Origin of the sequence: Corallococcus sp. BB11-1, from assembly GCF_026626625.1 — a bacterium.
Lineage (GTDB): Bacteria > Myxococcota > Myxococcia > Myxococcales > Myxococcaceae > Corallococcus > Corallococcus soli.
Genome location: NZ_JAPNJY010000007.1, coordinates 346,030 through 403,700, shown reverse-complemented (window position 1 = coordinate 403,700; position 57,671 = coordinate 346,030). Strand labels below are relative to the sequence as shown.

Below are 57,671 nucleotides of genomic sequence, written 5' to 3'. Positions count from 1 at the left end.
TGGGCCTGCACCTCGGGGGGTACCGACATTGAGCGCGTCGTCCGCGACCACGGGGACAGGCTCCCGGGACTCGTGCAGGGCTTTCTCGCCAGCGGTGCGGTCGCGGTGCTCGACTTGGCCTGGCCTGTGCACGACGTGGTCAAGGCGCTGGTGTGCGAACAGTATGGGTGGCGCAGCCGCCGCACGGGCCATGGTCCCGAGATCCTCGCCGAGTCCATCGAGCACGTCGCCCTGCTGCTGCGCGAACTGCCGGCGCTGCCGGCCTCCACCCCTCGGAGGGAGGTGCTCGCGGCCATTGATGAGATGCGCCGGATTCAAGCCGAGCACGTCCTGGGCAGGTCTCCGGCCCTGGCCCGATTCGAAGCCCATGCGAACTCACCTGCGATGGCGAACCTGTCCGGCACAGAATTGATTGATGAGCTGTGCCAGCCGGTGCACCTGGGAGCCTTCCGCTGGTGGGGAGAGTGAAGATGCAGCCGCGCTACCCGGAGATTGACGACTTGTCCAAGGAAGGACGGGCCCGGCTCGTCATGGCTCACCGCCCCGTGCTCGCAGAGATGCTCCGGCACTCGCTTGAGCTGGTGGCCGAGCCGTATGGCATTGAAACCCTCTTGGACTCCTTCGGCTTTTCGACGGTGGAGGAAGCCGTGGACTGGATCCTGGACGCCTTCATCGAGCGGGAGTTCGACTGGGCGCGGCTCCCGGCGAATTGGAGGCTGTTCACCCGCCCGAGGTTTTGGCTGGCGCAGCGCGCTGGGGTGTTGGGCTTCCGGCGCAAGATGGCGGAGATGGAGGCGCTGCGCAGAAGGGGACAGCAGCTTCCCGAGAATCCACCAGCCCTTTCTGAAGGCGCTGCCGAGGAACCTTCCGTCGAGGACGAACTCGAGCAGCGACGAATGCGGGAGCGCCTCATTGCCACGCTCCGGCAGCTGCGCGACCGCACCTGTGCATCGCTGGTCCTCTGGTGGCTGCGTGCGACGGATGGCCTGCGGGCCGGGTGGTTCGATCCGCCTGTGCCCCCGGTGGGAGCGGAGAACTTATCGAAGAAGTCCCGGAGCCTTTTTGCTCACGATGCGCTCTTCCGATTCCAATGCATCCACCAGCAGCTCATTCAGGAGGCGCCGGCAAGGGATATGGCGCAGCAGCTCGTGCGGGAGTGGCTCTTCCGGCCTTGTGCTGACGTTCCCCCCTACCGCCAAAGCGACGCGGAGCTTGCCCGGGCTTTACCGGAAGGAACCCCAAGGCCCCTACGAACGATCCAGCAACTGCGGCGTGAAGGGGTCGCGGCGTTGATTGATCGACTCATCGAAGCGGCAAGCGTACCGCCAGCAGGGAAGGAGGAGGAGGCGCTGTTCGAGTGGATCCTCCTGAAGCACTCCGTAGCCAGGACGACCTTGACCGTGTTCAAGCTGGATGAGGGGGCCATGCCCCAGCTGACAAAGCGCATTGACAGCATTCCGAAGCACGAACTGGCCTGGAGGAAGTCATGAAGTCCTCTCTGGATGCGGCAACACTGGACGCCATGGTTTCGGGCCAGGACGAGGAGGGGGACATGGAAGCGTGGGATTTGCTCCTCACCTCCTCCGAGGCCGCAGATGCTTGGGGCCAAGCACTGGAACGGCGCCTGCGCATCGACGGTTATTCCCAGGCGCTGATTGCCCATCCCTGGATTGCTCGGTTCCAGGGCACGCTGCGCACACTGGCACGAACGCTGGCAGCCTCTTCCACGGGTGACATTGAAGCCGTGAGGGAGCAGGGATTCCTTCTAGGCGACCTTGGACAGACAGCGGAGGCGCCGACGCGCCTTGCCGCGCCGGCCTGGGGACGGATTGAGACGGTCCTGGTTCCCGTCGGTACCACCGTGGGGCTTCGATGGATGAGGGAGCACGCGGGGACGTTGCACTTCTTCTACAAGACCTCCACGACCGAGGGCGCACTGCCGGAGGGCCTCTGGCGCCTGGAGGCCGGGGAAGCCCCCGTCGTGCTCATGGCCTGTGAGGGAGCCGGAGGAGCCACGGCCTTGGAGGTGGCGCTGGCCTCCTCGAAGCGGGTGACAGGAGTGCTTCTCCTGGAAGATGCCCTTTCCGACGCAGAGGCTTGAAACCAGCCCCGGCGCCCAGCGCGTGGAGCGGCTAGCGCGCTGCACTGAAGCATTTGGGATTGCCCTCGCAGAGCACGAGCAGGGGATCAACCTGGACAGTGGGAGTAGCCCGCCGGAGCAGGCCCCGCCTCCGGCCGGTTAGAAGTGCACGAGCCGGGGATCGAACCCGGACGACCCTTGCGGGTCAGCGGATTTTAAGTCCGCTGCGTCTGCCAGTTCCGCCACTCGTGCAAGCAGGCCATCCCTCTACTGTCCCGCCTTGCCTCCTTCAAGTCCAGAAGGGCACCGTCGGGTCGCTCCTCCCCCAGACGGTCGGAAGGGGCCGGGACCTGTGCAGCGGCATCGCACTCCACCCAGCCCCCTACCGCGGGTCCTTCGTTTCATACACCAGCGCTTCGATCCACGCCGTCTGCCAGTGCTGATGGAAGTGCCTCACCAGGATGTCGTCGCACGTCAGATTGGCTGCCGACACGAGCGCCATGGCCTGCTCGCGCGGCTCCACCTGTCCGGTTCGCGCCACCCGCTGGAGTTCCTCCACCACCCGCTCTGGCTGGAAGCGCAGCGCCAGCACCGAGTGCGGTGGCTCGACTGCGCCCTCCTGCTTCGCGTCCGGCGGGCGCCCCCTCCCCGCCTCCAGTGCCGATTGCGCCGCCTGTGCCAACAGCGTGGCTGGCGGGAACCACACGAACAGTGTCGGCAGCAGGTGTTCGGCCAATTCCTCACAGCCCAGCTCCCTGGCGCCCGCCTGCCTCAACTCCTGATCCGACTTCGTCAGCGCCGACCAGTGCGCCAGTGGAACCTGCCTGCTCGCGAGCGCCACGAATCCGGCCAGCATTGCTCCTGACGTGAGCAGCCCGTGGTGCCCCTGCTCCAGGGCCCGCGCCTCCACGTCGTAGCCGGTGTGCAACAGCTCCGCCTCGCTGTCGTACAACCACCCGAAGTCCATTGCCTCTCGCAGCGCCTGGGCACGCGCTTCCAGAACCACCAGGTGCCCTTCCCCCGTAGCCACTTCGCTCGCGGCGTGCAGCCCGCTCTCCACCACCAGCAGCGCTGCGGCCAGCACGCCGCTCTCCGTCGTGCTGATCCGCCTGCCACCCCGCCCCGTCTGGCTCGCCAGCAGGTGCCCGCGATGGCGCTCCAGCCCCTCGATGACCTCCAGGCTCCTGCCCACCCGGGACACCATCTCATCCAACCCGACGTAGCCCAGGTGGTACGCCCCCAGCGGCGCCACCAACCCCAGCGCCAGGTCCGTCGGAGACAGCTCGCCGGCCCTGGGCTCACCGTCCGGCAGCCCCTCCGGTGCCCGTTGCGCGTACAAGTCCCAGCAGCTCCGCGCCGTGGCTCGAATCTGCTCCACCTGCACCGACACCTCGGAGGAAGGCCGCTCCTGGCGAACGAACCCCAGCGGCATCGGGAGCCACGCGAGCAGCACCGGTGCCGCCCAGGGCAGCGCCCACGGGTTGAACACGGCGAGCAGCCCCCCAATCCCAAGCGACAGCACCAACGCGCCCCAGACCTCCGGGAGCGTGAGCAGGGTGCGAAGGCTGCGGCTCTCCCGGCTGGACTGGGCGTACGTCGTCCAATCCAACATCCGGCTGCGATTGAACGCGAGCCGGTACAGGACGCGGAAGATGGCGTCGAGCGCGACACCGGAGAACAGGAAGACGCAGCCCATCTGGGCCAGGGCACCGACAAGCAGTCGCGGAACCAGGAGCAACACCGAGCGAAGTCCAGACACAAGCGACCCCGAACGCCACGCGCCATGCAACAGGTGTCCCAGCCCACCAAGCAATGCATGGCGGCTGCACCACAGCGTCACCGCGAGCGTCCACACCGGGGCGCTCCGGCTCGGAAGCCAAAGCCAACCACACGCGAGCACACAAAGCGTGGAGGGATAGCGCAGGCTTTCCAGGAGCGCGGACAGCAACCTCCAGCGCTCGAAGAGGGCCAGGGTGTTCGGAGCGCGGCGGCCGTCCTGGGTCGGAACCCACGGCAGGAGCCACGGCAGCAACTGCCAGTCCCCTCGCACCCAGCGGTGCCAGATGCGCGCGGAGACCGAGAAGTCCGTCGGATGGCTCTCGAACAACTGGATGTCGTGAACGAACGCGACGCGCGCGAACATCCCCTCGATCTTGTCGTGACCCAGGACGGCGTTCTCGGGGATGCGTCCCTCCAGGCAGCGCGTGAAGGCAGCCACGTCGTAGATGCCCTTGCCCAGGAAGTCTCCGTTCCCGAAGAGCCGCTGTTGCAGAACCCATGGCGCCTCGCGCTGGGCCCGCTTCTTCTCCCGGATGATGGACAGCGGCCACCCTCCCGTCGCCAACCAGTGGGCCCGCGTCGGCTCCAGGTCCAGCCCTGGCTGGAGCAGCGAATAGCCAGCCACCACCCGCCTGCCGGTCGCGTCGAACCGCGCCCGGTTCAAGGGGTGGTGGAGCGTCGCCACCAGCCGGGCCGCGTCGCCGGGCAGCAGGTGGGCGTCCGCGTCGAGCGTGATGACATAGCGCACCGTGCCCTCAAGCCCGGGCATCGGGCCCCGGAAGCTCGTGTCCCTGGCCCCCAACAGCCAGCGATTGAGCTCGTCCAGCTTGCCCCGCTTGCGCTCCCAGCCCATCCACCGCGCCGCGACCGGGTTCCACCGGCGGTCCCGGTGGAGGACGAAGAAGCGCGGCTGCTCACGGTGGCCGTGCCGCGCGTTGAGTTCCTGGATGCCCCGCTCCAGCCTTTCGAGCAGGTCCTGCTCGCCCGGGAGCTCCGGCTCGGGCGCGTCCTTGAAGTCCGTCAGCAACGCGAAGAACAACTCGGGCTCCACGTTGCCCAGGTAGTTGATCTCCAGCATGCGCAGCTGGGTCTGGATGTCCTCGGCGCTCGTCACCAGCAGCGGCGTGACGAGCAGGGTCCGCGTGTCCGGAGAGAACACCCGCCGTGGCTCCAACCTCGGCAGCGGCGCGACCGGAGCCACCAGACGCGACAACACCCCGTTGAGACATTCCTGGAGGAACTCCAGGAGCAACGGCACCAGGGTGACCTCCAGCAACACGCGATGCGGCACGGGAATCCCTCGCGCCCTGAGCAACCGCTCCACCCCGAGGAGCGCGAGCCCCAGGAGCATGAAGAGGGAGCCCCCATACGCTTGCGTCGCATGCCGCCGCACGAGCCGCGAGGCGCGCTCCGCCCACGGGATGCGACATCCCAGACGCGCCTCCAATGAAGGCCGTCCCTCCGCGACGAGCCAGGCGCCCACGTGCCGCCCGCGCTCGTCATGGGCGTCGTGTTCCAGCGCGAGCTGGAGCGCTTCGTGCGCGACCTCGTGGGGCGCCCTGCGCGACCGGACCGCCAACTCCTGACAGGCGTGCCGGTAGCGTTCGCGGGTGGTCGCGTCCATCGCGGTGAACATGCCCGCGGGATCTCGTTCGAGGATCAAATCGAGCGGATCTTCCAACGGAGCGCGCATTGACTCTCCAAATGCAAGTTGGCATGAGGGTACCCCATGGGACGTTTCTTCCTCACGTCGCGTGGGAGCTGGGGCGACATCAACCCCTTCCTCGGGCTCGGATGCGAGCTCCAGCAACGTGGCCATGAAGTGACTTTGATCTCGAACGAGTTTCATCGCGCCTGCGCGGAGCGACTCGGCTTCGACTTCGTACCGTACGCGACCGTCTCCAAATACATGGAGGAGCAGGAGGCCAACCGCGACCTCGGGAGACCGAAGGCCCCCCCGCAATCCATCTCGCACGCGGAGCGGCTCCACCGCTGGCACTTCCCCGAGCTGCGCGCGACCTACGCGGCGTTGGCGGAGCGGGCCGACCCGCGCGACTCGGTCGTCGTGGCGCGCTCGTGGACGCTGGCCGGGCGGCTGGCCCAGGAGCGGCTCGGGATTCCCCTGGCGACGGTGTACATCAGCCCGCCCGAGTCGACCCGACTGTGGGTCGGGGTCCCTCTCCTGCTCAACCGGCCGCCGCCCTCCCGGTGGATCTACGACAAGCTGTGCGCGCCGAGGATCGATGAGCACTTCGATCAGCTCTATGCCTTCATCAACACCTTCCGCGCGGAGATAGGACTGGGCCCGGTCCAGCACATCCAGAGCAGCTGGTTCGAGTCCCCCCAACTGTCGCTCGGGCTCTGGCCGGACTGGTTCTACCCGCGCATGGCGCACTGGTCGCCGCGAATGCGATTGCCCGGCTTCGTCCTGCACGAGACGCGCGTGGACGATCCGCTGCCTCCCGACGTGGAGTCCTTCCTGGCCGCGGGGGAGCCGCCCGTGGTGTTCGCGGCCGGGACGTTCCGCAGTGGAGGCGCGGAGGCGTACTTCTCGACCAGCATCGAGATCTGCCGGCGACTCGGACGCCGGGGCATCCTCCTGTCCGAGTCCCGCGCGCAGGTGCCCTCCGTCCTGCCCGACTCCATCGCGACGTTCTCCTACGTGCCCATGCACCAGTTGCTGCCCCGCTGCGCCGCGCTCGTGCACCATGGCGGCATCGGCACCGCCGCGCGCGCGCTCCAGGCGGGACTGCCCCAGTTCCTCGTGACGCTGCGCTTCTTCGACCAGCCCATCAACGCCGTGCGGTTGATCAAGCTGGGCGTCGCGGACGCAGTGCATGACGAGGACTACCGCGCCGACACGGTGGCGCCCAGGCTCCAGAAGCTCCTGACCCATCCCCGGGTGCGCAAGGCCTGTGCGGCGCAGGCCCGGCGGATGGCGGGGCCGGACGCGTCCGGAGCCGCCTGTGATGCCCTGGAGGAGCTGCTCGCGGACCGCTCCCGCTCAGGGCCTGTCCCCCTCCAACGGGCGGCGTCCTAGACGGCCGCTCGCTACGGGCCCGCGGATTCTGGCAAGCTCGCCCGCACCGTCTCGTCGGGCTGCCCCGGTGGCCCGAGGCAACGGACCCCCACCATGCTCTCCCTCTTCATGTTGTTGCTCCGCAGGTCGAGTGCCTCGGTCATCGCGATCGCCGTCGTCGGGAGCGTCGCGGGCCTGTGCAACAGCGCCCTGCTCGCGTTGATCAGCGAGGCGCTGGGGGATGGGGCGTCCATCACGACGATGATGATCGCCGCGTACCTGGCCCTGAGCCTGGGCGTGATGGTGAGCAACCTCCTTCCGGAGCTGCTGCTCGCCAGGCTGTCGCGCGCGCTCGCGGCCGACCTGCGGCTGCGGATTGGCCGGCGCATCCTCGCCGCGCCCCTGCGCCGCCTGGAGTCCCTGGGCCATGGCCCCGTGCTCGCCGCGCTCACGCAGGACCTGCAGACGGTGGTCGGCACGGCGTCCGCGCTGCCCTCCATCGTGATCAGCTCCACCATCGTGCTCGGCTGTCTGACGTACATGGCGTGGCTCTCCGTGAAGGGGCTGCTGCTCGTGCTGCCCGCGATGGCCCTGCTCGTCGCCATCTACGCCGTGGCCGCCCGGAAGCTGCACCCGCTCTGGCGCGGGGAGCGCGACGCGCAGGACGACCTGTACCGCCAGCAGCAGCACGTCCTGGAGGGCGTCAAGGAGCTCAAGCTGCATGGGCGCCGCCGGGGGGAGTTCTTCGAGCACGACTTCACACCCGCCGTGGAGGGCGTGCGACGCACGAGCGTGCGGGCCTCGGATGGCGGCGCGGTGCTCGGCAACTTCATGCACTTCTTCACGTGGCTCGTGCTCGGCCTGGCGCTGTTCGGCATGGCCACGCTGACCTCGCACGACACCGCCGCCACGCGCGGCTACGTGATGGCGTTGATGTACATGTGGGGGTCCTTCCGCTCCCTGGTGGAGAACGTCGGGCGCTGGGCCCAGGCAGGGATCGCGCTCGACAAGCTCTCACAGCTCGATGTCTCACTCACCGAGGCGCTGAACGACGACGGCTCCAGCAGCGCACAGCTCGAACCCGTGCTCAGCGAGCGCCACGAGGTGCGCTTCTCCGGCGTGACGTACGCGTTCGGGGCGCAGGACGGACACGCATTCCGGGTGGGGCCGCTCGACCTGGAGCTGCGGCCCGGGGAGCTGGTCTTCGTCGTCGGGGGCAACGGCAGCGGCAAGACGACGTTGGCCAAGCTGTTCACCGGCCTCTATGCGCCCGAGTCCGGACAGCTGCTCTGGAACGGCGTCGCCGTGACGGACCAGAACCGCGAGGCCTATCGCAACACCTTCTCCGCCATCTTCTCCGACTTCCACCTGTTCGAGAATCTGCGCGGGGTGCCCTCCCAGGAGGTCGCGGCCCAGGTGGAGGAGTACCTCCGGCTGTTCTCGCTGGAGAAGAAGCTGCGCATCGTCGACGGGCGCTTCTCCACCACCAGCCTCTCGACGGGCCAGCGCAAGCGGCTCGCGATGCTCGTGGCGCTGCTGGAGGACCGGCCCTTCTACCTGTTCGACGAGTGGGCTGCGGATCAGGACCCCGAGTTCCGGGAGATCTTCTACCGCAAGCTCCTCCCGGAACTGGCGGCGCGCGGCAAGGGCGTCATCGTCATCACCCACGATGATCGCTTCTTCCACCTGGCCCACCGGGTCATCAAGCTCGAGTACGGCAGGCTCGTCGCGGCGGCGTAGGCGGGGAGCCCCTCCCTGCCCCCGGCGCACGGGCCGTTTCAGCCCTGTCGCATCCCCAGTTTTGTTGGATTAAGCTGAATTAAAATGAAAGCCATGCACAGCGACCCGGGGACGACGCAACGCGTCATTCCTGACTCAATGTTCTATTAGCCTGCTTTCAGGGACAAGCCTGAGACTGCTAGGATTCCCGCCCTCATCGAGCAGGCGGGATTGCCTGTACGAGCTCCCTTGTGCCTGCCGCCCCGACGCGCCCCATGAAAAACGCCCTGCCCGTGTCTCCCTCCTCCACGCTGGTGGAGCTGCTCGAGGAGCGCGCCGCGGTTCGCTCCGATGCGCCCCTCTTCCACTTCGTTGAGGACACCGACGGCGAAGACAGCACCCTGGCCTATTCCGGGCTGTTGCAACGGGCGCGGGCCATTGGCGCCAGCCTCCAGCAGTCCACCGCTCCGGGCGAGCGCGCCGTCCTGCTCTACCCGCCGGGGCTTGAGTACGTCAGCGGCTTCTTCGGCTGCCTGGCGGCGGGGGTCGTCGCCGTCCCTGCCTACCCACCGGATCCCGCCCGCCTGGAGCGCACCCTGCCCCGGCTGCGCGCCATCATCCAGGACAGCCAGGCCACGGTGGTGCTCACCACCTCCTTCATCCTCTCCATGGCGGAGTATCTCTTCGAGTCCGCTCCGGAGCTGAAGGCCCTGCGCTGGGTGGCCACCGATGAGCTGCCCGCGGACGCCGCGCACTCCTGGCAGCGGCCCGCCCTGCGGCCCGACTCGCTGGCCTTCCTGCAGTACACGTCGGGCTCCACGGGCACGCCCAAGGGCGTGATGCTCACGCACGCCAACCTGCTGCACAACCTCCAGCTCATCCACGGTGCGTTCGGCATGCACCCTGGCAGCGCCGGCGTCATCTGGCTGCCGCCGTACCATGACATGGGGCTCATCGGCGGCATCCTGGGCACCATTTACGGAGGCTTCTCCACCAGCCTCCTGTCGCCGCTCACCTTCCTGCGCCGTCCCCTGCGCTGGCTGGAGGTGCTCTCCCGCACCCACGGCACCATCAGCGGCGGGCCCAACTTCGCGTTCGACCTGTGCGTGCGCAAGACGACCGAAGCCGACCGTGCGGCGCTCGACCTGAGTCACTGGGACGTGGCCTTCTGCGGCGCCGAGCCCATCCGCCCGGAGACGCTGGAGCGCTTCGCCCAGGCCTTCGCGCCCAGCGGCTTCCGCCGCGAGGCCTTCTATCCCTGCTACGGCCTGGCCGAAGGCACCCTCATCGTCTCCGGCGGCGAGCGCAGCGCGCTCCCCGTGCAGCAGACGCTGGACACCGAGCGGCTGCGCGAGGGCCGGGTGGAGTCCGCGCAGCCCGGGCCCCAGGGGCAGACGCTGGTGGGCTGCGGGCGCTCGCTCCAGGACCAGGACGTGCGCGTGGTGCAGCCGGAGACGTTCGTCCCGTGCGCGCCCGGTGAGGTGGGTGAGGTGTGGGTGAAGGGCCCGAGCGTGGCCCTGGGCTATTGGGGCCGCCCCGAGGACACCACGCGCGACTTCCACGCGCGCACCGCCGACGGCGACGGGCCCTTCCTGCGCACCGGCGACCAGGGCTTTCTCCAGGGCCCGGAGCTCTTCATCACCGGCCGCATCAAGGACCTCATCATCGTCCGCGGTCGAAACCACCACCCCCAGGACATCGAGCTGACCGCGGAGCATGCCAGCGCCGCGGTGAGGCCCGGGTGTGGCGCGGCCTTCTCCGTGGAGGTGGAGGGAGAAGAGCGGCTGGTGCTGGTGTACGAGGCGGACACGCGCCAGCAGTCCGTGGCGGTGGAGGAGGTCGCGCGCGCCATCAGCCAGCAGGTGGCCACGACGCATGAGCTGCGGCTGCACGCGCTCACCCTCATCGCTCCCGGCAGCCTGCCCAAGACGTCCAGCGGCAAGATCCAGCGACGGGCGAGCCGCGCGGCCTTCCTGTCGGGTGAGCTGCAGGAGGTGGCCTCCTGGCGCGAACAGCAGGCCGACGTGAGCGAACCGACTGCCTCCAGCGCGCCGCACGCGACCGGCGCCGAGGCGCGGCCGACGACGCCGGAGGCCGTGGAGGAATGGCTGCGGATCCGGCTGGCCCGCCGACTGAATGTTTCCCCCCGGGAGGTTCAGCGCGATGAGCCGCTCACCCGCTACGGCATGGATTCGCTGGGGGCGGTGGAGCTGACGTACGAGGTGGAGACGGGCCTCGGCGTGGCGCTCCCGCTGCATGTGCTGCTGGGTGGAACCACGCTGGCCGAGCTGGCATCGCGGCTCGCCGCTGCCCCTCGGGATGCCACTGGCCCCATGCCTCTCGCCTCGCGCGAGCAGCCCCTGCCGCTGTCGTTCGCGCAGCAGCGCCTGTGGTTCCTCGACGAACTCGAGCCGGGCAACCCGCTCTACAACATCTCCGCCGCCGTGCGACTGCGCGGCGTGCTGGACCTCTCCGCCCTGGAGCGCACCTTCGCGGAGCTCGTGCGGCGTCACGAATCGCTGCGCACCACCCTGCACTCCGAGCACGGACAGGCCACCCAGCTCATCCACCCCGACGCCTCCGTCCCGCTCGCGCGGGTGGACCTCGCCTCGCTGCCTTCCAATGAGCGAGAGGCCCAGGTGCTGCGCCTCGCCTACGAAGAGGCCCTGCGCCCCTTCGTCCTGACGCAGGGGCCCCTGCTGCGCACCACCCTGCTGCGGCTCTCCGACGACGAGCACGTCCTGGTGCTCTGCATGCACCACATCGTCTCCGACGGCTGGTCCATGGGCGTGCTCGTCCAGGAGGTCGCCGCCCTCTACGCCGCCTTCTGCCAGGGCCTGCCTTCGCCCCTGCCCGCCCTCCCCGTCCAGTACGCCGACTACGCCCTCTGGCAGCGTCAGTGGCTCCAGGGCCAGGAGCTGGAGCGACAGCTCTCCTGGTGGAAGCAGCAGCTGGCCGCGGCACCTGCCCACCTGGAGCTGCCCACGGACAGGCCGCGTCCGGCCGTCCGCCAGCACCACGGCGCCAGCGTCCCCGTGCGCGTGTCCGCCGCCACCTGGGACGCACTCAAGGCCCTGGCCCAGCGCGAAGGTGTCACGCCCTTCATGCTCATGCTGGCTGCCTTCCAGGTCCTCCTCCACCGACACTCCGGCGAGGAGGACATCAGCGTCGGCTCCCCCATCGCCGGCCGCTCCCGCCCTGAAACGCAGGGCCTCATCGGCTTCTTCGTCAACACGCTGGTGCTGCGCACGCGCCTGGAGGGCAATCCCTCCTTCCGCGAGCTGCTGCACCGCGTGGGTGAGAGCACGCTGGGCGCCTTCGCCCACCAGGACGTCCCCTTCGAGAAGCTGGTCGAGCAGCTTCGGCCCGTGCGCGACCTGGGCCGCAGCCCGCTCTTCCAGGTCATGCTCGTGCTCCAGCCGGATCCGCTGCCCGGCCTTGCGCTGCCCGGGTTGAGGCTGGACTCCGTGGAACTGGAGAGCCGCACGTCGCGGTTCGATCTCCACCTCTCGCTCTCCGAATCCGCCCAGGGCCTCGCGGGCTTCCTGGAGTACGCGACCGAGCTGTTCGAGCACGCCACCGCCGCGCGCTTCGTGGGCCACCTGCAGGTGTTGCTGGAGGGCGTCCTCGCCCGACCCGAGCAGCGCATCGCCGAGCTGCCCCTGCTCACCGAGGCCGAGTGCCAGCAGGTGCTGGTGGCATGGAATGACACGCGCGCGCCCCTGCCTTCGGACACCTGCATCCACCACCTCTTCGAGGCTCAAGCCCAGCGCACGCCGGACGCGCCCGCCCTTGGCTTCGAGGGCGCGTGGCTCTCCTACCGGGAGCTGGACGCGCGCTCCAACCAGCTCGCCTGGCACCTGCGCACCCTCGGCGTCGGGCCCGAGGTCCGTGTCGGATTGTGCGCCGAGCGCTCCCTGGAGCTGGTGGTCGGCCTCTTCGCCATCCTCAAGGCCGGTGGCGCCTACGTTCCCCTCGACCCCTCCTACCCGCGTGAGCGCCTGGAGTGGATGCTGGAGGACTCGCGTCCCGCCGTCCTGCTCGCGCAGCCCTCCCTGCTGACGCGCCTCCCGGAATCCGCGAGCGCCGCCGTGGTGCCGCTGGTTCTCAATGACGAAGCCCTGCGTGCCCTGCCCACGCATGCGCCCGTCTCCCTCTCCACGCCGGACACCCTCGCCTACGTCATCTTCACCTCCGGCTCCACCGGCCGCCCCAAGGGCGCCATGAACGCCCACCGCGCCGTCTGCAACCGTCTCCTCTGGATGCAGCAGGCCTATGCCCTGGGCACCCAGGACGTCGTCCTCCAGAAGACGCCCTTCAGCTTCGACGTCTCCGTCTGGGAGTTCTTCTCACCCCTCACGGTGGGCGCGCGTCTCATCCTCGCCCGCCCCGGTGGCCACCAGGAGCCTGACTACCTCGCGCGCCTCATCTCCGAGCAGCGCGTCACCACCGCCCACTTCGTCCCCTCCATGCTCCAGCACTTCCTGGAGCTGACGGGCCTGGAGCAGTGCGCAAGCCTGCGCCGCGTCGTGTGCAGCGGTGAGGCCCTCTCTCCGGAGTTGGCCCAGCGCTGCCTCCAGCGCCTGCCCTCCGCCGAGCTTCACAACCTCTACGGCCCCACCGAAGCGGCCGTCGAAGTCACCGCCTTCCACGTCACGCCCAACCACGGCCTGCGCGCGTTGCCCATCGGCCGCCCCATCGCCAACACCGTCATCCGCATCCTGGATGCGCACCTGCGCCCCGTCCCCACGGGCGTGCCCGGAGAGCTCTTCATCGGTGGCGTCCAGGTCGGCCGTGGCTACCTCGCGCGCCCCCACCTCACCGCCGAGCGCTTCATCCCGGATGCCTTCGCCTCCGAGCCCGGCGCTCGCCTCTACCGCACCGGTGACAAGGCGCGCTGGCTGCCCGACGGCAACATCGAGTACCTCGGCCGCCTCGACTTCCAGGTGAAGGTGCGTGGCCTGCGCATCGAGCTGGGAGAGATTGAAGCCGCCCTGGAGCGCCACCCCCAGGTGCGCCAGGCCGTCGTCGTCGTGCGTGAGGACTCCGCCTCCGGCGACAAGCGCCTCGTGGCCTACCTCGTGCCGCCGGCCGGTGCGCAGTCGCCCGCCACTTCAGACGTGCGCGACTTCCTCAAGCAGCACCTGCCTGAGTACATGGTGCCAGCGGCCTTCATCTCGCTCGACGCGCTGCCGCTCAACGCCAGCGGCAAGCTCGACCGCAAGGCCCTGCCCGCCCCTCAAGGCGCGCTCACGCCCAGCAACGAATACGTCGCGCCTCGCAACGACGTGGAGCAGCGCCTGTGTGACATCTGGGCGCAGGTGCTCGGCCTGAAGCAGGTGGGCATTCACGACAACTTCTTCGAGCTGGGCGGCGACTCCATCATCAGCCTCCAGGTCGTCGCACGCGCACGGCAGGCGGGCCTCGTGCTCGCCACCCGCCAGCTCTTCCAGCACCAGACGGTCGCCCAGCTCGCCCTCGTGGTGAAGGCCTCCTCCGAGGCGCTTCGCGAGCAGGGCCCCGTCACCGGCCCGGTGCCGCTCACGCCCGCCCAGCTCCAACTGCTGGCGCATGATCCGGCCCACGCCTACCACTTCAACCAGTCCGTGCTCCTGGCGGCTCGCGAGCCACTAGAACCCGCTCGCCTGGAGAAGGCCCTCGCGCTCGTGGTGACCCACCACGACGCCCTCCGGCTGCGCCTGCACCAGAACGCAGGCGCCTGGACCCAGGAGAACGCCAGCCCTGACGAGGCCTCCGTCCACCTGCTCCAGGTGGAGCTCGCCTCCACCCCGGCCTCCGAACAATCCGCCGCGCTCGAAGCCGAAGCCGCGCGGGTGCAGGCCAGCTTCGTCCTCGCCCAGGCGCCCCTGCTGCGCGCCGCCCTCTTCCACCTGGGGGACGGCCAGCAGCGCCTGCTCCTCGTCGCGCATCACCTCGTGGTGGACGCCGTCTCCTGGCGCGTGATCCTCGAGGACCTCGAGTCGGCCTATCTCCAGGCGACACTGCCCGCCAAGAGCGCCTCGTTCCAGTCGTGGGCGCGCCGCCTCCAGACCCATGCCCACTCCGAAGCCCTGAGCGCAGAGGCACCGCTCTGGCTGGAAGAGGCCCGCACGCCGGTGGCACCGCTGCCCACCGATGCCTCCGGCCCCAACACCCCCGCTTCCGAGCGCTCCATCTCCGTCTCTCTCGGCGCCGAAGAGACGCAGCTGCTCCTCCAGGAGGTGCCCTCCGCCTGGCGCGCGCACATCAACGACGTGCTGCTCACCGCCCTGGCCCGTGCTCTCTCCGAGTGGACCGGCCAGTCCCAGGTGCTCGTCCACCTGGAGGGCCACGGCCGTGAGGACCTCTTCGACGACGTGGACGTTTCGCGCACCGTCGGTTGGTTCACGTCCTTCACGCCCGTGCTGCTCCCCGTGCCGGTCATCGGTTCGGTCGGTGACGGCCTGCGCTCCGTGCGTGACTCGCTGCGCCGGTTGCCCCACCGGGGCCTCGGCTTTGGCCTGCTCAAGTGGCTCGGCCCCACGGAACTTGCCCAGCAGCTCCAGGCCCTGCCCGTGCCGCAGGTGGCCTTCAACTACCTGGGCCAGCTCGATGCCTCGGCGTCCTCCAACCGCCTCTTCTCCCTGAGCCACGAGCCCACGGGTCCGTCCGTCGCACCGTCGGGCACGCGGATGCATGCGCTGGAGATCAACGGCTCCGTGCTCGGCGGGCAGCTCCAGCTCTCCTTCGGCTACAGCACCCACCTGCACCACGCGACCACCATCGAGTCGCTGGCCCAGCGCTTCCTCCACCACCTGCGCGCCCTCATCGACCTGCGCGCTTCGGAGGACGCCCGCCGCTTCTCTCCGGGCGACTTCCCGCTCGCGGCCCTCTCCCAGACGTCGCTCGACACGCTGCTGCAACAGGCCGGCCCGGACATCGAGGACGTCTACCCACTGTCCCCGACGCAGCAGGGCATGCTCTTCCACGCCCTGCTGTCTCCGGAGTCCACCGTCTATTTCATGCAGCACTCCTGGGCCATCCACTCCGCCCTGGACGGTGCGGCGCTCCACCAGGCCTGGCAGTCCACCACCGAGCGGAGTGCCGTCCTGCGCACCTCGTTCCACTGGCAGGGCCTCAACGCGCCCCTCCAGGTGGTCCACTCGCGCCTGCCATGCGCTTTCGAGCTGTTCGACTGGCGCGCCCTCTCCGCCGCCGAGCAGCACGAGCGCTACCAGCAGTTCCTCGCGGAGGAGCGCCGGCAAGGCTTCCAACTGCACCGCGCACCCCTCATGCGCATGGTGGCCATCCACCTGCGGCAAGACGTCTGGCGCCTCCACTGGAGCCACTCCCACCTGCTGCTGGACGGCTGGAGCCTGGGCCTGGTGCTCCAGGAGTTCTTCTCCCTCTACGACGCCAGCCTCTCCGCACGCGCCGCGCGCCCCGCCGCGCGCCCGCCCTTCCGCGACTACATCGCGTGGCTGCGCCAGCGTGACGACTCCGCCGACACGGCCTTCTGGCGCGACTACCTCGCCGACTTCACCTCGGCCACGCCGCTCCCGGCCGACACGCACGCTTCGCCCACCGCGGGCCAGGCGCCCTCGCATCCCTTCCACGAGCTGTTCCTGTCCGCCCAGGCCGCCGCCTCGCTGCAGGACTTCTCACGCCAGCACCAGCTCACCCTCAACACGCTGGCCCTCGCGTCCTGGGCCCTCGTCCTCTCGCGCTACTCCGGTGAGCACGACGTCGTCTTCGGCTCCACCTCCGCCGGCCGGCCTCCGGAGCTTCCCGGCTCCGACGCCATGGTGGGCATCTTCATCAACTCGCTGCCCACGCGGATCCGTGTCCCCTCGGACAGCTCGCCCCTGGTGCCGTGGCTCCAGTCGCTCCAGGTCCAGCAGTTGGAGCTGCGCCAGTACGAGCACGCGCCGCTGGTCCACGTCCAGTCGCTGAGCCAGGTGCCTCGCGGCGCGTCCCTCTTCGAGTCCCTGCTCGTCGTCGAGAACTACCCCATCGACGCCTCGCTGCGGCAGCGCACCACCTTCCTCGACGTGCGCGATGCGCTCGCCGCCGAGCGCTCCAACTACCCCCTCGCCCTCGCCGTCATCCCCAGCACCTCGACGGTGCGGCTGCTGCTCTCCCACGACGAGCCGCGCTTCCCGGCCGCCGCCATGCAGCGGCTGCTGGAGCACTGGCGCACCGTCCTGGAGGGCCTCGTGGCCCGGCCGGAGGCGCGCCTGGAGGACGTGTCGCTGCTCTCCGCTTCCGAGCGCCGCCTCGTGCTGGAGGAGTGGAGCCGCACGCCGGGCACCCTCCCCGAGCAGCCCGTCCACCGCCTCATCGAGGCCCACGCGCTGCGCACGCCGGAGGCCCCCGCCGTTCGCTTCGGCGCGGAGACCCTCACCTACGACGAGCTCAACGCCCGCGCCAACCAGCTCGCCCGGCACCTGCGCCGGCTCGGCGTTGGCCCCGAGGTGCTCGTCGCGCTCTGCCTCGAGCGCTCCGTGGAGCGCGTCGTCGCCATGCTCGCCACCCTCAAGGTGGGCGGCGCCTGGCTGTCGCTCGACCCATCCCTCCCCGCCGAGCGCCTGGACTTCATCGCCTCCAACGCGCTCGCCCCCGTCCTGCTCACGCACTCGTCCCTGGAGCACCTGCTCGACCGCCGGGGCTACGTCTTCCTCGTCGACGAGCACGCGGAGCGCGTCGAGCGCGAGTCCACCGACAACCTGGACACCCACGCGGACGCCAGCAATCTGGCCTACGTCATCTACACCTCCGGCTCCACCGGCCGCCCCAAGGGGACCCTGCTCACCCACGGCGGCCTGGCCAACACCGCGCGCGAGGCGGCCCTCGCGCATGGCTACCGGCACGACAGCCGCGTGCTCCAGTTCGCCAGCACCAGCTTCGACGCCTCCGTCTGCGAGGTGTTCTCCACCCTCGTCGCGGGCGCCTGCCTCGTGCTCGCCACCCGTGACGAGCTCATGCCCGGCGCGCCGCTCGTCCAGGTCATCGAGGAGCATGGCATCACCGCCGTGACGCTCACCCCCTCCGTGCTCGCCCAGCTCGAGCCCCAGGCGCTCCCCCACCTGCGGACCGTCATCTCCGCGGGTGAGGCCTGCTCGCCTGAGCTCGCGCGGCGCTGGAGCCAGGGACGCACGCTGCTCAATGCGTATGGCCCCACGGAAGTCACCATCTGCGCGACCATCAGCGGGCCGGTGGACGCCCAGCGGCTGAGCATTGGCCGTGCGCTGCCCAACACGCAGGTGTACGTGCTCGACGAGCACCAGCGGCCCGTGGCCGTTGGCGTGGCCGGGGAGCTGTATGTCGGCGGCGCGGGCGTCGCTCGTGGCTACCTGGGACAGCCGGCGCTCACCGCCGAGCGCTTCATCCCCCATCCCTTCGCCACCCATCCCGGTGAGCGGCTCTACCGCACCGGCGACAAGGTGCGCTGGTTGGCCCACGGCGAGCTGGAGTTCCTGGGCCGTCTGGACACGCAGCTGAAGCTGCGCGGCTTCCGCATTGAACCGGGCGAAGTGGAGACGGTGCTGCGCGAGCTGCCCTCCGTGCGCGAAGCCGTCGTGGTGCTGCGCGAGGACGTGCCCGGCGACAAGCGCCTCGTGGCCTACGTCCTGCCCCGGTCCGGCACGCAGGTGGATCCCCTGCCCCTGCGCACCGCCCTGCTCTCGCGGCTGCCCGAGTACATGGTCCCCTCCGCCTTCGTCTCCCTGGAGGCCCTGCCCCTCACCTCCAGCGGCAAGGTGGACAAGAAGGCCCTGCCGGCGCCCCACGGCTCCGCCGCCACCGCGGCCTCCGCCTACGCCGCGCCTCGCACCGACACGGAGGTGCGTCTGGCCGCCATCTGGCGCGAGGTGCTCCACGTCGAGCAGGTCGGCCTCTTCGACGAGTTCATGTCACTCGGCGGCCACTCGCTGCTGGCCACGCAGGTCGTCTCCCGCATCCGCGCCGCCTTCGGCGTGGAGTTGCCCTTGCGCATCCTCTTCGAGGCCACCACCCTCGAAGCGCTCGCACGGGCCATCGAGTCCGCCTCACGCTCCACGCAAGCATCCGCCCTGCCGCCGCTGCTGGCCGCCTCGCGCGAGCAGCCCCTGCCGCTGTCGTTCGCGCAGCAGCGCCTGTGGTTCCTCGACGAACTCGAGCCGGGCAACCCGCTCTACAACATCTCCGCCGCCGTGCGACTGCGCGGCGTGCTGGACCTCTCCGCCCTGGAGCGCACCTTCGCGGAGCTGGTGCGGCGTCACGAATCGCTGCGCACCACCCTGCACTCCGAGCACGGACAGGCCACCCAGCTCATCCACCCCGACGCCTCCGTCCCGCTCGCGCGGGTGGACCTCGCCTCGCTGCCTTCCAATGAGCGAGAGGCCCAGGTGCTGCGCCTCGCCTACGAAGAGGCCCTGCGCCCCTTCGCCCTGACGCAGGGGTCCCTGCTGCGCACCACCCTGCTGCGGCTCTCCGACGACGAGCACGTCCTGGTGCTCTGCATGCACCACATCGTCTCCGACGGCTGGTCCATGGGCGTGCTCGTCCAGGAGGTCGCCTCCCTCTACGCCGCCTTCTGCCAGGGCCTGCCTTCGCCCCTGCCCGCCCTCCCCGTCCAGTACGCCGACTACGCCCTCTGGCAGCGTCAGTGGCTCCAGGGCCAGGAGCTGGAGCGACAGCTCTCCTGGTGGAAGCAGCAGCTCACCGGGGCACCTGCCCACCTGGAGCTGCCCACGGACAGGCCGCGTCCGGCCGTCCGCCAGCACCACGGCGCCAGCGTCCCCGTGCGCGTGTCCGCCGCCACCTGGGACGCCCTCAAGGCCCTGGCCCAGCGCGAAGGCGTCACGCCCTTCATGCTCCTGCTGGCCGCCTTCCAGGTCCTCCTCCACCGACACTCCGGCGAGGAAGACATCAGCGTCGGTTCCCCCATCGCGGGGCGCCGTACCTCCGAGTTGGAGGGCCTCATCGGCTTCTTCGTCAACACGCTGGTGCTGCGCACGCGCCTGGAGGGCAATCCCTCCTTCCGCGAGCTGCTGCACCGCGTGGGTGAGAGCACGCTGGGCGCCTTCGCCCACCAGGACGTCCCCTTCGAGAAGCTGGTCGAGCAGCTTCGGCCCGTGCGCGACCTGGGCCGCAGCCCGCTCTTCCAGGTCATGCTCGCGCTCCAGCCGGATCCCCGGGCCAGCCTTGCGCTGCCTGGGCTGAGACTGGACTCCCTGGAGATGGAGAGCCGCACGTCGCGGTTCGATCTCCACCTCTCGCTCTCTGAATCCGCCCAGGGGCTCGACGGATCCCTGGAGTACGCCACTGAGCTGTTCGAGCACGCCACCGCCGCGCGCTTCGTGGGCCACCTGCAGGTGTTGCTGGAGGGCGTCCTCGCCCGACCCGAGCAGCGCATCGCGGAGCTACCCCTGCTCACCGAGGCCGAGCGTCAGCAGGTGCTGGTGGCGTGGAATGACACGGCCACGGAGTTCTCGTCCGACACCTGCATCCACCACCTCTTTGAAGCCCAGGCCCAGCGCACGCCGGACGCGCTCGCCCTTGGCTTCGAGGGGGCTTCGCTCTCCTACCGGGAGCTGGACGCGCGCTCCAATCAGCTCGCGCACCACCTGCGCACCCTCGGCGTCGGGCCCGAGGTGCGCGTTGGCCTGTGCGCCGAGCGCTCCCTGGAGCTGGTGGCCGGCCTCTTCGCCATCCTCAAGGCCGGCGGCGCCTACGTCCCCCTCGACCCCTCCTACCCGCGCGAGCGCCTGGAGTGGATGCTGGAGGACTCGCGTCCCGCCGTCCTGCTGGCCCAGCCCTCCCTGCTGACGCGCCTCCCGGAGTCCGCGGGCGCCGCCGTGGTGCCCCTGCGTCTGGACGACGAAGCCCTGCGTGCCCTGCCCACGCACGCGCCCATCTCGCTCTCGTCTCCGGACACCCTCGCCTACGTCATCTTCACCTCCGGCTCCACCGGCCGCCCCAAGGGCGCCATGAACGCCCACCGCGCCGTCTGCAACCGCCTCCTCTGGATGCAGCAGGCCTACTCCCTGAGCACCCAGGACGTCGTCCTCCAGAAGACGCCCTTCAGCTTCGACGTCTCCGTCTGGGAGTTCTTCTGGCCCCTCATGGTCGGCGCGCGCCTCGTCCTCGCACGCCCCGGTGGCCACCAGGAGCCCGACTACCTCGCGCAACTCATCCGCGAGCAGCGCGTCACCACCGCCCACTTCGTCCCCTCCATGCTCCAGCACTTCCTGGAGCTGACGGGCCTTGGAGCAGTGCGCAAGCCTGCGCCGCGTCGTGTGCAGCGGTGAAGCCCTCTCTCCGGAACTCGCCCAGCGCTGCCTCCAGCGCCTGCCCTCCGCCCAGCTTCACAACCTCTACGGCCCCACCGAGGCGGCCGTCGACGTCACCGCCTTCCACGTCACGCCCAACCACGGCCTGCGCGCGTTGCCCATCGGCCGCCCCATCGCCAACACCGTCATCCGCATCCTGGATGCGCACCTGCGCCCCGTCCCCACGGGCGTCCCGGGCGAACTCTTCATCGGCGGCGTCCAGGTCGGCCGTGGCTACCTCGCGCGCCCCCACCTCACCGCCGAGCGCTTCATCCCGGATGCCTTCGCCTCCGAGCCCGGCGCTCGCCTCTACCGCACCGGTGACAAGGCCCGCTGGCTGCCCGACGGCAACATCGAGTACCTCGGCCGCCTCGACTTCCAGGTGAAGGTGCGTGGCCTGCGCATCGAGCTGGGCGAGATTGAAGCCGCCCTGGAGCGCCACCCCCAGGTGCGCCAGGCCGTCGTCGTCGTGCGTGAGGACTCCCCGGGCGACAAGCGCCTCGTGGCCTACCTCGTGCCGCCCGCGGGTGCGCAGTCGCCCGCCACTTCAGACGTGCGCGACTTCCTCAAGCTGCACCTGCCTGAGTACATGCTTCCTTCGGCCTTCGTGCCGCTGGAGGTCTTGCCCCTCAACGCCAGCGGCAAGCTCGACCGCAAGGCCCTGCCCGCTCCGGACCTCCAGGAGCAGGAGAAGCACGGCACCTACGTCGCACCTCGCAACGATATCGAGCAGAGCCTGTGCGACATCTGGGCGCAGGTCCTCGGCCTGAAGCAGGTAGGCATCCACGACAACTTCTTCGAGCTGGGCGGCGATTCCATCATCAGCCTCCAGGTCGTCGCGCGCGCACGGCAAGCGGGCCTCATGCTCGCCACCCGCCAGCTCTTCCAGCACCAGACGGTGGCGCAGCTCGCCCTCATGGTGAAGGCCACCTCCGAGACACTTCGCGAGCAGGGCCCCGTCACCGGCCCGGTGCCGCTCACGCCCGCCCAGCTCCAACTGCTGGCGCATGACCCGGCCCACGCCTACCACTTCAACCAGTCCGTGCTGCTGGCCTCGCGTGCGCCGCTGGAGCCCGCGCTCCTGGAGCAGGCCCTCGCGCTGGTGGTGGCCCACCACGATGCCCTCCGGCTGCGATTGCTCCAGCAGGACTCCTCCTGGGTCCAGGAGAACGCCAGCCCCGACGAGGCCCCCCTCCTCCTGCTCCAGGTGGACCTCTCCGCCACGCCCGCCTCCGAACAGCCGCAGGCCCTGGAAGCCGCAGCCTCTCGCGTCCAGGCCAGCTTCGTCCTCGCCCAGGCGCCCCTGCTGCGCGCCGCCCTCTTCCACCTGGGGGACGGTCAGCAGCGCCTGCTCCTCGTCGCCCACCACCTCGTCATCGACGGCGTCTCCTGGCGCGTGCTGCTGGAGGACCTGGAGTCCACCTACCACCAGCTCCAGCAGCGCCTCCCCGTGACGCTGCCGGCGAAGACGTCCTCCTTCCAGTCCTGGGCGCGCCGACTCCAGACCCACGCCCACTCAGGGTCGCTCTCCTCCGAGGCATCCTTCTGGTTGGACGAGGCCCGCGTTCGGGTGGCACCGCTGCCCACCGACGCCTCCGGCCCCAACACCTACGCCTCCGAGCGTTCCATCTCCGTCTCTCTCGACACCGAAGAGACGCAGCTGCTCCTCCAGGAGGTGCCCTCCGCCTGGCGTGCGCGCATCAACGACGTGCTGCTCACCGCCCTGGCCCGTGCTCTCTCCGAGTGGACCGGTCAGTCCCAGGTGCTCGTCCACCTGGAGGGCCACGGCCGTGAGGACCTCTTCGACGACGTGGATGTCTCGCGCACCGTGGGTTGGTTCACGTCCTTCACGCCAGTCCTGTTGCCCGTGCCCGCGAGCGGCTCCGCTGGTGACGGCCTGCGGGCCGTGCGCGACTCGCTGCGCCTGCTGCCCCACCGGGGCCTCGGTTTCGGCCTGCTGAAGTGGCTCGGGCCCACCGAACTCGCCCAGCAGCTCCAGGCCCTTCCCGTGCCGCAGGTGGCCTTCAACTACCTGGGCCAGCTCGACGCCGCGGCCTCCTCCAGCCGCCTCTTCACCCTGACTTCCGAGTCCTCCGGCGCCCAGACCCAGCCTTCCGGCTCACGTCCGCATGCACTGGAGATCAACGGCTCCGTGCTCGGCGGGCAGCTCCAGCTCGCGTTCAGCTACAGCGCCCACCTGCACCGGGCGGCCACCATCGAGTCGCTGGCCCAGCGCTTCCTCCACCACCTGCGCGACCTCGTGTCCCTGCGTGATTCCGAGGATGCCCGCCGCTTCTCTCCGGGTGACTTCCCGCTCGCCGCCCTCTCCCAGCCGTCGCTCGACACCGTGCTGCGCCAGGCCGGCGCCGACGTCGAGGACATCTACCCGCTGTCCCCCACCCAGCAGGGCATGCTCTTCCACGCCCTGCTGTCGCCTGACTCCTCCACGTACTTCCTGCAGCTCTCGTGGACGATCACTTCGGTGCTGGATGTGCCGGCCTTCCTGCGGGCCTGGGTGGCCTGCCTCCAGCGCCACACCATCCTGCGCTCCTCCTTCCACTGGGAGGGCCTCCCCACGCCGCTCCAGGTGGTCCACTCGCGGGTGGAGCTGCCCATCGAGCAGCTCGACTGGAGTGACCTCTCCGCCTCCGAGCAGCAGTCCCGCCTTGAGCAGCTTCTCCTCCAGGACAAGCAGCGGGGCTTCGAGCTGCGCCGCGCGCCGCTCATGCGCCTGACCGTCGTGCGCTTCGCGGAAGACTCCGTGCGCTTCCTGTGGAGCCACCACCACCTGCTGGTGGATGGCTGGAGCCTGGGCGTCCTCATGAAGGAGGTCTTCTCCCTCTACGACGCCTTCCACGCCGGCTCCGTGCCCCAGCTCGTGGGCAGGCCTCCCTTCCACGACTACATCGCCTGGTTGCAGCGCCGTGATGCCTCCACCGACGCGTCCTTCTGGCGCACCTACCTGGATGGCTTCGCTTCGCCCACGTCGCTTCCAGGGGACACCCATGCCGTACCGCCTCGCGGCCAGCAGCCCGAGCACCTGACCCTCCAGTTGGATCTCTCCCCGGAGGCCACCGATGCCCTCCAGGCCTTCGCGCGTCAGCACCAGCTCACGCTGCACACGCTGGCTCTGGCCTCCTGGGGGCTCGTCCTCTCGCACTACTCCGGCGAGCAGGACGTCGTCTTCGGCAACACCGTCGCGGGCAGGCCTCCGGAGCTGCCCGACTCCGACACCCTCGTGGGCATCTTCATCAACACCCTGCCCACGCGCGTCCGGGTGCCCTCGCACGCCTCGCCCCTGCGGCCCTGGCTCCAGTCGCTCCAGGCCCAGCAGCTTGAGCTGCGCCAGTACGAGCACTCATCGCTCGTCCAGGTCCAGGCCTGCAGCGCCATTCCCTCTGGCACCCCGCTCTTCGACTCGCTGCTCGTCTTCGAGAACTATCCCCTTGATGCCTCGCTGCTGGGCTCGGCCTCGTCGCTCAAGGTGAGCAACATCGAGGGCTACGAGCGCACCAACTACCCGCTCACCCTCTCCGTCCTCCCTGGACACTCCCTGCGCCTGCAGGCCGCCTATGACGCGCCCCGCCTCGAGGCCGCGCCCACGCAGCGGCTGCTCGAGCACTGGCGCAATGCTCTGCTGTCCCTGACCTCCGCCACCAGCCTGGGCGAGGTTTCCCTGATCTCCGAGGCCGAGCGTCAGCAGGTGCTCGTCAATTGGAATGACACGCACGCGGAACTCGCGGACGTGTGCGCCCACCACCTCTTCGAGGCCCAGGTCCAGCGCACCCCGGATGCCCTCGCCCTCCAGTTCGGAGAGCGGACCCTCACGTACCGCCAGCTCGACGAGCGCGCCAACCAGCTCGCCTGGCACCTGCGCACCCTCGGCGTCGGCCCCGAGGTCCTCGTCGCCCTCTGCGTCGAGCGCTCCCCCGAGCTCGTCGTCTCCATCCTCGCCATCCTCAAGGCTGGCGGCGCCTGGCTCCCACTCGACCCGTCCTCCCCCTCCGAGCGCCTCGCCTTCATCCTGCGCGACGCCCAGCCCCCCGTCGTCCTCGCCCAGGAGCACCTCGCCGACGAGCTGCCCCTCCAGAACGAGCTGCTCGTCCTGCTCGACTCCGAATGGGACTCCCTCATCGCCCGGAAGCCCACGCACGCCTCCGACGCGCGCGTGCTGCCCGACAACCTCGCCTACGTCATCTACACCTCGGGCTCCACCGGACGCCCCAAGGGCACCCTCCTGCGCCACCGCGGCCTCTGCAACACCGCCCTGGAGACGCTTGACTTCATGGACCTGGGGCCCGGCCGTCGCCTGCTCCAGTTCTTCTCCTCCGCCTTCGACGCCTCCGTCTCCGAAGTCTTCCCCGCACTCCTCTCCGGCGCCTGCCTCGTGCTCGCCTCCCGCGAGGAGCTCATGCCCGGCGAGCCCCTCCTCAAGCTGCTCGCGGAGCAGCAAGTCACCACCCTCAAGCTCACCCCCTCCGTCCTCGCCCAGCTGGAACCCGAAGGCCTGCGCGGCATCCAGACGCTCATCACCGCTGGCGAAGCCTGCTCCCCGGAGCTCGTCGCCCGCTTCCAGCCCGGACGCCGCTTCGTCAACGCCTACGGACCCACCGAGGCCACCGTCTGCGCCACCGTCAACACCGCCGTGGACTCCCGCCGCGTCTCCATCGGCCGGCCCTTCCACAACGTGCGCGCCTTCGTCCTCGACGGGCACCTGCGCCCGGTGCCCGTCGGCGTCCCCGGTGAGCTCTTCATCGGCGGCGTGGGCCTCGCGCGCGGCTACCTGCACCGTCCGGAGCTCACCGCCGAGCGCTTCATCCCCCACCCCTTCGCCTCCGAACCGGGAGCGCGCCTCTACCGCACCGGCGACAAGGTGCGATGGCTCGACAACGGCGAGCTGGAGTACCTGGGACGCCTCGACTTCCAACTGAAGCTGCGCGGCTTCCGCATTGAGCCGGGTGAAATCGAGTCCGTCCTCGCCTCCCACCCGGCCGTGCGCGAGGCCGTCGTGGCGCTGCGTGAGGAGGGCGCAGACGGCGGACGCCTCGTCGCCTACGTCGTCCCCCACGAGGAGCAGGCCCCCGACGCGGCCTCCCTGCGCGACTTCCTCAAGCAGCGGCTGCCCGAGTACATGGTGCCGGCGGCCTTCGTCTGCCTGGAGGCCCTGCCCCTCACCTCCAGCGGCAAGCTCGACCGCAAGGCCCTGCCCTCCCCCGATGGAGCGCTCCCGGCGGGCGTCGCGTACGTCGCGCCGCGCAACGAGACGGAGCAGAAGCTCGCCGCGCTCTGGAGTGAAGTCCTGCGCGTCGAGCGCGTGGGCGTCCACGACAACTTCTTCGAGTTGGGCGGCCACTCCCTGCTCGTCACCCAGGTGGTCTCCCGCATCCGCGCCGCCTTCGGCGTGGAGCTGTCCCTGACCACCCTCTTCGAGGACCCCATCCTCGAGGCACTCGCCAGGACCATCGAGTCCGTCCCCCGCGCCGCTCCTGGGCCCCTCCTGCCTCCCCCGCGTCCTGTCGAAAGGACGGGCGCGCTGCCGCTGTCCTTCGCGCAGCAGCGACTCTGGTTCCTGGATCAGCTTGAACCCGACAGCGCGCTGTACAACGTGCCCGCACCGCTGCGCCTGGAAGGCTCGCTCGACACGAACGCGCTGGAGCGAAGCTTCACGGAGCTGGTGCGCCGTCACGAAGTGCTGCGCACCTCCTTCCCCGCCGAGGCCGTCCAGCGCATCGCCCCGCCCGCGCCCCTGCCGTTGGAGTTCGTGGACCTGAGCAGCCTCCCTGTCCACGAGCGCGAGGCCGAGGCCCGCCGGCTCCTCGACGCCGAGGTCCGCAAGCCCTTCTCGCTCGCACGCGGCCCCTTGCTGCGCGCCCTGCTGCTGAAGCTGGCCGACACCGAGCACGTCCTGCTGCTCTGCATGCACCACATCATCTCCGATGGTTGGTCCATGGGCGTGCTCGTGCGCGAAGTGGCCGCGCTCTACGAGGCCTTCTCGCAAGGCCGTCCCTCACCCCTGCCCGAGCTGGCCCTGCAGTACGCGGACTTCGCGGCCTGGCAGCGCCAGTGGCTCCAGGGCGAGGCGCTCGAAGCCCAGTTCGCCTACTGGCGTCAGCAGCTCGCGGGCGCGCCCCAGGTGCTGGAGCTGCCCACCGACAGGCCCCGTCCCGCGGTCCAGTCCTACCGGGGCGCCATCCAGACGCGCCTCATGCCCAAGGCACTGTCGCAGTCGCTCCAAGCACTCTGCCAGCGCGAGGGCGTCACCTCCTTCATGGCCCTGCTCGCCGGCTTCCAGTCCCTCCTGGCTCGCTACTCAGGACAGACGGACATCATCGTCGGCACGGACATCGCCGGCCGCACGCACGCTGACACCGAAGGGCTCATCGGCTTCTTCGTCAACCAGCTCGTCATGCGCGGTGACCTGTCCGGAGACCCCACCTTCCGCGAGCTGCTGGGCCGCACGCGACAGGTGGCGCTGGGTGCCTACGCTCACCAGGACGCTCCCTTCGAGGAGCTGGTGCGCGTGCTCAACCCCGAGCGCAGCCTCGCCCACGCGCCTCTCTTCCAGGTGAAGCTCGCGCTGCAGAACACCCCGGCCATCGAGCTGAAGCTGCCCGGTCTCGACCTGCGAGGCATGGAAGGCAGCACGGGCGTCGCGAAGCTGGACCTCACGCTCTCCATCGACGAGACGCCTGAGGGCCTGGCCTGCAGCTGCGATTACAGCACCGACCTGTACGAGGCCGACACCCTTGCCCGGATGCTCGAACACCTCCAGGTGCTGCTGGAGACGGCTGTCGCCGCCCCTGACACGCGCATGTCCGCGCTGCCCCTGCTCACCGAGGCCGAGCGCCAGCAGGTGCTGGTGGCATGGAATGACACGCGCGCGCCCCTGCCTTCGGACACCTGCATCCACCACCTCTTCGAGGCCCAGGTACAGCGCACGCCGGACGCGCCCGCCCTTGGCTTCGAAGGCGCGTGGCTCTCCTACCGGGAGCTGGACGCGCGCTCCAACCAGCTCGCCTGGCACCTGCGCACCCTCGGCGTCGGGCCCGAAGTCCGTGTCGGCCTGTGCGCCGAGCGCTCCCTGGAGTTGGTGGTTGGCCTCTTCGCCATCCTCAAGGCCGGCGGCGCCTACGTCCCCCTCGACCCCTCCTACCCGCGTGAGCGCCTGGAGTGGATGCTGGAGGACTCGCGTCCCGCCGTCCTGCTCGCGCAGCCCTCGCTGCTGACGCGCCTCCCGGAATCCGCGGGCGCCGCCGTGGTGCCCCTGCGTCTGGATGATGAAGTCCTGCGTGCCCTGCCCACGCATGCGCCCGTCTCCCTCTCGTCTCCGGACACCCTCGCCTACGTCATCTTCACCTCCGGCTCCACCGGCCGCCCCAAGGGCGCCATGAACGCCCACCGCGCCGTCTGCAACCGTCTCCTCTGGATGCAGCAGGCCTACTCCCTGGGCACCCAGGACGTCGTCCTCCAGAAGACGCCCTTCAGCTTCGACGTCTCCGTCTGGGAGTTCTTCTCACCCCTCACGGTGGGCGCGCGTCTCATCCTCGCCCGCCCCGGGGGCCACCAGGAGCCTGACTACCTCGCGCGCCTCATCTCCGAGCAGCGCGTCACCACCGCCCACTTCGTCCCCTCCATGCTCCAGCACTTCCTGGAGCTGACGGGCCTGGAGCAGTGCGCAAGCCTGCGCCGCGTCGTGTGCAGCGGTGAGGCCCTCTCTCCGGAGCTGGCCCAGCGCTGCCTCCAGCGCCTGCCCTCCGCCGAGCTTCACAACCTCTACGGCCCCACCGAAGCGGCCGTCGAAGTCACCGCCTTCCACGTCACGCCCAACCACGGCCTGCGCTCCCTGCCCATCGGCCGCCCCATCGCCAACACCGTCATCCGCATCCTGGATGCGCACCTGCGCCCCGTCCCCACGGGCGTCCCGGGCGAACTCTTCATCGGCGGCGTCCAGGTCGGCCGTGGCTACCTCGCGCGCCCCCACCTCACCGCCGAGCGCTTCATCCCGGATGCCTTCGCGTCCGAGCCCGGTGCTCGCCTCTACCGCACCGGTGACAAGGCCCGCTGGCTGCCCGACGGCAACATCGAGTACCTCGGCCGCCTCGACTTCCAGGTGAAGGTGCGTGGCCTGCGCATCGAGCTGGGTGAGATTGAAGCCGCCCTGGAGCGCCACCCCCAGGTGCGCCAGGCCGTCGTCGTCGTGCGTGAGGACTCCGCCTCCGGCGACAAGCGCCTCGTGGCCTACCTCGTGCCGCCGGCCGGTGCGCAGTCGCCCGCCACTTCAGACGTGCGCGACTTCCTCAAGCTGCACCTGCCTGAGTACATGGTGCCAGCGGCCTTCATCTCGCTCGACGCGCTGCCGCTCAACGCCAGCGGCAAGCTCGACCGCAAGGCCCTGCCTGCTCCGAACCTCCAGGGTCTGGAGAAGCGCGGCGCCTACGTCGCACCTCGCAACGAGACCGAGCAGCAACTGTGCGACATCTGGGCGCAGGTGCTCGGCCTGAAGCAGGTGGGCATCCACGACAACTTCTTCGAGCTGGGCGGCGATTCCATCATCAGCCTCCAGGTCGTCGCGCGCACACGGCAAGCGGGCCTCGTGCTCGCCACCCGCCAGCTCTTCCAGCACCAGACGGTCGCCCAGCTCGCCCTCATGGTGAAGGCCACCTCCGAGGCGCTTCGCGAGCAGGGCCCCGTCACCGGCCCGGTGCCGCTCACGCCCGCCCAGCTCCAACTGCTGGCGCATGACCCGGCCCACGCCTACCACTTCAACCAGTCCGTGCTGCTGGCCTCGCGTGTGCCGCTGGAGCCCGCGCTCCTGGAGCAGGCCCTCGCGCTCGTGGTGGCCCACCACGATGCCCTCCGGCTGCGATTGCTCCAGCAGGACTCCTCCTGGGTCCAGGAGAACGCCAGCCCCGACGAGGCCCCCTTCCTCCTGCTCCAGGTGGACCTCTCCGCCACGCCCGCCTCCGAACAGCCGCAGGCCCTGGAAGCCGCAGCCTCTCGCGTCCAGGCCAGCTTCGTCCTCGCCCAGGCGCCCCTGCTGCGCGCCGCCCTCTTCCACCTGGGGGACGGTCAGCAGCGCCTGCTCCTCGTCGCCCACCACCTCGTCATCGACGGCGTCTCCTGGCGCGTGCTGCTGGAGGACCTGGAGTCCACCTACCACCAGCTCCAGCAGCGCCTCCCCGTGACGCTGCCGGCGAAGACGTCCTCCTTCCAGTCCTGGGCGCGCCGACTCCAGACCCACGCCCACTCCGAGTCCCTGCTGGCAGAGGCGCCGCGCTGGTTGGACGAGGCTCGCGCGCAGGTGGCGCCGCTGCCCACCGACACCTCCGGTCCCAACACCTACGCCTCCGAGCGCTCTGTCTTCATCTCCCTCGACAGCGAAGAGACGCAACTGCTGCTCCAGGAGGTGCCCTCCGCCTGGCGCGCGCACATCAACGACGTGCTGCTCACCGCCCTGGGCCGCGCCCTGTCCGAATGGACCGGCCAGTCCCAGGTGCTCGTCCACCTGGAGGGCCACGGCCGTGAGGACCTCTTCGACGACGTGGATGTCTCGCGCACCGTCGGTTGGTTCACGTCCTTCACGCCAGTCCTGTTGCCCGTGCCCGCGAGCGGCTCCGTCGGTGACGGCCTGCGGGCCGTGCGCGACTCGCTGCGCCTGCTTCCCTACCGGGGCCTCGGCTTCGGCCTGCTCAAGTGGCTCGGGCCCACAGAGCTTTCCCAGCAGATTCAGGCCCTGCCCGTACCGCAGGTGGCCTTCAACTACCTGGGACAGTTCGATGCCGCGGCCTCCTCCAGCCGCCTCTTCACCCTGACCTCCGAGTCCTCCGGCGCCCTCGTCTCACCGTCGGGCACGCGGCAGCATGCGCTGGAGATCAACGGCTCCGTCTTCCAGGGCAGCCTGCGTCTGTCCTTCGGCTACAGCACCCACCTGCACCACGCGGCCACCATCGAGTCGCTGGCCCAGCGCTTCCTCCACCACCTGCGCGCCCTCATCGCCCTGCGCGCTTCCGAGGACGCACGCCGCTTCTCTCCGGGCGACTTCCCGCTCGCCGCCCTCAACCCGACGTCGCTCGACACCGTGCTGCGGCAGGCCGGCTCCGACGTCGAGGACCTCTACCCGCTGTCCCCCACGCAGCAGGGCATGCTCTTCCACGCCCTGCTGTCTCCCAGCGCCTCTGCCTACTTCGAGCAGCTCTCATGGACGGTCACCTCCGCGCTGGATGTGCCGGCCTTCTTGCGGGCTTGGGGGGCCTGCCTCCAGCGCCACACCATCCTGCGCTCCTCCTTCCACTGGGAGGGATTGGCCACGCCGCTCCAGGTGGTCCACTCGCGGGTGGAGCTGCCCTTCGAGCAGCTCGACTGGAGTGATCTCTCCGCTTCCGAGCAGCAGGCCCGCTTCGAGCAACTGCTCGTCCAGGACAAGCAGCGGGGCTTCGAGCTGCGTCGCGCGCCGCTCATGCGCCTGACGGCCGTCCGCCTCGCGGAGAACTCCGTGCGCTTCCTGTGGAGCCACCACCACCTGCTGGTGGATGGCTGGAGCCTCGGCATCCTCATGAAGGAGGTCTTCTCCCTCTATGAGTCCTTCCGCGCAGGTCAGACGATCCAGCCCACGCCCAGGGCCCCTTTCCGCGACTACATCGCCTGGTTGCAGCGCCGCGACGCCTCCGCCGACACGTCCTTCTGGCGCACCTACCTGGAAGCGTTCTCCGCCACCACGCCCCTCCCCACAGACACCCATGCCGCACCGCCTCGGGGGCAGCAGCCCGAGCACCACATCCTCGAAGTGGGTCTGTCCGTCGAGGCCACCACGGCCCTCCAGGCCTTCGTGCGCCAGCACCAGCTCACGCTGAACACGCTCGCCATGGCCTCCTGGGGGCTCGTCCTCTCGCACTACTCCGGCGAGCAGGATGTCGTCTTCGGCAACACCGTCGCCGGCAGACCTCCGGAGCTGCCTGGCTCCGACACCCTCGTGGGCATCTTCATCAACACCCTGCCCACGCGCGTCCGTCTGCCTTCGCATGCATCCCCCCTGCTGTCCTGGCTCCAGTCGCTCCAGGCCCAGCAGCTCGAGCTGCGCCAGCACGAGCACTCCTCCCTCGTCGACGTCCAGTCGCTCAGCCAGGTGCCTCGGGGCGCCTCGCTCTTCGACTCCCTGCTCGTCTTCGAGAACTACCCCGTCGATGCCTCGCTGCTCAGCACCTCCTCGCTCCAGGTGAAGGACGTCCAGGGCTACGAGCGCACCAACTACCCGCTCACCCTCTCCGTCCTCCCCGGACAGCCCCTGCGCCTGCGCGCCTCGCATGATGCGCCCCGCTTCCAGACCGCCTCCATGCAGCGGCTGCTCGAGCACTGGCGCAGTGCGATGCTCTCGCTCACGTCCGCCGCGAGCCTGGGCGACGTCTCCCTGCTCTCCGAAACTGAGCATCAGCAGGTGCTGGTGGCGTGGAACGACACGCGCGCGCCCCTGCCTTCGGACACCTGCATCCACCACCTCTTCGAGGCTCAAGCCCAGCGCACGCCGGACGCGCCCGCCCTTGGCTTCGAGGGGGCCTGGCTCTCCTACCGGGAGCTGGACGCGCGCTCCAACCAGCTCGCCTGGCACCTCCGTACCCTCGGCGTCGGGCCCGAAGTCCGTGTCGGCCTGTGCGCGGAGCGCTCCCTGGAGCTGGTGGTCGGCCTCTTCGCCATCCTCAAGGCCGGCGGCGCCTACGTCCCCCTCGACCCCTCCTACCCGCGCGAGCGCCTGGAGTGGATGCTGGAGGACTCGCGTCCCGCCGTCCTGCTCGCGCAGCCCTCCCTGCTGACGCGCCTCCCGGAATCCGCGAGCGCCCCCGTGGTGCCCCTGCGTCTGGATGATGAAGTCCTGCGCGCCCTGCCCACGCACGCGCCCGCCTCCCTCTCCACGCCGGACTCCCTCGCCTACGTCATCTTCACCTCCGGCTCCACTGGCCGCCCCAAGGGCGCCATGAACGCCCACCGCGCCGTCTGCAACCGCCTCCTCTGGATGCAGCAGGCCTACTCCCTGGGTGCCGAGGACGTCGTCCTCCAGAAGACGCCCTTCAGCTTCGACGTCTCCGTCTGGGAGTTCTTCTGGCCCCTCATGGTCGGCGCGCGCCTCGTCCTCGCCCGCCCCGGCGGCCACCAGGAGCCCGACTACCTCGCGCAACTCATCCGCGAGCAGCGCGTCACCACCGCCCACTTCGTCCCCTCCATGCTCCAGCACTTCCTGGAGCTGACGGGCCTGGAGCAGTGCGCAAGCCTGCGCCGCGTCGTGTGCAGCGGTGAGGCCCTCTCCCCGGAGCTGGCCCAGCGCTGCCTCCAGCGTCTGCCCTCCACCCAGCTTCACAACCTCTACGGCCCCACCGAGGCGGCCGTCGACGTCACCGCCTTCCACGTCCTTCCCAGCGACGGCCTGCGCTCCCTGCCCATCGGCCGTCCCATCGCCAACACCGTCATCCGCATCCTGGATGCGCACCTGCGGCCCGTCCCCACGGGCGTCCCGGGCGAACTCTTCATCGGCGGCGTCCAGGTGGGCCGTGGCTACCTCGCGCGCCCCCACCTCACCGCCGAGCGCTTCATCCCGGACGCCTTCGCCTCCGAGCCCGGCGCTCGCCTCTACCGCACCGGTGACAAGGCCCGCTGGCTGCCCGACGGCAACATCGAGTACCTCGGCCGCCTCGACTTCCAGGTGAAGGTGCGCGGCCTGCGCATCGAGCTGGGCGAAATCGAAGCCGCCCTGGAGCGCCACCCCCAGGTGCGTCAGGCCGTCGTCGTCGTGCGCGAGGACTCCCCGGGCGACAAGCGCCTCGTGGCCTACCTCGTGTCACCTGCCTCGGAGCAGTTGCTCTCCGCCGTGGACGTGCGCGACTTCCTCAAGCAGCAGCTACCTGAGTACATGGTGCCGGCGGCCTTCGTCCCTCTGGAGGCGCTGCCCCTGACGAGCAGCGGCAAGGTGGACCGCAAGGCCCTGCCCACTCCTGACGGAGCGCTCACGGCCAGCGTCGAATACGTCGCGCCTCGCAACGAGACCGAGCAGAAGCTCGCCGCGCTCTGGAGCGAAGTGCTGCGTGTCGAACGCGTGGGTGTCCACGACAACTTCTTCGAGTTGGGCGGCCACTCCCTGCTGGTCACCCAGGTGGTCTCCCGCATCCGCGCCGCCTTCGGCGTCGAGCTGTCCCTGCCCACCGTCTTCGAGGCCTCTACCCTCGATGCGCTCGCGAAGGCCATCGAGGCCGGGGCCCGAACCGCGCACGGGCTCCTCCTGCCTCCCCCTCGGCCCGTCGAAAGGACGGGCGCGCTGCCGCTGTCCTTCGCCCAGCAGCGCCTGTGGTTCCTGGATCAGCTCGTCCCCGACAGCGCGCTGTACAACATGCCCGCGCCGCTGCGCCTGGAAGGCACGCTGGACACGGCCGCCCTGGAGCGCAGCCTCACGGAACTCGTGCGCCGTCACGAAGTGCTGCGCACCTCGTTCCCTGCTGAAGCCGGCAATCCCCTCCAGGTTATCGCGTCGCCCACGTCCCTTCCCCTGGAGCGCGTGGACCTGGGTGCCCTGCCGCTCGACGAGCGCGAGGCCGAGGCCCGCCGGCTCATCGACGCCGAGGTCCGCAAGCCCTTCTCGCTCGCACGCGGCCCCATGCTGCGTGCGCTGCTGCTGAAGCTCGATGAGCAGCAGCACGTCCTGGTGCTCAACCTGCATCACATCGTCTCTGACGGCTGGTCCATGGGCGTGCTGGTGCGCGAAGTGGCCGCCCTCTACGAGGCCTTCTCGCAAGGCCTGCCCTCGCCCCTGCCCGAGCTGGCCTTGCAGTACGCGGACTTCGCGGCCTGGCAGCGCCAGTGGCTCCAGGGCGAGGCGCTCGAAACCCAGTTCGCCTACTGGCGTCAGCAGCTCGCGGGCGCGCCCCAGGTGCTGGAGCTGCCCACCGACAGGCCTCGTCCCGCGGTCCAGTCCTACCGGGGCGCCACCCTGTCGCGCCTCATGCCCAAGGCGCTGTCGCAGTCGCTCCAAGCGCTCTGCCAGCGCGAGGGCGTCACCTCCTTCATGGCCCTGCTCGCCGGCTTCCAGTCTCTCCTCGCGCGCTACTCAGGACAGACGGACATCATCGTCGGCACGGACATCGCCGGCCGCACGCACGCTGATACCGAAGGGCTCATCGGCTTCTTCGTCAACCAGCTCGTCATGCGCGGTGACCTGTCCGGAGACCCCACCTTCCGCGAGCTGCTGGGCCGCACGCGACAGGTGGCGCTGGGTGCCTACGCCCACCAGGACGTTCCCTTCGAGGAGCTGGTGCGCGTGCTCAACCCCGAGCGCAGCCTCGCTCATGCGCCCATCTTCCAGGTGAAGCTCGTCCTGCAGAACGTGCCCGCCGCGGAGCTGCGCGTGCCGGGGCTCACCTTCCGCGCCGAGGAGAACAGCACGGGCGCGGCGAAGTTCGACCTCACGCTCTTCATCAACGAGACGCCTGAAGGCCTGGCCCTCCTGTGCGACTACAGCACTGACCTGTTCGAGGCTGGCACCCTGGCCCGGCTCATGGAGCATCTCCAGGTGTTGCTGGAGACGGCTGTCGCCACGCCGGACACGCGCCTGTCCGCACTGCCCCTGTTCACGGAGACCGAGCGTCAGCAGGTGCTCGTGGCGTGGAATGACACGGTCACGGCGTTCCCGGCCGACACCTGCATCCACCACCTCTTCGAGGCCCAGGTGCAGCGCACGCCCGATGCGCCCGCCCTCGGCTTTGAAGGCGCGTGGCTCTCCTACCGGGAACTGGATGCGCGCTCCAATCAGCTCGCCTGGCACCTGCGCACGCTCGGCGTCGGGCCCGAAGTCCGTGTCGGCCTGTGCGCCGAGCGCTCCCTGGAGCTGGTGGTCGGCCTCTTCGCCATCCTCAAGGCCGGCGGCGCCTACGTCCCCCTCGACCCCTCCTACCCGCGCGAGCGCATGGAGTGGATGCTGGAGGACTCGCGTCCCGCCGTCCTGCTCGCGCAGCCCTCCCTGCTGACGCGCCTCCCGGAATCCGCGAGCGCCGCCGTGGTGCCCCTGCGTCTGGATGATGAAGCCCTGCGCGCCCTGCCCACGCACGCGCCCGCCTCCCTCTCCACGCCAGACTCCCTCGCCTACGTCATCTTCACCTCCGGCTCCACCGGCCGCCCCAAGGGCGCCATGAACGCCCACCGCGCCGTCTGCAACCGTCTCCTCTGGATGCAGCAGGCCTACTCCCTGGGTGCCGAGGACGTCGTCCTCCAGAAGACGCCCTTCAGCTTCGACGTCTCCGTCTGGGAGTTCTTCTGGCCCCTCATGGTCGGCGCGCGCCTCGTCCTCGCCCGCCCCGGCGGCCACCAGGAGCCCGACTACCTCGCGCGCCTCATCTCCGAGCAGCGCGTCACCACCGCCCACTTCGTCCCCTCCATGCTCCAGCACTTCCTGGAGCTGACGGGCCTGGAGCAGTGCGCAAGCCTGCGCCGCGTCGTGTGCAGCGGTGAGGCCCTCTCCCCGGAGCTGGCCCAGCGCTGCCTCCAGCGTCTGCCCTCCACCCAGCTTCACAACCTCTACGGCCCCACCGAGGCGGCCGTCGACGTCACCGCCTTCCACGTCCTTCCCAGCGACGGCCTGCGCTCCCTGCCCATCGGCCGTCCCATCGCCAACACCGTCATCCGCATCCTGGATGCGCACCTGCGCCCCGTCCCCACGGGCGTCCCGGGCGAACTCTTCATCGGCGGCGTCCAGGTCGGCCGTGGCTACCTCGCGCGCCCCCACCTCACCGCCGAGCGCTTCATCCCGGATGCCTTCGCGTCCGAGCCCGGCGCTCGCCTCTACCGCACCGGTGACAAGGCCCGCTGGCTGCCCGACGGCAACATCGAGTACCTCGGCCGCCTCGACTTCCAGGTGAAGGTGCGTGGCCTGCGCATCGAGCTGGGTGAGATTGAAGCCGCCCTGGAGCGCCACCCCCAGGTACGCCAGGCCGTCGTCGTCGTGCGCGAGGACTCCCCGGGCGACAAGCGCCTCGTGGCCTACCTCGTGTCACCTGCCTCGGAGCAGCCGCTCTCCGCCGTGGACGTGCGCGACTTCCTCAAGCAGCAGTTGCCCGAATACATGGTGCCGGCTGCGTTCGTCCCCCTGGAGGCGCTGCCCCTGACGAGCAGCGGCAAGGTGGACCGCAAGGCCCTGCCCACTCCTGGATTCCAGGGCCTGGAAGACAGCGGCGCCTACCTCGCTCCGCGCACTCCCACCCAGCAGCTCCTCGCCTCCCAGTGGAGCCTGCTGCTGGGCGTCTCTCGTGTCGGCGCACGCGACAACTTCTTCGAGCTGGGCGGCCACTCCCTGCTCGCCACCCAGGTCATCTCCCGCATCCGCGCCACCTTCGACGTCGACCTGCCCATCAGCGCCCTCTTCGAGTCTCCCTCCCTCGAGTCCCTCGCGACTTCCATCGACGCCCTCGCGCGCAAGGGGCTCGGGCCGAAGCTTCCGTCCCTCCAGCGCGTCGACAGGGCCCAGGCACTGCCGCTGTCCTTCGCCCAGCAGCGCCTGTGGTTCCTGGATCAGCTCGTCCCCGACAGCGCGCTGTACAACATGCCCGCGCCGCTGCGCCTGGAAGGCACGCTGGACACGGCCGCCCTGGAGCTGAGCCTCACGGAGCTGGTGCGCCGTCACGAAGTCCTGCGCACCTCATTCCCCGCGGAGGCCGTCCAGCGCATCGCGCCTCCCGCGCCCCTGCCGCTGGAGTGCCTGGACCTGAGCGCCCTGCCGCTCGACGAGCGCGAGGCCGAGGCCCGCCGGCTCCTCGACGCCGAGGTCCGCAAGCCCTTCTCGCTCGCACGCGGCCCCATGCTGCGTGCGCTGCTGCTGAAGCTCGATGAGCAGCAACACGTCCTGGTGCTCAACCTGCATCACATCGTCTCTGACGGCTGGTCCATGGGCGTGCTGGTGCGCGAAGTGGCCGCCCTCTACGAGGCCTTCTCGCAAGGCCTGCCCTCGCCCCTGCCCGAGCTGGCCTTGCAGTACGCGGACTTCGCGGCCTGGCAGCGCCAGTGGCTCCAGGGCGAGGCGCTCGAAGCCCAGTTCGCCTACTGGCGTCAGCAGCTCGCGGGCGCGCCCCAGGTGCTGGAGCTGCCCACCGACAGGCCTCGTCCCGCGGTCCAGTCCTACCGGGGCGCCACCCTGTCGCGCCTCATGCCCAGGGAGCTGTCGCAGGCACTCCAAGCGCTCTGCCAGCGGGAAGGCGTCACCTCCTTCATGGCCCTGCTCGCGGGCTTCCAGTCCCTGCTCGCGCGCTACTCAGGACAGACGGACATCATCGTCGGCACGGACATCGCCGGCCGCACGCACGCTGATACCGAAGGGCTCATCGGCTTCTTCGTCAACCAGCTCGTCATGCGCGGTGACCTGTCCGGAGACCCCACCTTCCGCGAGCTGCTGGGCCGCACGCGACAGGTGGCGCTGGGTGCCTACGCCCACCAGGACGTTCCCTTCGAGGAGCTGGTGCGCGTGCTCAACCCCGAGCGCAGCCTCGCTCATGCGCCCATCTTCCAGGTGAAGCTCGTCCTGCAGAACGTGCCCGCCGCGGAGCTGCGCGTGCCGGGGCTCACCTTCCGCGCCGAGGAGAACAGCACGGGCGCGGCGAAGTTCGACCTCACGCTCTTCATCAACGAGACGCCTGAAGGCCTGGCCCTCCTGTGCGACTACAGCACTGACCTGTTCGAGGCTGGCACCCTGGCCCGGCTCATGGAGCATCTCCAGGTGTTGCTGGAGACGGCTGTCGCCACGCCGGACACGCGCCTGTCCGCACTGCCCCTGTTCACGGAGACCGAGCGTCAGCAGGTGCTGGTGGCATGGAACGACACGCGCGCGCCCCTGCCTTCGGACACCTGCATCCACCACCTCTTCGAGGCCCAGGTGCAGCGCACGCCGGACGCGCTCGCCCTTGGCTTCGAGGGCTCCTCGCTCTCCTACCGGGAGCTGGACGCGCGCTCCAACCAGCTCGCCCACCACCTCCGTACCCTCGGCGTCGGGCCCGAGGTCCGTGTCGGCCTGTGCGCCGAGCGCTCCCTGGAGCTGGTGGTCGGCCTCTTCGCCATCCTCAAGGCCGGCGGCGCCTACGTCCCCCTCGACCCCTCCTACCCGCGTGAGCGCCTGGAGTGGATGCTGGAGGACTCGCGTCCCGCCGTCCTGCTCGCGCAGCCCTCGCTGCTGACGCGCCTCCCGGAATCCGCGAGCGCCGCCGTGGTGCCCCTGCGTCTGGATGATGAAGCCCTGCGCGCCCTGCCCACGCACGCGCCCGTCTCCCTCTCCACGCCAGACTCCCTCGCCTACGTCATCTTCACCTCCGGCTCCACCGGCCGCCCCAAGGGCGCCATGAACGCCCACCGCGCCGTCTGCAACCGCCTCCTCTGGATGCAGCAGGCCTACTCCCTGGGTGCCGAGGACGTCGTCCTCCAGAAGACGCCCTTCAGCTTCGACGTCTCCGTCTGGGAGTTCTTCTGGCCCCTCATGGTCGGCGCGCGCCTCGTCCTCGCACGCCCCGGTGGCCACCAGGAGCCCGACTACCTCGCGCAACTCATCCGCGAGCAGCGCGTCACCACCGCCCACTTCGTCCCCTCCATGCTCCAGCACTTCCTGGAGCTGACGGGCCTGGAGCAGTGCGCAAGCCTGCGCCGCGTCGTGTGCAGCGGTGAGGCCCTCTCGCCGGAGCTGGCCCAGCGCTGCCTCCAGCGCCTGCCCTCCGCCCAGCTTCACAACCTCTACGGCCCCACCGAAGCGGCCGTCGACGTCACCGCCTTCCACGTCACGCCCAACCACGGCCTGCGCTCTCTTCCCATCGGCCGCCCCATCGCCAACACCGTCATCCGCATCCTGGATGCGCACCTGCGCCCCGTCCCCACGGGCGTCCCGGGCGAACTCTTCATCGGCGGCGTCCAGGTGGGCCGTGGCTACCTCGCGCGCCCCCACCTCACCGCCGAGCGCTTCATCCCGGACGCCTTCGCCTCCGAGCCCGGCGCTCGCCTCTACCGCACCGGTGACAAGGCCCGCTGGCTGCCCGACGGCAACATCGAGTACCTCGGCCGCCTCGACTTCCAGGTGAAGGTGCGTGGCCTGCGCATCGAGCTGGGCGAAATCGAAGCCGCCCTGGAGCGCCACCCCCAGGTACGCCAGGCCGTCGTCGTCGTGCGCGAGGACTCCCCGGGCGACAAGCGCCTCGTGGCCTACCTCGTGTCACCTGCCTCGGAGCAGCCGCTCTCCGCCGCGGACGTGCGCGACTTCCTCAAGCAGCAGCTACCTGAGTACATGGTGCCGGCGGCCTTCGTCCCTCTGGAGGCGCTGCCCCTGACGAGCAGCGGCAAGGTGGACCGCAAGGCCCTGCCCACTCCTGACGGAGCGCTCGCTGCCAGCAGCGAGTACGTCGCGCCTCGCAACGAAACCGAGCAGCAACTGTGCGACATCTGGGCGCAGGTGCTCGGCCTGAAGCAGGTGGGCATTCACGACAACTTCTTCGAGCTGGGCGGCGACTCCATCATCAGCCTCCAGGTCGTCGCACGCGCGCGCCGGGCAGGCCTCGTGCTCGCCACCCGCCAGCTCTTCCAGCACCAGACGGTCGCCCAGCTCGCGCTCGTGGCGGAGTCCACCTCCGAGGCGCTCCGCGAGCAGGGGCCCGTCACCGGTCCGGTGCCGCTCACGCCCGCCCAGCTCCAACTGCTGGCGCATGACCCGGCCCACGCCTACCACTTCAACCAGTCCGTGCTGCTGGCCTCGCGTGCGCCGCTGGAGCCCGCGCTCCTGGAGAAGGCGCTCGCGTTCGTGGTGGCCCACCACGATGCACTGCGCCTGCGCTTGAACCCGCAGGAGTCCTCCTGGCAGCAGGAGAACGCCAGCCCTGAGGAGGCGCCCCTCCACCTGCTCCAGGTGGATCTCTCCTCCACACCCGCCTCCGAGCAGTCCGCCGCGCTCGAAGCCGAAGCCTCGCGGGTGCAGTCCAGCTTCGTCCTCGCCCAGGCGCCCCTGCTGCGCGCCGCCCTCTTCCACCTGGGGGACGGTCAGCAGCGCCTGCTCCTCGTCGCCCACCACCTCGTCATCGACGGTGTCTCCTGGCGCGTGCTGTTGGAGGACCTCGAGTCCGCCTACCAGCAACTCCAGCAGCGCCTCCCCGTGACGCTGCCGGCGAAGACGTCCTCCTTCCAGTCCTGGGCGCGCCGCATCCAGGATCATGCCCGCTCCGAGTCGCTCTCCTCCGAGGCCTCCTTCTGGCTGGACGAGGCGCGCGTTCGGGTGGCGCCGCTGCCCACCGACGCCTCCGGCCCCAACACCTACGCCTCCGAGCGCTCCGTCTCCGTCTCTCTCGACACGGAAGAGACGCGGCAGTTGCTCCAGGAGGCGCCCTCCGCCTGGCGTGCGCACATCAACGACGTGCTGCTCACCGCCCTGGCCCGCGCCCTGTCCGAGTGGACCGGCCAGTCCCAGGTGCTCGTCCACCTGGAGGGCCATGGCCGCGAGGAGCTCTTCGACGACGTGGATGTCTCGCGCACCGTGGGCTGGTTCACGTCCTTCACGCCCGTGCTGCTGCCCGTGCTCGCGAGCGGCTCTGCTGGTGACGGCCTGCGCGCCGTGCGCGACTCGCTGCGCCTGCTGCCCCACCGGGGCCTCGGTTTCGGCCTGCTGAAGTGGCTCGGGCCCACCGAACTCGCCCAGCAGCTCCAGGCCCTTCCCGTGCCGCAGGTGGCCTTCAACTACCTGGGCCAGCTTGACGCCACGGCCGCGTCCAGCCAGCTCTTCTCCTTGAGCACCGAGCCCTCGGGTTCGTCCGTCTCTCCGTCGGGCACGCGGCTGCATGCGCTGGAGATCAACGGCTCCGTCTTCCAGGGCAGCCTGCGTCTGTCCTTCGGCTACAGCACCCACCTGCACCAGGCGGCCACCATCGAGTCGCTGGCCCAGCGCTTCCTCCACCACCTGCGCGCCCTCATCGCCCTGCGCACGTCCGAGGATGCCCGCCGCTTCTCTCCCGGGGACTTCCCGCTCGCCGCCCTCACCCAGACGTCGCTCGACACCGTGCTGCGACAGGCCGGCGCCGACGTCGAGGACGTCTACCCGCTGTCCCCCACGCAGCAGGGCATGCTCTTCCACACCCTGCTCACGCCTGCGTCCTCCGCCTACTTCCAGCAGCTCTCCTGGACGGTCACCTCCGCGCTGGATGAGCCCGCCTTCCTGCGGGCCTGGGAAGCCTGCCTCCAGCGCCACACCATCCTGCGCTCCTCCTTCCATTGGGAGGAGCTGCCCACGCCGCTCCAGGTGGTCCACTCGCGGGTGGAGCTGCCCTTCGAGCAGCTCGACTGGCGCACCCTGAGCGAGGCGGAGCAGCAACACCGCTTCGAGCAGCTCCTCCTCCAGGATCAGCAGCGAGGCTTCGAGCTGCGCCGTGCACCGCTGGTGCGACTGACGGCCATCCGTCTGGCGGACGCGTCCGTGCGCTTCCTCTGGAGCCATCACCACCTGCTGGTGGATGGCTGGAGCGTCGGCCTGCTCATCAGTGAGGTCTTCGCCCTCTACGCGACCTTGCGCTCCGGTCGCACGCCGCAGCCGGCGCCCAAGGCTCCCTTCCGCGACTACATCGACTGGCTGTCGCGTCGTGATGCCTCCGCCGATGCGTCCTTCTGGCGCACCTACCTGGACGGCTTCGCTTCGCCCACGCCGCTTCCGGCGGACACTCACGCCGTCGTGCCCCACGGCCAGCAGCCCGAGCACGTCACCCTGGAGCTGGACCTCTCCCCCGAGGCCACGGCCGCCCTCCAGGCCTTCGCACGCCAGCACCAGCTCACGCTGCACACGCTCGCGCTCGCCTCGTGGGGCCTCGTCCTCTCGCACTACTCCGGCGAGCAGGACGTCGTCCTTGGCAACACCGTCGCGGGCAGGCCTCCGGAGCTGACCGGCTCCGACACCCTCGTGGGCATCTTCATCAACACCCTGCCCGCACGCATCCGCCTGCCTTCGCACGCCTCGCCCCTGTGGCCCTGGCTCCAGTCGCTCCAGGCCCAGCAGCTCGAACTGCGCCAGTACGAACATTCACCGCTCGTCAACGTCCAGTCGCTCAGCCAGGTGCCTCGCGGCGCCTCGCTCTTCGACTCCCTGCTCGTCTTCGAGAACTACCCGGTTGATGCCTCGCTGATCGATGCGTCCTCCTCGCTCCAGGTGAAGGAGGTCCAGGCCTTCGAGCGCACCAACTATCCGCTCACCCTCTTCGTCCTTCCTGGGCAGGCCTTGCGCCTGCGGGCCGTCTTCGCGTCGCCCCGCTTCCAGGTCGCGGCCGTGCGGCAATTGCTCGAGCACTGGAGCAATGCGCTGCGTGCCATGGCCTCCGCTTCGCGCCTGGGCGACGTCTCCCTGCTCACGGAGACCGAGCGTCAGCGGATGCTCGTGGCGTGGAACGACACGGCCACCGAGTTCCCCGCTGATACCTGCGTCCACCACTTCTTCGAGGCCCAGGCCCAGCGCACGCCGGACGCGCACGCCCTCGGCTTCGAAGGCATCTGGCTCTCCTACCGGGAGCTGGACGCGCGCTCCAATCAGCTCGCCTGGCACCTGCGCGCCCTCGGCGTCGGTCCTGAAGTCCACGTCGGCCTGTGCGCCGAGCGCTCCCTGGAGCTCATCGTCGGCCTCTTCGCCATCCTCAAGGCCGGTGGCGCCTACGTGCCCCTCGACCCCTCCTACCCGCGCGAGCGTCTGGAGGGGATGCTGGAGGACGCACGTCCCGCCGTGCTGCTCGTCCAGCCCGCACTGCTGACTCAGCTCCCGGAGTCTTCGGGCGCCACCGTGGTGCCCCTGCTCCTGGAGGACGCCTCGCTGCGCACGCTGCCCGCGCACGCGCCCGTCTCCCTCGCCTCCGCGGACAGCCTCGCCTACGTCCTCTTCACCTCCGGCTCCACCGGCCGGCCCAAGGGCGTCCAGGTGCCCCACCGCACCGTCTCCAACTTCTTCACCGGCATGGACGCGCGCGTCCTGCGACCCCAGCACGGCACCTGGCTCGCCGTCACCCGACTCTCCTTCGACATCTCCGTCCTGGAGCTGCTCTGGACGCTCGCTCGCGGCTTCCGCGTCGTCCTCCAGTCCGACACCCGCGACCCGGCCTGGCTCGCCCACGCCGTGCGCCAGGACGCCGTCACCCACCTGCAGTGCACGCCTTCCCTCGCGCGCGCCCTGCTGCTCGACGCTGGCTCCGCCGACGCCCTCCGCTCGCTCCAGCAGTTGCTCGTCGGTGGTGAGGCCCTCTCCGCCGAGCTCGCCCACGAGCTGCGCCTCCGCGTCCCCTCCGTCCTGAACATGTACGGGCCCACGGAGACCACCGTCTGGTCCTCCTCCTTCTCCGTCCCCCAGGACACCTCGGCCCTCATCCCCCTGGGCCACCCCATCGCCAACACCGCCCTCTACGTCCTCGACTCGCACCTGCGCCCGGTGCCCACGGGCGTGCCCGGAGAGCTCTTCATCGGCGGCGCTGGCGTCGTGCGCGGCTACCTCGGGCGGCCTCACCTCACCGCGGAGCGCTTCCTGCCCGACCCCTTCGCCTCCTCTCCCGGTGCGCGCCTCTACCGCACGGGCGACAAGGCCCGCAGGCTCGCGGACGGCAGCCTTGAGTACCTGGGCCGCCTCGACTTCCAGGTGAAGCTGCGCGGCTTCCGCATCGAGCTGGGCGAAATCGAAGCGCTCCTGCGCGAGCTGCCCTCCGTGCGTGAGGCCCTCGTCGTGCTTCGCGAGGACGTCCCCGGCGACAAGCGTCTCGTCGCCTACGTCGTGCCCGAAGCTGGCACCCAGGTGGAATCCCTGTCCCTGCGCACCGCCCTGCTCTCTCGGTTGCCCGAGTACATGGTGCCCTCCGCCTTCGTTGCCCTGGAGGCGCTGCCGCTCACCTTCAATGGCAAGCTGGATCGCAAGGCCCTGCCGCCTCCTGGACTCCAGGGCTTGGAGGACAGCGGCGCCTACGTCGCCCCGCGCACTCCCACCCAGCAGCTCCTCGCCTCCCAGTGGAGTCTGTTGCTGGGCGTTGCTCGCGTCGGCGCTCGCGACAACTTCTTCGAGCTGGGCGGCCACTCCCTGCTCGCCACCCAGGTCATCTCTCGCATCCGCGCCACCTTCGGCGTCGACCTGCCCATCAGCGCCCTCTTCGAGTCTCCCTCCCTCGAATCTTTCGCGACCTCCATCGACGCCCTCGCACGCGAAGGACTTGGGCCGCAGCTTCCGTCCCTCCAGCGTGTCGACAGGGCCCAGGCACTGCCGCTGTCCTTCGCCCAGCAGCGCCTGTGGTTCCTGGATCAGCTCGCGCCGGACGGAGCGCTGTACAACATGCCCGCGCCGCTGCGCCTGGAAGGCACGCTCGACACGGAAGCGCTGGAGCAAAGCCTCACGGAACTCGTGCGCCGCCACGAAGTGCTGCGAACGTCCTTCCCTGCCGAGACAGGCCATCCCCTCCAGGTCATCGCGCCTCCCACGCCCCTGCCGTTGGAGTGCGTGGACCTGAGTGCCCTGCCGCTCGACGAACGCGAGCCCGAGGCCCGCCGACTCCTTGATGCCGAGGTCCGCAAGCCCTTCTCCGTCGCGCGCGGCCCCTTGCTGCGTGCGCTGCTGCTGAAGCTGGCCGACACCGAGCACGTCCTGCTGCTCAACCTGCACCACATCATCTCGGATGGTTGGTCCATGGGCGTGCTCGCACGCGAGGTGGCTGCCCTCTACGAAGCCTTCTCGCAGGGCCTGCCCTCGCCTCTGCCCGAGTTGCCCGTGCAGTACGCGGACTTCGCGGCCTGGCAGCGCCAGTGGCTCCAGGGCGAGGCGCTCGAAGCTCAGTTCGCCTACTGGCGTCAGCAGCTCGCGAACGCGCCCCAGGTGTTGGAGCTGCCCACCGACAGGCCTCGTCCCGCGAACCAGTCCTACCGGGGCGCCACCCTGTCGCGCCTCATGCCCAGGGAGCTGTCGCAGGCACTCCAAGCGCTCTGCCAGCGGGAAGGCGTCACCTCCTTCATGGCCCTGCTCGCGGGCTTCCAGTCCCTGCTCGCGCGCTACTCAGGACAGACGGATGTCGTCGTCGGCACGGACATCGCGGGCCGCATGCACGCTGACACCGAGGGCCTCATCGGCTTCTTCGTCAACCAGCTCGTCATGCGCGGCGACCTGTCCGGCGACCCCACCTTCCGCGAGCTGCTGGGTCGCACGCGACAGGTGGCGCTCGGGGCCTACGCTCACCAGGACGTTCCCTTCGAGGAGCTGGTGCGCGTGCTCAACCCCGAGCGCAGCCTCGCCCACGCCCCCATCTTCCAGGTGAAGCTCGTCCTGCAGAACGCGCCCACCGCGGAGCTGCGCGTGCCGGGACTCACCTTCCGGGGCGCGGAGAACAGCACGGGCGCTGCGAAGTTCGACCTCACGCTCTCCATCAACGAGACACCCGAAGGTCTCGCGTGCCTGTGCGAATACAGCACCGACCTGTACGACGCTGACACCCTGGCCCGGATGCTTGAGCACTTGCAGTTGCTCCTGGGCGCGGCCGTCGCCACGCCGGGCACGCGTCTGTCCGCGCTGCCCCTGCTCACGGAGGCCGAACGCCACCAGGTGCTCGTCGAATGGAATGACACGCCCGCGGAACTCCAGGACCCGAGCGTCCATGCCCTCATCGAGGCCCAGGTCCAGCGCACGCCGGACGCCCTCGCCGTCCAGTGGGGTGAGCGGACCCTCACGTACCGCCAGCTCGACGAGCGCGCCAACCAGCTCGCCTGGCACCTGCGCTCGCTCGGCGTCGGCCCCGAAGTCCTCGTCGCACTCTGCGTCGAGCGCTCCCTGGAACTCGTCGTCTCCATCCTCGCCATCCTCAAGGCCGGCGGTGCCTGGCTCCCACTCGACCCGTCCTACCCCGCCGAGCGCCTCGCCTTCATGCTGCGCGACGCCCAGCCTCCCGTCGTCCTCGCCCAGGAGCACCTCGCCGACGAGCTGCCCCTCCAGAACGAGCTGCTCGTCCTGCTCGACTCGGAGTGGGACTCCCTCATCGCCCGTCGCCCCACGCACGCCCCCGACACGCGCGTGCTGCCCGACAACCTCGCCTACGTCATCTACACCTCGGGCTCCACCGGACGCCCCAAGGGCACCGTCCTGCGCCACCGCGGCCTCTGCAACACCGCACGGCGCACCATCGACGCCATGCGGCTGCGTCCGGGCAGCCGCGTCCTCCAGTTCGCCTCCATCGGCTTCGACGCCTCCGTCTGGGAGATGGTCCCCGCACTCATCGCGGGCGCAGAACTGCACCTCGCCTCGCGTGACGAGCTGATGCCCGGAGCGCCGCTGCACCAGCTGCTCCGGCAGCGGGGCATCACCGCCGCCACCCTCACCCCCTCCGTCCTCGCCCAGCTCGACCCACAGGGCCTGGGAGCACTGGAGGCCCTCACCTCCGCAGGAGAGGCGTGCACCTCCGAGCTCGTGGCCCGCTGGAAGCCGGGCCGGCGCTTCATCAACGCCTACGGCCCCACGGAGACCACCATCTGCGCCACGCTCGACGCCGAAGTGGAGGCCGGGCGCATCACCATCGGCCGGCCCTTCCAGGGCGTGCGCGCCTACGTGCTGGACGCCTCGCTGCGGCCGGTGCCGGTGGGCATGCCGGGAGAGCTGTGCATTGGTGGCGCGGGCCTCGCGCGCGGCTACCTGGGGCGTCCGGAACTCTCCGCCGAGCGCTTCATCCCCCACCCCTTCGCGTCCGAACCGGGAGCGCGCCTCTACCGCACCGGCGACAAGGTGCGATGGCTGGCCGACGGCAACCTCGAGTACCTGGGCCGCATCGACTTCCAGGTGAAGCTGCGCGGCTTCCGCATCGAGCTGGGAGAAATTGAATCCGTCCTCGCCTCCCACCCGGCCGTGCGCGAGGCCGTCGTGGCGCTGCGTGAGGAGGGCGCAGACGGCGGACGCCTCGTCGCCTACGTCGTCCCCCACGAGGAGCAGGCCCCCGACGCGGCCTCCCTGCGCGACTTCCTCAAGCAGCGGCTGCCCGAGTACATGGTGCCGGCGGCCTTCGTCTGCCTGGAGGCCCTGCCCCTCACCTCCAGCGGCAAGCTCGACCGCAAGGCCCTGCCCTCCCCCGATGGAGCGCTCCCGGCGGGCGTCGCGTACGTCGCGCCGCGCAACGAGACGGAGCAGAAGCTCGCCGCGCTCTGGAGTGAAGTCCTGCGCGTCGAGCGCGTGGGCGTCCACGACAACTTCTTCGAGTTGGGCGGCCACTCCCTGCTCGTCACCCAGGTGGTCTCCCGCATCCGCGCCGCCTTCGGCGTGGAGCTGTCCCTGACCACCCTCTTCGAGGACCCCATCCTCGAGGCACTCGCCAGGACCATCGAGTCCGTCCCCCGCGCCGCTCCTGGGCCCCTCCTGCCTCCCCCGCGTCCTGTCGAAAGGACGGGCGCGCTGCCGCTGTCCTTCGCGCAGCAGCGACTCTGGTTCCTGGATCAGCTTGAACCCGACAGCGCGCTGTACAACGTGCCCGCGCCGCTGCGCCTGGAAGGCTCGCTCGACACGAACGCGCTGGAGCGAAGCTTCACGGAGCTGGTGCGCCGTCACGAAGTGCTGCGCACCTCCTTCCCCGCCGAGGCCGTCCAGCGCATCGCCCCGCCCGCGCCCCTGCCGTTGGAGTGCGTGGACCTGAGCAGCCTCCCTGTCCACGAGCGCGAGGCCGAGGCCCGCCGGCTCCTCGACGCCGAGGTCCGCAAGCCCTTCTCGCTCGCACGCGGCCCCTTGCTGCGCGCCCTGCTGCTGAAGCTGGCCGACACCGAGCACGTCCTGCTGCTCTGCATGCACCACATCATCTCCGATGGTTGGTCCATGGGCGTGCTCGTGCGCGAAGTGGCCGCGCTCTACGAGGCCTTCTCGCAAGGCCGTCCCTCACCCCTGCCCGAGCTGGCCCTGCAGTACGCGGACTTCGCGGCCTGGCAGCGCCAGTGGCTCCAGGGCGAGGCGCTCGAAGCGCAGTTCGCCTACTGGCGTCAGCAGCTCGCGAACGCGCCCCAGGTGTTGGAGCTGCCCACCGACAGGCCTCGTCCCGCGAACCAGTCCTACCGGGGCGCCACCCTGTCGCGCCTCATGCCCAGGGAGCTGTCGCAGGCACTCCAAGCGCTCTGCCAGCGGGAAGGCGTCACCTCCTTCATGGCCCTGCTCGCGGGCTTCCAGTCCCTGCTCGCGCGCTACTCAGGACAGACGGACATCATCGTCGGCACGGACATCGCGGGCCGGGCCCATGCCGACACCGAGGGCCTCATCGGCTTCTTCGTCAACCAGCTCGTCATGCGCGGTGACCTGTCCGGCGACCCCACCTTCCGCGAGCTGCTGGGTCGCACGCGGCAGGTGGCGCTCGGGGCCTACGCCCACCAGGACGTCCCCTTCGAGGAGCTGGTGCGCGTGCTCAACCCCGAGCGCAGCCTCGCCCACGCGCCTCTCTTCCAGGTGAAGCTCGCGCTGCAGAACACCCCGGCCATCGAGCTGAAGCTGCCCGGTCTCGACCTGCGAGGCATGGAAGCAAGCACGGGCGTCGCGAAGCTGGACCTCACGCTCTCCATCGACGAGACACCTGAGGGCCTGGCCTGCAGCTGCGATTACAGCACCGACCTGTACGAGGCCGACACCCTGGCCCGGATGCTCGAACACCTCCAGGTGCTGCTGGAGACGGCTGTCGCCGCCCCTGACACGCGCATGTCCGCGCTGCCCCTGCTCACCGAGGCCGAGCGTCAGCAGGTGCTGGTGGCGTGGAATGACACGGCCACGGCGTTCCCGGCCGACACCTGCATCCACCACCTCTTCGAGGCCCAGGTGCAGCGCACGCCCGATGCGCCCGCCCTCGGCTTTGAAGGCGCGTGGCTCTCCTACCGGGAACTGGACGCGCGCTCCAATCAGCTCGCCTGGCACCTGCGCTCCCTCGGCGTCGGGCCCGAAGTCCGTGTCGGATTGTGCGCCGAGCGCTCCCTGGAGCTGGTGGTTGGCCTCTTCGCCATCCTCAAGGCCGGTGGCGCCTACGTCCCCCTCGACCCCTCCTACCCGCGCGAGCGCATGGAGTGGATGCTGGAGGACTCGCGTCCCGCCGTCCTGCTCGCGCAGCCCTCCCTGCTGACGCGCCTCCCGGAATCCGCGAGCGCCGCCGTGGTGCCCCTGCGTCTGGACGACGAAGCCCTGCGTGCCCTGCCCACGCACGCGCCCGCCTCCCTCTCCACGCCGGACTCCCTCGCCTACGTCATCTTCACCTCCGGCTCTACTGGCCGCCCCAAGGGCGCCATGAACGCCCACCGCGCCGTCTGCAACCGCCTCCTCTGGATGCAGCAGGCCTACTCCCTGGGTGCCGAGGACGTCGTCCTCCAGAAGACGCCCTTCAGCTTCGACGTCTCCGTCTGGGAGTTCTTCTGGCCCCTCATGGTCGGCGCGCGCCTCGTCCTCGCCCGCCCCGGTGGCCACCAGGAGCCTGACTACCTCGCGCGCCTCATCTCCGAGCAGCGCGTCACCACCGCCCACTTCGTCCCCTCCATGCTCCAGCACTTCCTGGAGCTGACGGGCCTGGAGCAGTGCGCAAGCCTGCGCCGTGTCGTGTGCAGTGGTGAGGCCCTCTCTCCGGAACTCGCCCAGCGCTGCCTCCAGCGCCTGCCCTCCACCCAGCTTCACAACCTCTACGGCCCCACCGAGGCGGCCGTCGACGTCACCGCCTTCCACGTCCTTCCCAGCGACGGCCTGCGCTCCCTGCCCATCGGCCGTCCCATCGCCAACACCGTCATCCGCATCCTGGATGCGCACCTGCGGCCCGTCCCCACGGGCGTCCCGGGCGAACTCTTCATCGGCGGCGTCCAGGTCGGCCGTGGCTACCTCGCGCGCCCCCACCTCACCGCCGAGCGCTTCATCCCGGATGCCTTCGCCTCCGAGCCCGGCGCTCGCCTCTACCGCACCGGTGACAAGGCCCGCTGGCTGCCCGACGGCAACATCGAGTACCTCGGCCGCCTCGACTTCCAGGTGAAGGTGCGTGGCCTGCGCATCGAGCTGGGAGAGATTGAAGCCGCCCTGGAGCGCCACCCCCAGGTGCGTCAGGCCGTCGTCGTCGTGCGTGAGGACTCCGCCTCCGGCGACAAGCGCCTCGTGGCCTACCTCGTGCCGCCGGCCGGTGCGCAGTCGCCCGCCACTTCAGACGTGCGCGACTTCCTCAAGCTGCACCTGCCTGAGTACATGCTTCCTTCGGCCTTCGTGCCGCTGGAGGTCTTGCCCCTCAACGCCAGCGGCAAGCTCGACCGCAAGGCCCTGCCTCCCCCGGACGGAGCACTCCCCACGGGTGCCGAGTACGTCGCACCTCGCAATGAGACCGAGCAGAAGCTCGCCGCGCTCTGGAGCGAGGTGCTTCGTGTCGAGCGTGTGGGCATCCACGACAACTTCTTCGAGCTGGGCGGACACTCGCTGCTGGCCACGCAGGCCGTCACCCGCATCCGCGCCACCTTCAACGTGGAAGTCTCCCTGCAGGACTTCTTCGAAGCGCCCACCGTGGAAGCCTTCGCCATCAACCTCCTGCGACTCACCGCCCAGGTGGATCTGGACGAGCTCGCATCAATGATGGCGCAGTTGGATGAACTGGACGATGCGGAGGTACAGGATCTGCTCGCCTCCCAGGCCTCCGCCGTGAACGACACGGACTCCGAGGAGTGAGGACCTCCACCCCCATGACAACGCCAAGCAAATCCGCCCTTCCCCCCCGGCCCCGGCGAAGCTGGCTGCCGACGTTCGGCATCGGGCAGGTGAGGGATCCGCTGCTCCAGCTCGTCCAGCGACAGAAGGAGCACGGCGACATCGTCTGCTTCCCCACGCACCACGGCCCGACCTGGCTGCTGTCCCACCCGGACCATGCGCAGTACGTGTTGGCGGACAAGGCCAGTAACTTCCTGTCCATGGTGGGGGACGGACCGGATCCGCTGCTGGGCCGGGGTCTGTTCGCCAACAAGGGAGACTTCTGGCTGCGCCAGCGACGCATGGTGCAGCCGTCCTTCCATCGCCCGCGGCTGGCCCGGATGGTGGAGGGGATGGCGCGGGACTCCGAACGGTTCGCCGAACGCTGGGCCCCCCACGCAGCCACGTCCGCGCCGCTCGAACTGCTGGGTCAGATGCGCGGTCTGGTCATCTCCCTGCTGGGCAACTCCATCTTCTCGGAGGACGTGCACGCGAACCGCGCCTCGCTGCGCGAGGGCATGGACCACCTCGCGACCGTCTTCCACGGCCCCGGGGAGTCGCTGCTGGACGCGGTGAAGCGGCGGTTCGGCCTGGATGGCGCGCGGACGAAGCGCTTCTTCGGCGCCATCGAACAGCTCAACACGGACATGTACCGGCTGATCGCCGAGCGCCGTGAGTCACCCGGCGGCAAGGACGACATCCTGACGATGTTGCTGGAGGCCCGTGACACGCAGGGCGTGGCCATGACGGACACCGAGCTGCGGGACGAGTTGGTGAGCCTGCTCATTGGCGGGTACGAGTCCACGGCCGTGGTGCTCACCTGGATGATGTACGAAGTGGCGCGCCGCCCCGAGGTGGAGCAGCGAGCGCGCGGCGAGCTGGCCACCGTGCTGGGCGGAAGACCGCTCACGGCCGAGGGCCTTCAGTCCCTCCACTACACCCGCGCGCTGGTGGAGGAGGCGCTCCGCTTCCACCCACCCGCCTGGAACTTCATGCGCCGGGCCCTGAACACGGATGAGATCGGCGGCTACACGCTGGCCCCGGACACCAAGGTGTTGATCTCCCCGTACATCCTGCACCGGCATCCCGGGTTCTGGACGGATCCGGAGCAGTTCCTGCCTGAGCGGTTCCTGCCCGACCAGCGCGAGGGCCGGCATCGCTTCGCGTACCTGCCCTTCGGCGCGGGCCAGCGGCAGTGCGTCGGCAACGCCTACACGGTGATGCTCCTGACGATCGCGATCGCCACGCTGCTGCAACGCTTCCAGTGGCGCCTGGTGCCAGCGCACCCGGTCGTCGCCATGGCCGCCACCACCCGCCGCCCCCGTCACGGGGTGCTCGCCACGCTGCACTCCGCCCCCCAGGCTGCTTGAGCACCCGACTCCTCTTTCTTCGAAGCCACCATCCATGAGCGACATCCTCAAGCGTCTGGCCAGCCTCTCCCCCGAAAAGCGCGACCTGCTGCTCAAGCAGCTCCAAGCCAAGGGAGCCCGCACGCCCCAGACCTCCGCCATCCCGCCGCTCGAGCCGCGTCCGCGCGGAGACGCGGCCCTGCCCCTGTCGTTCGCCCAGCAGCGGCTGTGGTTCCTCGAACAGCTGGAGCCGGGGACGGCCCGCTACAACATGCCCGTGGCCGTCCGGCTGAAGGGGCCGCTCGAATCCCCGGTGCTCGAGCGAGTCTTCAACGAGCTGATCCACCGCCATGAGCCCCTGCGCACGACGTTTCGGCTGGAGGCGGACAGGTCGGTCCAGGTCATCGCGAGTACGGCGGCGTTGAGGCTGGCGCTGGTGGACCTGACGGTGCTGCCCGTGGCTCGGCGCGAAGAGGAGGCCCGACGCCTGGCCAACACGGAGGCCCAGCGCCCCTTCGACCTGGAGCGGGGTCCGCAACTGCGCGCCACGCTGTTGAAGCTCGAGGAGCAGGTGCACGTCCTGCTGCTGACGATGCACCACATCGTCTCCGATGGCTGGTCCAGCGGCGTGCTGGTGCGCGAAGTGGGGCTGCTCTACGCCGCGTTCTCCCAGGGCCAGCCCTCACCTCTGCCCGCGCTGTCCGTGCAGTACGCCGACTACGCGGTGTGGCAGCGCGAGTGGCTCCAGGGCAAGGAGCTGGAGCGTCACCTGTCCTTCTGGAAGGAGCAGCTCGCGGGGGTCTCGCCCGCGCTGGAGCTGCCCACCGACAGGCCGAGGCCCCCGGAGCAGACCTTCCACGGCGCGATGCTGCCCGTGAAGTTCCCGCGAGGGCTGAGCGAGTCGCTCAAGGCCCTGGGACACAAGGAGGGCGTCACCCCCTTCATGCTCCTGCTGGCCGCCTTCCAGGTGGTGCTGCACCGCTATTCGGGCCAGGAGTCCTTCTCCATCGGCGCGCCCATGGCCGGTCGCGATCAGGCCCAGCTCGAGGGCCTGCTTGGCATCTTCGCCAACACGCTGGCGCTGCGCACCTGGCTGGAGGGGAACCCCACCTTCCGTGAGCTGCTCCAGCGCGTGAAGGAGGGCTCCGTCCGCGCCTTCGCCCACCAGCACCTGCCCTTCGAGAAGCTGGTGGAGGAACTCCAGCCCGAGCGCGACCTGGGCCGCGCGCCCCTGTTCCAGGTGCTGTTCTCCTTCCAGAACACGCCTACGTCCGAGCTGAATGCGTCGGGGCTGTCGCTGAGTCCCTTCAACGTGGAGACGAATGTCTCCAAGTTCGAGTTGGAGCTGGCCCTCGGCGAGACGCCGGACGGCCTGCAGGGCAGCTTCACGTACAACACGAACCTGTTCGACACCGGCACCATCTCCCGCCTCGCGGAACACCTGCGCGCGCTCCTGGAGAGCGCGGCGGCTTCACCAGAGTCCCGCATCGCCGAGCTGTCGCTGCTCACCGAGGCCGAGCGCCAGCAGGTGCTGGTGGCATGGAATGACACGCGCGCGCCCCTGCCTTCGGACACCTGCATCCACCACCTCTTCGAGGCCCAGGTACAGCGCACGCCGGACGCGCCCGCCCTTGGCTTCGAGGGCGCGTGGCTCTCCTACCGGGAGCTGGATGCGCGCTCCAATCAGCTCGCCTGGCACCTGCGCACCCTCGGCGTCGGGCCCGAAGTCCGTGTCGGCCTGTGCGCCGAGCGCTCCCTGGAGTTGGTGGTTGGCCTCTTCGCCATCCTCAAGGCCGGCGGCGCCTACGTCCCCCTCGACCCCTCCTACCCGCGTGAGCGCCTGGAGTGGATGCTGGAGGACTCGCGTCCCGCCGTCCTGCTCGCGCAGCCCTCGCTGCTGACGCGCCTCCCGGAGTCCGCGAGCGCCGCCGTGGTGCCGCTGGTTCTCAATGACGAAGCCCTGCGTGCCCTGCCCACGCATGCGCCCGTCTCCCTCTCGTCTCCGGACACCCTCGCCTACGTCATCTTCACCTCCGGCTCCACCGGCCGCCCCAAGGGCGCCATGAACGCCCACCGCGCCGTCTGCAACCGCCTCCTCTGGATGCAGCAGGCCTACTCCCTGGGTGCCGAGGACGTCGTCCTCCAGAAGACGCCCTTCAGCTTCGACGTCTCCGTCTGGGAGTTCTTCTCACCCCTCACGGTGGGCGCGCGTCTCATCCTCGCCCGCCCCGGTGGCCACCAGGAGCCTGACTACCTCGCGCGCCTCATCTCCGAGCAGCGCGTCACCACCGCCCACTTCGTCCCCTCCATGCTCCAGCACTTCCTGGAGCTGACGGGCCTGGAGCAGTGCGCAAGCCTGCGCCGCGTCGTGTGCAGCGGTGAGGCCCTCTCTCCAGAGCTGGCCCAGCGCTGCCTCCAGCGCCTGCCCTCCGCCCAGCTTCACAACCTCTACGGCCCCACCGAGGCGGCCGTCGAAGTCACCGCCTTCCACGTCACGCCCAACCACGGCCTGCGCTCCCTGCCCATCGGCCGTCCCATCGCCAACACCGTCATCCGCATCCTGGATGCGCACCTGCGCCCCGTCCCCACGGGCGTCCCGGGCGAACTCTTCATCGGCGGCGTCCAGGTCGGCCGTGGCTACCTCGCGCGCCCCCACCTCACCGCCGAGCGCTTCATCCCGGATGCCTTCGCGTCCGAGCCCGGCGCTCGCCTCTACCGCACCGGTGACAAGGCCCGCTGGCTGCCCGACGGCAACATCGAGTACCTCGGCCGCCTCGACTTCCAGGTGAAGGTGCGTGGCCTGCGCATCGAGCTGGGTGAGATTGAAGCCGCCCTGGAGCGCCACCCCCAGGTACGCCAGGCCGTCGTCGTCGTGCGTGAGGACTCCGCCTCCGGCGACAAGCGCCTCGTGGCCTACCTCGTGCCGCCGGCCGGTGCGCAGTCGCCGTCCACTTCAGACGTGCGCGACTTCCTCAAGCTGCAGTTGCCTGAGTACATGGTGCCAGCGGCCTTCATCTCGCTCGACGCGCTGCCGCTCAACGCCAGCGGCAAACTCGACCGCAAGGCCCTGCCCGCTCCAAACCTCCAGGGTCTGGAGAAGCGCGGCGCCTACGTCGCACCTCACAACGACGTGGAGCAGCGCCTGTGTGACATCTGGGCGCAGGTGCTCGGCCTGAAGCAGGTGGGCATCCACGACAACTTCTTCGAGCTGGGCGGCGACTCCATCATCAGCCTCCAGGTCGTCGCGCGCGCGCGTCGAACCGGCCTCGTGCTCGCCACCCGCCAGCTCTTCCAGCACCAGACGGTCGCCCAGCTCGCCCTCGTGGTGAAGGCCTCCTCCGAGGCGCTTCGCGAGCAGGGCCCTGTCACCGGCCCGGTGCCGCCCACGCCCGCCCAGCTCCAACTGCTGGCGCATGACCCGACCCACGCCCACCACTTCAACCAGTCCGTGCTCCTGGCCTCGCGTGCGCCGCTGGAGCCCGCGGTCCTGGAGCAGGCCCTGGCGCTCGTGGTGGCCCACCACGACGCCCTCCGCCTGCGCGTGCGTCAGCACGAGGGCTCCTGGCAGCAGGAGAACGCCAGTCCCGACGAGGTGCCCCTCCTCCTGCTCCAGGTGGACCTCTCCGCTACGCCCTCCTCCGAACAGCCGCAAGCCCTGGAGGCAGAGGCCTCACGACTGCAAGCCAGCTTCGTCCTCGCCCAGGCGCCCCTGCTGCGCGCCGCCCTCTTCCAGCTCGGTGGCGGCCAGCAGCGCCTGCTCCTCGTCGCCCATCACCTCGTCATCGACGGCGTCTCCTGGCGCGTGCTGCTGGAGGACCTGGAGTCCGCCTACCAGCAACTCCAGCAGCGCCTCCCCGTGACGCTGCCGGCGAAGACGTCCTCCTTCCAGACTTGGGCTCGCCGGCTCCAGGCCCATGCCCACTCCGAGTCCCTGCTGGCAGAGGCACCGCTCTGGTTGAGCGAGGCCCGTGCTCAGGTGGCGCCGCTGCCCACCGACGCCTCCGGCCCCAACACCTACGCCTCCGAGCGCTCCGTCTCCGTCGCCCTCGACACCGAAGCGACGCAGCTGCTGCTCCAGGAGGTGCCCTCCGCCTGGCGCGCGCAGATCAACGACGTGCTGCTCACCGCCCTGGCCCAAGCCATGTCCGAGTGGACCGGCCAGTCCCAGGTGCTCATCCACCTGGAGGGCCACGGCCGCGAGGAGCTCTTCGACGACGTGGATGTCTCGCGCACCATCGGCTGGTTCACGTCCTTCATCCCCGTGTTGCTCCCCGTGTCCGCGAGCGGCTCCGTCGGTGACGGCCTGCGGGCCGTGCGCGACTCGCTGCGCCTGCTTCCCCACCGGGGCCTCGGCTTCGGCCTGCTCAAGTGGCTCGGGCCCACCGAACTCTCCCAGCAGCTCCAGGCCCTGCCCGTGCCGCAGGTCGTCTTCAACTACCTGGGACAGTTCGACGCGACGGTCGCCTCCAGCCGCCTCTTCACCCTGACCTCCGAGTCCTCCGGCCCTTCCATCTCACCGTCGGGCACGCGGCAGCATGCACTGGAGATCACCGGCTCCGTCTTCCAGGGCAGCCTGCGTCTGTCCTTCGGCTACAGCACCCACCTGCACCACGCGGCCACCATCGAAGCGCTGGCCCAGCGCTTCCTCCACCACCTTCGCGCGATCATCGACTCGCGCGCGTCCGAGGATGCCCGCCGCTTCTCTCCGGGTGATTTCCCCCTCGCGGCCCTCTCCCAGGCGTCGCTCGACACGCTG

General features: G+C 70.1%; 10 protein-coding genes and 1 tRNA gene (2 of these 11 only partly in view). 9 read left to right on the top strand and 2 right to left on the bottom strand.

What is annotated here, in order from left to right:
- The 3 genes in view from OV207_RS08330 to OV207_RS08320 are tightly spaced (at most 2 nt apart) and all read left to right on the top strand, a layout consistent with a single transcriptional unit that may run on beyond the window.
- On the top strand, nucleotides 1-468 hold the 3' end of the coding sequence (locus OV207_RS08330; RefSeq protein WP_267554029.1) for a CHAT domain-containing protein. Its footprint begins 5,022 nt before the window's first position; 468 of the gene's 5,490 nt are visible here — the last part of the coding sequence; its start codon lies beyond the left edge, outside the window; the stop codon is at nucleotides 466-468.
- Nucleotides 469-470: 2 nt separating this feature from the next.
- Nucleotides 471-1,490 (top strand): hypothetical protein, encoded by a 1,020-nt coding sequence (locus tag OV207_RS08325; protein WP_267554027.1) that lies wholly within the window; start codon nucleotides 471-473, stop codon nucleotides 1,488-1,490.
- Nucleotides 1,487-2,101 carry a hypothetical protein gene (locus OV207_RS08320; protein ID WP_267554025.1) on the top strand — a complete coding sequence of 205 codons (615 nt, stop codon included), beginning with the start codon at nucleotides 1,487-1,489 and terminating at the stop codon, nucleotides 2,099-2,101. The genes OV207_RS08325 and OV207_RS08320 overlap by 4 nt, the downstream gene beginning before the upstream one ends.
- A 145-nt stretch (nucleotides 2,102-2,246) precedes the next feature.
- Here OV207_RS08320 and OV207_RS08315 read toward each other — a convergent pair.
- Together OV207_RS08315 and OV207_RS08310 are read right to left on the bottom strand one after the other, a co-directional pair.
- A tRNA-Leu gene (locus tag OV207_RS08315) sits at nucleotides 2,247-2,332 on the bottom strand.
- 130 nt (nucleotides 2,333-2,462) lie between these two features.
- Nucleotides 2,463-5,552 carry a hypothetical protein gene (locus OV207_RS08310; protein ID WP_267554023.1) on the bottom strand — a complete coding sequence of 1,030 codons (3,090 nt, stop codon included), beginning with the start codon at nucleotides 5,550-5,552 and terminating at the stop codon, nucleotides 2,463-2,465.
- A gap of 36 nt (nucleotides 5,553-5,588) precedes the next feature.
- On the opposite strand from OV207_RS08310, the gene OV207_RS08305 reads away from it, so the two are divergent.
- The 6 genes from OV207_RS08305 to OV207_RS08280 all read left to right on the top strand — a co-directional run.
- A complete protein-coding gene (locus tag OV207_RS08305) occupies nucleotides 5,589-6,899 on the top strand; it encodes a glycosyltransferase (RefSeq protein ID WP_267554021.1) in 1,311 nt (436 codons plus the stop codon).
- 93 nt (nucleotides 6,900-6,992) lie between these two features.
- Entirely contained in the window at nucleotides 6,993-8,618 is a 1,626-nt protein-coding gene (locus tag OV207_RS08300) for a cyclic peptide export ABC transporter (RefSeq protein ID WP_267554018.1), read from the top strand.
- A gap of 254 nt (nucleotides 8,619-8,872) precedes the next feature.
- Nucleotides 8,873-20,866 (top strand): non-ribosomal peptide synthetase, encoded by an 11,994-nt coding sequence (locus OV207_RS08295; RefSeq protein WP_267554016.1) that lies wholly within the window; start codon nucleotides 8,873-8,875, stop codon nucleotides 20,864-20,866.
- Nucleotides 20,823-51,548 (top strand): non-ribosomal peptide synthase/polyketide synthase, encoded by a 30,726-nt coding sequence (locus OV207_RS08290; protein WP_267554014.1) that lies wholly within the window; start codon nucleotides 20,823-20,825, stop codon nucleotides 51,546-51,548. Before OV207_RS08295 ends, OV207_RS08290 begins: the two co-directional genes overlap by 44 nt.
- Nucleotides 51,549-51,562: 14 nt before the next feature.
- Entirely contained in the window at nucleotides 51,563-52,936 is a 1,374-nt protein-coding gene (locus tag OV207_RS08285; protein WP_267554012.1) for a cytochrome P450, read from the top strand.
- 34 nt (nucleotides 52,937-52,970) lie between these two features.
- Nucleotides 52,971-57,671: the beginning of a non-ribosomal peptide synthase/polyketide synthase gene (locus OV207_RS08280; protein ID WP_267554010.1), read on the top strand. 15,426 nt of this gene lie beyond the right edge of the window; only the first 4,701 of its 20,127 coding nucleotides appear in the window; the start codon lies at nucleotides 52,971-52,973; the stop codon falls past the right edge of the window.

Bases quoted from the DNA above. Each gene is read 5' to 3' on its own strand.
- OV207_RS08325 (WP_267554027.1), top strand. From the start codon at position 471: ATGCAGCCGCGCTACCCGGAGATTGACGACTTGTCCAAGGAAGGACGG.
- OV207_RS08320 (WP_267554025.1), top strand. From the start codon at position 1,487: ATGAAGTCCTCTCTGGATGCGGCAACACTGGACGCCATGGTTTCGGGC.
- OV207_RS08310 (WP_267554023.1), bottom strand. From the start codon at position 5,552: ATGCGCGCTCCGTTGGAAGATCCGCTCGATTTGATCCTCGAACGAGAT.
- OV207_RS08305 (WP_267554021.1), top strand. From the start codon at position 5,589: ATGGGACGTTTCTTCCTCACGTCGCGTGGGAGCTGGGGCGACATCAAC.
- OV207_RS08300 (WP_267554018.1), top strand. From the start codon at position 6,993: ATGCTCTCCCTCTTCATGTTGTTGCTCCGCAGGTCGAGTGCCTCGGTC.
- OV207_RS08295 (WP_267554016.1), top strand. From the start codon at position 8,873: ATGAAAAACGCCCTGCCCGTGTCTCCCTCCTCCACGCTGGTGGAGCTG.
- OV207_RS08285 (WP_267554012.1), top strand. From the start codon at position 51,563: ATGACAACGCCAAGCAAATCCGCCCTTCCCCCCCGGCCCCGGCGAAGC.